The organism is Acidimicrobiia bacterium (assembly GCA_040878325.1).
Taxonomy (GTDB): Bacteria; Actinomycetota; Acidimicrobiia; order Spongiisociales; family UBA11373; genus JAUYIV01.
In genome coordinates this window covers 57672-115065 of record JBBDMM010000018.1, presented here as the reverse complement: position 1 = coordinate 115065, position 57394 = coordinate 57672, and the positions used below count along the sequence as shown (strand labels likewise).

Below are 57394 nucleotides of genomic sequence, written 5' to 3'. Positions count from 1 at the left end.
TGGACCGCCTTCTCGGCCAGGGCCCCGTGGCCCACCTCCCGCCGCTTGGGGCCGCGCATGAAGCCGACCTCGCCGGTGGAGAAGGGCGGGAAGTTGTAGTGGTGCATGTACCGCTTCCTCTCCTCCATCGAGATGGTGTCGAGCAACTGCTCCATCCGGAGCATGCCGACCGTTGTCACGTTGAGCACCTGGGTCTCACCGCGCTGGAAGAGCGCCGACCCATGGGCCCGCGACACCAACCCGGTGTCGACGACGATCGGACGGACATCACCGATGCCGCGACCGTCGAGCCGGATGCCATCGTCGATAACGCGCTGGCGCATCACCTTCTTGGCGACCGACTTGAAGGCCCGCTTGGCGGCGCCGAAATCGTCGTCGCCCTCGGCGAGGCCGGCCTCGGCCAGCACCGCGACGAGGGTTTCGTCCTCGGCCGTGTTGCGGTCTTGCTTGCCCTCGATCCGGTACACCTCGGAAAGGCGTGCCTTGGCGAGGGTTTCGATGCGGCCGTAGAGCTCGTCGGAGTAGTCGGTGACGACCGGCCACTCCATCTCGGGGATCTCCACCTGCGAGCGCAGCTCGATCTGGGCATCGAGCAGAGCGGCGATGTACGCCTTGCTCTCCTCGAGCCCGCGGGCGACCGCAGCCTCATCGGTGGGCGCCTGGCCATCTTCGATGAAGCGGAGGGCGTTTTCTGTTGCCCCCGCTTCCACCATCGCGATGTCCACGTTGCCTTCGGCATTGCGCTTGCCGGCGACGACCAGGTCGAAGACCGCCTCATTCAGCTGCTCGAACGACGGCATCGGAATCCACTCGCCGTGCAAGTACGCCAAGCGCACTGCGGCGATCGGCCCCTCGAACGGAATCGGGCTGACCATCAGCGCCGCCGAGGCCGCATTCAGGGCGATCACGTCATAAGGGTTGACCTCGTCGACCGACATGATCGTGGCGACGATGTGCGTCTCAGATCGATACCCCTCGCGAAACGACGGGCGCAGCGGCCGGTCGATGAGGCGGCAGGTGAGGACCGCCCGGTCGGTGGGACGGCCTTCACGGCGGAAGAACGACCCGGGGATCTTCCCGGCGGCATACATGCGCTCCTCGACATCGACGGTGAGGGGGAAGAAGTCGACCCCTTCACGAAGACGCCGGTTGGCGACTGCGGTGGCGAGGATTTCTGTTCCCCCCGCCTTGGCGACCACGGCACCGTCGGCCTGAAGGGCCAACCGTCCGGTGGTGAACTCGATCTCGACCGCACCGACTGTGGTGCGTGCGGATACTTCGGACACGCTCTCTCTTTTCTGTTGTGGAGAGCGGGCCGTCAATTACCAGTGGTCACGCCTCGATACGTGTCGAGGGGTGGCAACTAGCAACTGACGAGGCCGCCCTCCGTCATTCTGTGCCCCCCATGCAACCACGAAACCCGACCCAAAGGCGAGATTTCAGCGGCGCAGACCCAGACGGGCGATGATGTCGCGATAGCGCTCGACGTCCTGCCTACGCAGGTAGTCGAGCAGCCGGCGACGCTGGCCCACCATCATCAGGAGACCACGGCGGCTGTGATGGTCCTTGGTGTGGACCTTCAGATGCTCGGTGAGATGATTGATCTTCTCGGTGAGCAGCGCCACCTGGACCTCGGGCGCACCCGTGTCCGTGGCGTGTTTGCCGTGCTCGGCGACGATGGTCTTGGTGTCTTTCATGGGAAAGCGCTGGAGGAGAACTCCTCTAGCGACATGAACTGTAACAGACGTACGAGGGGGTCCATTCCGTCGAACGCGATACGCAATGCGCAATGCGCAATGCGCAATGCGCGACGCCACTAAAGGCTTCCTCGGGGCCGGCCGCCGCATTTCTTGCGGATGCCGGAAGCCGAAGGCGAGCCTGCACCTAGATCGGCCATATCCCTCGATGGGCTCGCGCGGCTACTGGCTGGCGCCAGACCGGGTAGCGGAAGGGCTCGTGGCGGGGTAGTTCGCACGATCCGGGGTCCCACATCTCTGCGACCAGGCACCGGGCCACCTCCGGGTCGTCGAGAACGGCATGATGCGCCTGGGAGATCCGGGCTGGCAGGCCGAACGGGTTGCGCCACAGCTGGTCCCAGAGCCCTGGCCCCTCGTCGACGGCGTTGTAGATGCGCAGCGCCTCGGGAAAGTCCGAGAAGGACGTCACCCCCGCGCGGGGATTACGAACGACCACCACGTCGACCCCGGATGCGTCGCCGAGGTTGTCCCGGGCGTCCTCGCACCCGACCCAGATGAAGTCGCAGCGCACCGGGTCGTAGCCTCCGTCGTCGGGGACCGATCCCCAGAAACGCCCGGCGCTCTGCGCCCAGCCGAGCGATCCCGCCGCCAGCGGGGGGTCGAGCAGGGCGGCGCCGGTGACCGAATCATTCGGCCCATACGCCCCGTCGTCCCAGGCGGCGATCAAGTGGGCGACGGTGGCGCCTCCCTTGCTGAACCCGACCAGGTAGATCGGCCGCCCCTCTTCAGCCACCGCATCGAGATACGAGTTGAGGGACGAGGCGGCGTCTCTGACAGGGAGGTGCTGCGACGCCATCTCTGCATCTGGCCATCCTCCGGCGAGCCGGTAGTCGAAGAAGCGGGCGTCCTCGGGGTCGATCCCCATCAGGTCGACCAGGTCGTCGAACACCTGCTGGCCCGGACCGTGACCGTGACCCGGGACGAAGACCACGAGGTTCTCCTCGGGTGCCTCCAGCATCAGGGCCGCCCCCGGCCCCTCCCGCCGGGAAAGCAACAGGCCGAGCATCGCCCCCATCCCGATGGCGGCGGGAACGATGGGGTTCGTTGGACGGTCGCCGGCGGGCACCGCCGGCTCCTCCGCCGGGGGCCTGGTGTCGGTCGGCACCACCGGCTGCTCCCCCTCGGTGAGACCCAGGCCACCCAGCCACAGGGAGGCCACCAGCAAAGAGACCACGGTGCCCCTTCCGGGGAAGGGCGGGGAGGGCAGGGTGCCCCGCCACACCACTCCAGTCAAGGGGGGCGACTCGAAGGCGGTTCAGGTGAGCAGGTGACGGGCCCACTCGATGTCGCGGCCGATCTGCTGGACGAGTGCCTCGGCACTCTCGAACTTCTGCTCGCCGCGGATCCGATCGATGAAACGCACCCGCAGGTGTTGGCCGTAGAGGTCGGCATCGAAGTCGAACAGGTGGGCTTCGATGGTCTCGACCTCCCCGCCGAAGGTGGGTCGGACCCCGACGTTGGCGACCGCAGGCAACGCCTCGTCGGCGTGGCGGCCGACGGTCACGGCGTATACCCCCCGTTGCGGGATCGCCATCTCCGGTGGCACCGCCAGGTTGGCGGTCGGGATCCCGATGGTGCGGCCCCGCCCATCACCCGGCACCACCTCCCCCCAGAGCTCATGGGGCCGGGCGAGTGACACCGCCGCGCCGCTGACGTCGCCGGCGATGATCATCTCCCGAATCCGGGTCGACGAAACCGGCGTGTCGCCGCCGACCAACGACACGACTTCGGACTTCAGACCCAGCCGGCTCCCCAGCTCGCCGAGCATGGCGACATCCCCGATGCGGTCCTTGCCAAACCGGAAGTCCTCGCCCACCACCACCAGTTCTGCCGCCAGCGGCCCGGCCAGCGTCTCGGCAAGGAACCTGGCCGGGGTCCACTCCCGCACCTTCTCGTCGAACTCGAGAACCGCGGTCACCTCCACCCCGAGTGCCGCCAGCAGCTCGAGCCGATGGTCGATGCCGGTGAGCATCGCCGGAGCGTGATCGGGGGCGACGATCCTCAACGGGTGCGGCTCGAATGTCAGCACCTTCGGGGTGAGACCCGTCTCCGCCGCGCGATCGCGGAGCACCGACAGGATGTGGCGATGCCCGAGGTGGACCCCATCGAACACCCCCACCGCGAACGCACCGCGACCCGCCCCCAAAATCCATCCCGCCGGATCGCCGCGAAGCACCTTCACGCCAGCACCACCTCTGGCGAGGCGCGGCGGCCGTCGGACTGGTAAACCGCCAGCAGGTTGCCGCTGCCGTCGAGGATGCGGTGATGCCCCGCCTGGTCGATTCCCAGCGCCGCCGCCGGGAAGACCGACCCGTGGCCGACCGCGACCGCAGTGTCGGAGGCAACGGTCACCGCGGGCAGATCGCAAAGGGCCTCGGCAGACGGCATGACCAGGTCGGCGATGCTGCCGCCGTCGGCCGCAGCGGCCAGTTGCTCGATCGTGTGGGCATCGTCCACCGAAAGCGAGCCGGTGGAGGTTCGGCGGAGCGCCGTCAGGTGCGCCCGCCCGCCGAGCGCGGCGGCAATGTCGTCGGCCAGAGTCCTCACATAGGTTCCGGTGCCGCACCGGACCCGCAATTCGACCTCGGGGTATGGCCCCGGCGACACGTCGAGCACCTCGATATCGTGGATTTGCACCATCACCGGCTCGCGCTCGACCTCGAGCCCCACCCGCGCCATTTCGTACAGCCGACGGCCATCGACCTTCTTGGCCGAGACCATCGGAGGCACTTGCGGGATCCGCCCGATGAAGCGCTTGACCGCGACGCGAACCTCGTCCTCGGTGACATGCATCTCGTCGCGCGACAGAATCCCCCCATCGGCGTCGAGGGTGTCGGTGGCCACTCCGAACAGGGCAGTGGCCTCGTAGACCTTGACGCCCTCCTGGGCGAAACGAATCAGCCGGGTAGCCCGGCCGACCCCCAGCACCAGGAGGCCGGTGGCCATCGGGTCGAGCGTGCCCGCATGACCGATCTTGCGCTCCCTGAGCAACGACCGCGCCCGGGCAACGACATCGTGCGAGGTCCATCCCGTCGGTTTGTCGACGAGGAGAAACCCGTCAACCACGAAGTTGCGCCCGGATCGCCTCGACTATCTCGTCGACGGTGCCGGTGGCCGTGAAACCCGAGGCGTTGTGATGGCCGCCACCGCCGTGGGCCACCGCGATGGAGCCGACGTCGACCCCGCCGCGGGACCGCATGCTCACCTTCCACCCCTTGTCGACCTCTTTGAGGAGCACCGCCACCTCGGCCTCTCGGGCGATCCGGATGTCGTCGATCAGGCCGTCGAGGTCCTCATAGCGGGCGCCCGAGCTGGACAGGTCCTGGTGGCCCACCCACGACCACACCATGGCAAGGTCTTCGTCGAGCTCGGCCCGCCCGAGCACCAGGGACGACGCCTTCAGGTATCCGAACGCCACCGACTCGTAGACGTGCTGTCCGATCATCTCGGGACGGGCCCCCGCCTCGACCAACCGGGCGGCCACCCGCAGGGTCTCGGGGGAGGTGGAGGAGTACTGAAAGCGGCCGGTATCGGTGACGATGGCCGTGAGCAGACAGGTCGCCACCTTCTCATCGATCGTCCATCCCAATTCGTCGAGGAGGTAGACCGCCAACTGGCCCGATGCCGCCACCGACCCGTCGATGATCTGCACGTCGCCGAAACCCTGGTTGGTCACGTGGTGGTCGACCACGATCAAAGTGCCGGCCCGCTTCGCCGAGGATCCGAGCTCTACCAGGCGGTCGAAGGACCCCACATCGAAGACCACCATGACCGCTGGTTCCTCGGGGAAGTCCTTGGGCTTCACCAACGGAGAGCCGTCGAGGAAGCCGAGCGACGGAGGTACCACGAAGGGGGTACCGAAGGACACCACCGCGCCCTTGCCGGCGGCGATCGCCGCATGGGCGAGCCCGAGGGCAGAACCGAGGGCGTCGCCGTCGGGAGACACATGGCAGGAGATCGCCAGCGTGTCGGCGGCCTCGATGACTTCAGCCGCCTTCCGCAGGGCTTCCTTCATCGGACTCCTCCTCTCCCAGTTGACGAAAGAGCGCCTCCATTCGGACGCCGCGCTCGATCGACTCGTCCAACTCGAACTCGATCCTCGGCAGGTACTTCATGCGCACCTGGCCGCCGGTAGCGGCCCGGATTCGCGACGAAGCCCTCTCCAGGGCGGCGGCAGTCTCCTTCTGCTGGCCGGCGTCGCCGAGCACCGAATAGTAGACCCGGGCCGCGCGCAGGTCGGGCGAGGTGTCGACCCCGGTGATGGTGACGAACCCGAGACCGGGATCCTTGAGGCGGGCCACCTCATCGGCGATCACCTCTCGCAGGAGCTCGTTGACGCGCCTCATACGCGGGCCGCCGCGGGTCACGGAATCTCCATGTGCGTCACGTCCACTTCGATGACCTCGATCGTCGGATCCTCCAGGAGCGAGCGCTGCACGGTCGCCACCACCTCGTCGAGCCGCCCCGCCTGCGGGGCGATAACGGCCACCCCCAGTGTGGCGCGTTGCCAGGTGTCCTGGTGATCCACCTCGCTCACCGACAACTCCATCGCCCGCAGCCGCCGAATCACCGGCCGCAAGATCGCCCGCTTCCCCTTGAGCGAATGAACGTCAGACAGACGGATCTCGATGCGGAGAGCGGCGGCGTGCATGGAAGAAGCCTCGCTTTGCTCGGCGCGAAAGGCAATTGGCGATTGGCGATTCGCCAGAAAGTCAATCGGTGCGAGCAGGACTGTCCCGGTTCCTGGAGAAGGCTCCGTCGTCGGACCGCACGCTGTCTCCGCTGCCCCCTCCGCCTCGCTTCGCTTCGGCACCTCCCCCGGAAGCCGGGGGAGGACGCTCTTGTGGGAGGCTGGTGGCGTCCCTACGTCCGCGCTACCTCTCGCACCTCGTACGTCTCCATCACGTCGCCTTCCTTTACGTCGCGGAAGTTCTCCAGGGCGATACCGCATTCGAAGCCGGAGGCGACCGAGCGGACGTCGTCCTTGAAGCGCCGGAGGGAGGCGATGACGCCGTCGTATACGACGACGCCGTTACGTACCAGCCGCACCTTGGAACCGCGGGTGATCTCGCCCTCGGTGACATACGAGCCGGCGATGGTGCCGAAGCGCGGCGCCCGGAAGGTTGCCCGAACTTCGGCAGAACCGGTGACACGCTCGACCTCGTCGGGGGCGAGGCGCCCCACGAGGATCGCTTCGATGTCGTCGAGCAGTTCGTAGATGATCCGGTAGGTCCGGACCTCGACCCCGGCCGCCTCTGCCGCCTTGCGGGAGTTGGCGTCGGGGCGCACGTTGAAGCCGAACACGATGGCGTTGGTGGTCTCCGCAAGAAGGACGTCGGTCTCGGTGATGCCGCCGACTGCGGCGTGGATGATCGAAATGGACCCGCCTTCGCGGCCGATCTTGGCAACCGAATCCCGGATCGCCTCGAGCGACCCATGGGCATCGGCCTTCACGATGATCGGCAACTCGGCGTCGTCGGCGGTACGGAGGTCGTCGAGCAACTGGCTGAGGCGAGCGGCCGCCGTGGGCACGAACAGATCTCGGTCGCGCGTCGCCGTTTCCCGATCGGCGGCCATCGCCCGTGCGGTCTTGTCATCGGCGACTGCCTCGAAGAAGTCTCCTGCCTGGGGGACGTCGTCCCATCCCATGACGACCACAGGAGTGCTCGGCCCGGCGGTTTCGATCTGCTCGCCGGCATGATCGAACATCGCCCGCACCCGCCCGGAGACCGCTCCGGCGACGATGGCATCACCCCGATTGAGGGTGCCGCGCTGCACGATGAGGGTGGTCACCGGACCCCGACCCTTTTCGAGCTGGGACTCGATGACCGTGCCGGAGGCCGGAGCATCCGGGTTCGCCGAGAATTCTTCGATCTCGGCGATGAGGCCGAGGTACTCGAGCAGCTGCTCGATGCCCTGGCCGGTGAGGGCGGAGACCTCAGCACTGATGACGTCGCCGCCGAGGCCTTCGACGATGATGCCGTGCTCGGTGAGCTGGGCCCGGACCGTGGCGGGATCGGCGCCGGGGAGGTCCATCTTGTTTATGGCGATCACGATCGGCACCCCGGCGGCCTTGGCGTGGCTGATCGCCTCCACCGTCTGCGGCATGACGCCATCGTCGGCACCGACCACGAGAACGACGACGTCGGTCACTTCCGCCCCACGGGCACGCAGCGAGGTGAACGCCTCGTGGCCGGGAGTGTCGATGAAGGTGATCTTCTTGTCGCCGATGCCTGCCTGATAGGCGCCGATGTGCTGGGTGATGCGGCCTGCCTCGCCGGCGACGACGTTGGTGCGCCGGATGGTGTCGAGCAGCTGGGTCTTGCCGTGGTCGACGTGGCCCATCACGGTGACGACCGGGGGACGCAGCTTCAGGGTGGCGGGATCGTCGGCGAATTCGCGCTTGGGACGCACCAACGGCTCATCCGGGACGACGGCCGGGGCAACGGCCTTCTCCACGGTCACGTCGTAACCCAGGGCCTCCCCCACCACTTCGAGCATCTCGACAGGGATCGGCTGGGTGGCGCCAGCCATCAGGCCGCGGGTGATCAGTTCCCGAACCACGATCCCTACCGGGCGGCGGGTGAGGTCGGAGAACTCCTGGACGGTGATGCCTTCGCGCACGGTCACCGGCCGGCGCGGCGCGGGGCCGTCGTCGCCGACCAGCCGCCCCTTGCGCTTGCCGGACTTTGCCCGCATCTCGGGGCCGTCGCCATCGCCGTCCTCGGCACCGTCCTCATCGACGTCATCGTCGTCGTCTTCGTCGACGACCACCTCGAGGGTCACCGCGGCGGGTTCGGCGGCGGGGGTGGGAGCAGCGGGCGCGGCAGGTGCCGCAGTTGCCGCCTTCTCCTCTTCGTAGGAGAGTCTGACGAGTGCGGCATCGTCGTCGGAAATGCCGGACGAAGCGGTCTTGGCATCGACGCCCAACTCATGGACGCGCGCCAGCACATCCTTCGATTCCATGCCCAGGTCACGGGCAAGTTCGTAGACGCGCATGATCAGCCTCCGGGGGTCTTCGTCATTGTGCCACGCACGGGGTCAGGCCCCGGGCGCCGGCTCCTCGTCCTCGTCGGACGATGCGGCGGGTTCGTCGTCGGAAGACGGGTCGGAGTCGACTTCATCTGAGTCGTCCGAGTCGTCCGAGTCGGCGGCTTCCTCGCCGGCTGCGGCCACCGCGGCCTCGACTTCGTCGGCGGCTTCGGGTGTCTCGGCGGCTGCGGCTGCAGGGGCCTCTTCCGCGGGGGCTGCGGCGGGGGCGATTTCGGGCTCGGGCTCGTTCTCGGGGCGAATGTCGATGCGGTAGCCGCTGAGCCGGGCGGCGAGGCGAGCGTTCTGGCCCTCCTTGCCGATGGCGAGCGACAGCTGGTGGTCGGGCACCACCACGATGGCCTCCATCGCCTCGTCGTCGAGGGTCACCGAGCGCACCTTGGCGGGGCTCAGGGCTTCGGCAATGAACTGCTTGACGTCCTCACGCCACTCCACGATGTCGACCTTCTCGCCACGCAGCTCGTTGACCACCTGACGAACCCGGGATCCGCGAGCACCGACGCATGCGCCGACCGGATCGACGTTGGAATCGTTCGATGCGACCGCGATCTTGGTGCGATGGCCGGCATCGCGAGCAATCGCCCTGATCTCGATGGTGCCTTCGACCAACTCGGGCACTTCGAGCTCGAAGAGCCTCCTGATGAAGTCGGGGTGGCTGCGGCTGACCACGATCTGCGGGCCCTTGGGCTCGGCTCGCACCTCGAGGATGAGGGCCTTCACCCGGGCACCCCGCTCGAGCCGTTCGTAAGCGATGCGCTCGCCCGCGGGCATCACGGCTTCGGCATTGCCGAGGTCGAGGATCACGGTGCGATGGTCGGACTGCTGGACGATCCCGGTCACCAGGTCGCCTTCACGGCCCTCGTATATGTCGAACACCTGGGCTCGCTTGGCGTCGCGCAGCCGCTGCAGGATGACCTGCTTGGCGGTCTGGGCGCCGATGCGGCCGAAGTCGCTGGGGGTGTCTTCCCACTCACGGGTGACGTTGCCGTCTTCGTCGAGTTCCTGGCCATACACGGTGATCTCGCCCGAGTCCTGGTCGATGGTCACCCGCGCCTCTTCAGCCGCTCCCGGGCTCCGCTTGTAGGCCGATACGAGGGCGTTGGCCAGGGCGTCGAGGATCATCTCCTTGGGCACGCCCTTCTCGCGCTCGAGAAGGTCGAGTTCTTCCATGAAATTCTCGTTCATGCCGCACCTCGTTTGCCGGGCTTGGCAGGCTTCTCCCACCGAAAGACGGTCTTCGCCTGTGCGACCTCGGAGAGAGGGATGCGGACATCCCGGCCGTCGACAGCGACGGCTACCGAGTCGTCCACGACCGCGTTCAGAATCCCCCGATGGCTCTGGGCGCCCTCGATGGGCTCGCGGGTCTTGATGATGACCTCGCGTCCGATGGCCTTGCCGAAATGAGCCGGACGGCGGAGGCGGCGCTCGAGCCCGGGAGAGCTGACCTCGAGGGTGTACGGGCCGTCGAGAACCTCTTCTTCGTCGAGGAGGCGGGAAAGGCCCTTCGAGAGGTCGGCGAGACGATCGACGCCGATGCCGCCTGCGGCGTCGACGGTCACCCGGACGATGCGGCCCGCGCCGCGGCCGAGCAGCTCGACGTCGTCGAGCTCTGCTCCCTCCGCAACGAGAAACGGCTCCAGGGTCTCCCAGAGCCGGCCATCCGCCTCGACCATCCGTCGACTCCTCACAAAAAGAGAAGTGGGTTCGGAAGACCCACCTCTACGCGTCCTCTCGCTTGACGCGTGAGTATACCAGGCGGTTTTCCCCAGAAAACGCCACGAATTTGAGAGGTTCTCGGTTCGAGGAAGCCGTCAGCGTCGCTCCGCCAGGACCGCCTTGGCCACCGTCGCCACGGCCTGGTCGACGGGCACCGACTCGGTGACACCGTCCCTCCGTCGGGTGATCTCCACCGTTCCGGAGGCCAGGCCCTTGGGGCCGACGGTCACACGATACGGGATGCCGATCAGTTCTGCGTCGGCGAATTTCACCCCGGGCCGTTCCTCACGGTCGTCGATGATCACATCGATGCCCGCGTCCCCCAACCCCTGATAGATCGCATCTGCCGCCGCCACGGTGGGGACGTCGTCCATCTTGATCACGGTCACCACCGCCTCGTACGGGGCCATCGCCGTCGGCCAGACGATCCCCTTGTCGTCGAAAGACGATTCGACGATCGCCGCCACGCTGCGGCCGACGCCGATGCCGTACGACCCCATCCAGATGACGCGCTCCTCGCCCTGCTCGTCGACAACGCGCGCCCCGAGCGCCTCGGCGTACTTGGTGCCGAGTTTGAAGATGTGGCCCACCTCGATGGAACGGAGCACCTGCACGGGCGACCCGCACTCAATGCATGGGTCCCCGAGCTTCGTGAGCCGTACGCCGAGCCACTGGTCGACTGCAATGTCCCGCTCCACGTCTACGCCGCGCAGGTGCCAGTCGTCTCGGTTGGCCCCGGTCACCATGTTGAAGCGTCCCCGCAGTGCCGGGTCGGCGATAACCCGGAGGTGGCGGACTCCAACAGCACCCAGGCTGCCGGGGTGGGCACCGAGGGCGGCGACGATCTCGTCGTCGTGGGCGGGACGGAGATCGAACGTCCCCAGGCCGTCGATCAGCTTCTGTTCCATCAACTCGTGGTGCCCGGGAAGCAGGATCAGCGTCAGCTCGCCCCCGACGACGTAGGCAAGCGTCTTGATCTGCTGCTCGGGGGAGGCGAAGTCGAAGGCGTCGGCCAGGGCTGCGATAGTCCGGATCCCCGGGGTATCGAACTCCGCCGGCTCACCCTCCCACGGCTCGTCCTCGACGGGCGGGGCCCCCGATGTGGCCCGTTCGGTGTTGGCGGCGTACCCGCAGTTGGGGCACACCACGATGTCGTCCTCGCCGGCCTCGCTCTCCACCATGAACTCGACCGACTCCTTGCCGCCCATCGTCCCCGACGAGGCTTGCACCGGGATCACCTCCAGCCCGAGACGCTCGAAGATCCTCGAGTAGGCACCGCGGTGCGCCTCGAATTGCACGTCGAGGCCCGCCCGGTCGACATCGAAGGAGTACGAATCCTTCATGGTGAATTCGCGTACCCGGAGGAGGCCTCCCCTGGGCCGGGGCTCGTCACGGAACTTGGTCTGCAGGTGGTACCAGAGCTGCGGGAGCTGCCGGTACGACGAGAGCTCCGCGGCGATCAGCGTGAAGATCTCCTCGTGGGTGATCGCCAGGAGCAGATCGCTCTCCTTGCGATCCTGGAACTTCACCACGATGCCCTCGACGTCGTCCCAGCGGCCGGTCTTCTTCCAGGGATCGGCGGGGTGTACCACCGGGAGCAGCATCTCCTGGCCGCCGATGCGATTCATCTCCTCGCGGATGATCCGCTCCACCTTGTCGGCGACCCGCTTGCCGAGCGGCAACAGCGACCACGACCCCGCCATCAGCCGCCGAATGAAGCCGCCGCGCACCAGCAACCGGTGATTGGCCGACTCGGCGTCGGTCGGATCCTCCCGAAGCGTGGGAATGAAGGCGCGTGACCATCGCATGAGAGGCGAGGATAGGAAGTCTCCAGTCTCCAGCAAGAGGGCCTTCCGCCTTCTGGCGGCTCCCGGCCGCCTTGGGCCATGGCCACGCCTCCCGCCTCCCGCAAGGGGGACTCTCCGGGGAGCGCTTTCAGACCTCGGCGACCGACTCGGCGAGGGATGATCGCTGGAGGTCGGCGGCACCCTGCGGCACACGTGGGAACGCGTCAGGGAGCAGACGATCGACATCCTCAGCGAGGCCAACTTCCGAGTCCTCGCCACCGGAGGGCGATGGGTGGCAAATCGGTCTTGACCTCTGTTGCGTGAGGTGGGGGAATGGAAGACGACTGGCGATCCGATCTTGACGAACAGCGTCGGGGCGATACCATGCCGATGGTGAGTCACCTCGCCACCCCGTGCCAATGCTGCTGCTGTGAGAGCACAGCGCCGCGCGGGATGGCTCCCTGACCTCCGACCAAGCCACAGGACCCCCGAACCCGCACCGGCGCACAGTCCGATGCGGGTTCTTCGCGTCACCACCCCAGGAGACCCGATGACTGCACAGATCAGCACCACCGACCGCAGTCTGCGTCGCTACGAGGACGTGCGCCACATGCTGCCCGGCCCCGACAACCCGACGCCTCTCGTCCGCCTCGGGCGCATCGCCCCGGCCGGCATGCGGCTCTATCTGAAGCTCGAATGGCTGAACCCGTTCGGGTCGATCAAGGACCGCGCCGCCGCCCACCTCATCGCCGGCCTCGCCGCCCGCGGCGAGCTGGAGGGCCGCGAGATCGTCGAGGCGTCGTCGGGGAACACCGGCATCGCCCTCGCCGCCCTCGCCTCGCTGGCCGGGTGCCGCCTCACCGTGACCATCCCCGACGGGGTCCCCGAGGAGAAGAAGGTGCTGCTGCGCATGCTCGGCGCCGAGGTGTGGGAGACCCCCGACGACCTGTGCCCCGTCGACCACCCCAAAGACGGCGCCATCGCCCTCGCCCGGTCGATTGCCGCCTCCGACGACCGGTTCGTGATGACCGACCAGTACGGCAACCCGGACAACGTCGCCGCCCACTACGAGACCACCGGACCGGAGATCTGGGCGCAGACCGAGGGGCGGGTGCGGGTGTTTGTCGCCGGCCTCGGCACCGGGGGCACCCTGACCGGAGTCGGCCGGTTCCTGAAGGAACAGGACCCCACGATCCGGGTCATCGGCGTCGAGCCGCAGCCGGGGCACCGGCTCCCCGGCCTCAAGTCGCTCGCCGAATCGGCCGAGCCGGCCATCTTCGACCGCAGCGTGGTCGACGAGATGATCCGGGTCGACGACGGGCCCGCCTACGACACCACCCGGCGCATCTACCGGGAGGAGGCGCTCACCGTCGGCCCCTCCACGGGGGCCATCGTCCACGCCGCCCTCCAGGGATTCGCCGACGCCGAGGGCATGGTCGTCGGCGTCTCCCCCGACTCCGGGCTCAAATACGCGAGCTACTTCGCGGAGATTCTCGGAGACGAGGGCCTTCCTACCGTCTGAAAGGACACCACCCATGACCGACACCGACACCACCACCGGCGATCCCGAGGCTGCCGTCACCCTCGATACCAGCGGGCTGCTGTGCCCGCTCCCCGTGTACAAGGCGGCCCTGGCCCTCAAGAGCCTGGAGCCGGGACAGGTGCTCGAGCTCATCTGCACCGACCGCGGGTCCCTCGAGGACATCCCCGCCATGGCCCGACAGCGCGGCGACATTCTGACCCGCTCCGACGACCGCGGGGGCACCCAGGTGTTCTGGATCGAGAAGGGGGCGGGACGATGACGACCGCGGCAGAGGCGCGACGCCTCATCGCCAATGCCGGCCACGATGCCAGGACCCGTCGACTCGCCATGGTCGCCTCCAAGGGCACGCTCGACCAGGCGTACCCACCGTTGATCCTCGCCACGACGGCGGTGAGCCTCGGGTGGGAGGCAGGAATCTACTTCACCTTCTACGGACTCGACATCCTCCACGAGAAGCGCACTTCGCGCCTCAAGGTGGCATCGCTTGCCAACCCGTCGGGCCCGATTCGGGTGCCCAACCTCCTCGGGGCCCTTCCGGGGGCGACAAGGGCGGCGACGACGATGATGCGCCGGTGGATGCGGCGATCCAACATGCCGACCGTGGGCGAGTTCCTCGAGATGGCCCAGAGCCAAGGGGTCCGCCTCTTCGCCTGCTCCACCACGATGGGCGTGATGGGCGTCGAGGAGTCCGACCTCATCCCCGGGTGTGAGATCGCCGGCGCCGCAGCCTTCCTCGACTTCGCCGCCGACGCCGACGTTCAGCTGTTCGTGTAGCGCGTCGACTCCCCCGCCGGGGACGACGGTGACCCCGAGAGGTACTAGCACCCCGCCTGAGAGACCATTGGCAAGTGACGACCCACCAACGGGCAACGGCGGCGTACGCCCCCTAGCCCATGACTGGTGACGGCCCTACTCCCCCCGCGCCACCTTCGCCACGCGTTCTCGCAACTCGGCCACCTGATTCGCATCGCCCTGGAACTCGAGCAGCTCGCGAGCGGTCTGCTCAGCGAGTTCCCCGGCTCCGACGTCTGCGGCCGCCAGCCGGGCGTCGACCCCCTCTGCAACCAGCTTGCGCGCCTCGTCGACAAGGGCATCCACCATTTCTGCTTCCGGGACCACCCGAACCACGTTTCCCTTGATGAACAGGTGGCCCTTGCCCCGGCCGGCGGCGATCCCGATATCGGCCTCGCGGGCCTCCCCGGGGCCGTTCACCACACAACCCATCACCGCCACCTGGATCGGCAGCTTCTCGGCTTCGAGGCGCCGCATCGCCTCGGCTGCCACCGCCACCACGTCGATCTCGGCCCGTCCGCACGACGGGCAGGCGATCAGGTCGAGGCTCGCCCGCTCGCGGAGCCCCAATTGCTCGAGGAGCTTCCTGCCGGCCTCCGCCTCCTCGACCGGGTCGGCGGTGAGTGAGAACCGGATGGTGTCGCCGATTCCTTCGAGCAGCAGGGTGGCGATCCCGGCGACCGACTTCATCAGCCCCGACGGCGGGGGGCCGGCTTCGGTGACCCCGAGGTGGAGCGGGTAGTCGATCCGGTCGGCGAGCAGCCGATACGAATCGACCATCGAAGGCACATGGCTGTGTTTCACAGAGATCTTGATGTCGTGGAAATCGACCTCCTCGAGCAGCCTGATCTCGTGGAGGGCGGACTCCACCAGCGCCTCGGGAACGGGCGCACCATGCTTCGCGAGCAGATCCTTGTCGAGGGAACCGGCGTTCACCCCGACCCGGATGGGCACCCCCCGCTCGCGGGCGGCGATCGCCACCTCCTTGATGTGCGCCGGGTTGCGGATGTTCCCGGGATTGAGCCGGAGACCGTCGACCCCCGCCTCGAGGGCAGCCAGCGCCAGCCGGTACTGGAAGTGGATGTCGGCGATGATGGGCACCGGCGATCGCGGCACGATTTCGGCCAGACCAGCTGCGGCGTCGGCGTCGTTACAGGTGATCCGAACGATGTCGGCGCCTGCCCCGGCCAGCGCGTACACCTGCGCAAGGGTGCCATCGACATCGGCGGTCTTCGTGGTCGTCATCGACTGAACCGTCACCGGGGCTCCCCCGCCGACGGCCACCTTGCCCACCATCAGGCCACGGGTCTTGCGGCGCTCGATCATTGGAGGCGGAACGGGTCGGCGATGTCGAGGTAGATGGCGAGCACCCCGAGCAGGACCATGAAGAGCACCACGACCGCGGCGATCGGAGCGAGCTTCCTCACATCGGCGGGCCGGCCGCGGACCTTCTCATAGAGCGCCACCGAAAAGTGACCGCCGTCGAGCGGATACACCGGGATCACGTTGAAGAGCCCGACGAAGATGTTGATGAGGGCAACCAGTTCGAGCGTGAACGAGAGGCCGAACTGCTGGGTTTCCGCCCCGATGCGGATCAGCCCGATCGGGCTGGCAGGGCGCCGCTCGTTGATGCGGTCGGTGTCACCCGAGATCGTGGCGGCCACCAGATCGCCGAAACCCGACACCAGGCTCCATAAGCCCTGGGCGGAGAGCACGGTTGCCTCCCCGATGGCCGAGGCGGAGTGGCCGATCCCCTCGATCGGCCCCACTCGCACGGTCCTCCTCACCGGCTCGACACCGAGAAAGCCGCGGGTACCGCCGTCGCCGTCGGGAACCGACGCCAGCGTCGCCTCGAGCTGCAGCTGAACGCCGTCGCGCTCCACGACCAGGTCCACCGTGTCGCCGGGATGGGCGGCGATGACATCGACCAGCCCTGGCCAGGTGTCGACGGCCATGCCATCGATCGACACGATGCGGTCGCCGCTCCTGATGCCGGCCATCGCTGCCGGGGTGGCTGCCCCACCCTCGAGCGTCGGTTGCACCGCCATCACGGTGGTCGTCGCCGCTCCCGTTCCGATCACCGAGGCGACCAGGAAGAAGAGCAAGAAGGCCACCACGAAGTGGCTGGCCACGCCGGCGAGCACCACGATCGACTTCTGCCAGAACGGCTTCTCGCGATAGGTGCGGCCGAAGTCCTCGGCCGCGACCTCCTCGTAGGGGTTCATGCCGATGATGCGCACGTACCCGCCGAGCGGGATCGCCTTCACCCCGTACTCGGTCTCACCCTTGCGGAAGGACCACAGCTTCGGTCCGAAGCCGAAGAAGAACTCGGTCGCCTTCATTCCCGTCGCCTTGGCAGCGATGAAGTGCCCACCCTCGTGGACCATCACCATGGTGATGATTCCGAACAGGACGATGAGGCCGCCGATCACAGCAGGGCGCTCCGATTCCGAGGTGACTTCACGCTACCGGCCGCATTCAACACGAAGATCCGAGATACCCCGTCGCGACCGCCCTCGATTCGCGATCCACCTCCATCACGTCGTCGACAGTGGTGAGGGCGCTCACCCCGACCGTCTCCAGGGTGCGCTCGACGACAATGGGGATCGACGAGAAGCCGATCTTGCGGTCCAGGAAGGCGTGCACCGCGATCTCGTCGGCGGCGTTGAGGGTCGTCGTCGCCGAGCCGCCCACCCGCCCTGCCTCGTAGCCGACCCGCAGGCAGGGGAAGGCGTCGAGATCGGGGGGCTCGAAGGTCAGGTTGCGCCCCGCCAGGGTGAAGGGGTCGGCGAGGCCCGGGGCCCGGCCGGGACCGGTCAGGGCATACTGAATGGGGACCCGCATGTCCGGGTCGCCGAGGTGCGCCTTCAGCGATCCGTCGACGAACTCGACCAAGGCGTGGATGATGCTCTGGGGATGGACGACCACGTCGATCGCGTCGTAGCCCAATCCGAACAGATAGTGGGCTTCGATCACCTCGAACGCCTTGTTCATGAGCGTCGCCGAGTCGACGGTGATCCGCGGCCCCATCTTCCAGGTCGGATGCTCGAGCGCCTGTTCGACCGTCACTTCGGCCAGCTGCCCCACGGACATCCCGCGGAATGGGCCACCAGACGCGGTGAGAACCACCCGACGCACGTCGGCCAGATCCTCGCCGACCAAGCATTGGTGGAGCGCACTGTGTTCCGAATCGACCGGGATGAGCTCGCCGCCGCCCCGCTCCAATGCTGCCGTCACCACCGGGCCGCCCACCACCAGGCTCTCTTTGTTGGCGAGGGCGAGACGGTTGCCGGCCTCCAGGGCGGCGACCGATACCGGCAAGCCCACCGCGCCGACGACGCCGTTGACCACGATGGTCCCGCTTGTCGACGCCATCTCGACCAGGGACTCCGGGCCGAAGCGGACCCTTGCCCCCAACGCGGCCTCGAACATCTCTCGTTCGCTATTGGTGGGCGCGGCAACCGCCACCAGGGCCTCGGGTCGGGTGCGGGCGATCTCGAGCAGCTGCTCGGAGCCCCGGCGAGCCGCGATGCCCACCACTTCGCACCCGAGATGATCGGCGACGGCGAGGGTCTGGCGACCGATCGAGCCGGTCGCCCCGAGGACGACTAGCGGCTTCACCCCAGGAACCCGACGGTCTGATAGAACGCCCACGCTGCAGGAATCACGAAGAGGAGGGCATCGACCCGGTCGAGGATTCCGCCGTGCCCGGGGAGGATCGACCCCATGTCCTTCACTCCGAGGCTTCGCTTGAACATCGATTCGGCCAGGTCGCCCAGGGGCGCGGCGAATACCACGACGATCCCCAACCCGATGCCGGAGAGCAGGTCGAATGGCTCGAGGAAGTTGCCCACGGCGGCTGCGGCGAGCATGCACAAGCCGATCCCTCCGACCAGGCCCTCCACCGACTTGTTCGGGGAGAGGACGGGCGCAAGCGCGCGAACCCCCCACGCCCGACCGACGGCGTATGCGCCGATGTCCATGGCTGCGGTCACGACGACGATGGCAATCACCAGGACCCGATAGTCCTCGTTGGCCAGGATCGGGTACACGAACGCCGCGGTGCCGACGACCCACGCCAGGCCGAGAACGGTGAGACCGCCGTTGGTCAGCGCATCCCGGCGCAGCGGCGAGAAGGCGAACACAAAGAACGTCACGACCGTCGTCATCGCCAGCGTGGCGGCGACAGCGATCGGGCCATGGAACCAGGTGGTAGCCAGCATCGAGATGGCGCCCAGAAATCCGAAGAGGGCCAGCGGCCGCCAGCCGCGTCGGCGCACGGTTGCGAAGAATTCACCGAGTCCCAGCAGCAGGATGATTGCGATGAAACCCGCCAGGGCTTCGGGGGCGACCCACAGCGAGCCGAGGAAGAAGCCGCCGAGCACGACTCCGGTGAGGATCCGGGTGCCCAAATCCGACCGCACCCTGGTATCGAGGTACTCCTCGTCGTCGCCGAGGTCGGCCACATCCTCGAAACCGACCACGCCCGATTCGACCCCGGGCATCGCCGCGGCCATTGCCTGCCATTCGTGCTCCTCGTCGCCCGTGAGGGCGATCTCCTCGGCGAGGCCGCGGTGTTCGGTCGTCGACGAGGTCCGATAGGTGGCGTCGTCGAGTTCGTCGATGGACTCGTAGGCGCCAGAGTCATCGGCCGCCCCGAGGTACTCGCCGCCGAGATCGATGGGGCCAGTCACCCAGCGGTCTTCGTATCCCTCGTCATCCTCGTCCGAGGTGAGCTCCTCGTCGTGACCGGCCGATTCACCGTCGTCGAAGCCCAGGGGGGCTAACCCTTGCGCCACTGGTGCTTCCCCGGCCCGGTCGTCTTCCCAATCCGGGGTTGCGGAAATGTCGGGAGCGACCCCACCGATGCCTGCAGCGATAGGATCGAACTCCTCCGTGGCATGCCGGTCGTCGAAGAGTCCCGGCTGCGGCGCGGCAGGGAGATTCGAACGCAGCACCTCCCCCTCAACCGACCAATCCAACGGCGCCACCGGCACCACCGGCAACTCCTCACCCTCATCCGACCAATCCCCCGCCACCGGTGCCGCCGGCAACTCCTCGACCTCATCCGACCAATCCCCCGGCGCCAGCGCCACCGGCAACTCCTCGACCTCATCCGACCCGAGGTCGGTCGGCGCCACCGCGACTATCTCGTCGGGTTCCGGATACTCGGTGTCGGGGGGCTCGACCGGGGGCGTGACCACGGTGTCTTCGTCGATCTCGGCGAACCATCCCGCCGGAATCGCAGTGCCGTCATCGGCCCAATCGGCCGCCTCCTCGGCGACGACCTCCGACTCGTCGGCTTCCTCGACCTTGCGCCGGAACCAACGACCGCGCTTCCCACCTTCGCGCGGCTCAGGCACCGGGGGATCAACCACCACCTCGATGGGCAGCGTCTCCGACTCGTCGCCGGTGGCTCCCGCAAACTGATGCCAGTCGCCGAGGTCATCGGATCCATCGGGGTCTTTCAGCGCATCGAACGCATCCCGCCCGGCAACCCCGTACTCGGAGCGAGCCGCGGCGTCCTCGGGCGAGGGGTCCTGGAAGCCGCCGACTGCTCCGACGAGTGACTCGAGATCGGGCAACTCCTCCGGATCCTCTTCCTCGGCTTCGACTTCGAAGGCTTCCACCGCGAGGACTTCGATCTCGTCGCCGTCGTCGCCGAGCGCGTCGAGCACCGCCGCCAGGTCATCGGGAACTTCACGAGGGGGTACCGACGCAATTTCGTCCGATGCCTCGACCGCGGCCGGCGCGCTGATTCCGTCGTCCAACTCGTCGTCGCCTTCGTCCTGGTCGTCGAAGACCTGATCGGGGAACTCGCCACCGGCGTCATCGGCACCGGCAGTCGCGCCGCCGACCCACGACGGCAATTCGACCTCGAGCGCGGGTGCGGCCGGGGAGTCGGGCCCGGACTCAGCCAGCCAGGCGGGAAGTGGGGCGCGGTCCTCGGTCGGCGGCTCGGCTACCGGCGCCGCCGGGAGATCGAAGTCGACCTCACCGCGGGTCGGATCGTCGATCGACTCCTCTTCGACGTCACTTGCCGCCTCAGCCGGGGAATCCTTGCGACGACGTCCAAGGCGACCGCGCTTTGCCCGCTTGGTCTTTCCGGAAGCAGATCCGTCCGGGTCGGACTCATCCGCTTCGGGAGCATCGACGGGCCGATCGACAGCGTATGCGCTATCCCACGTGGGATGCCAGGGGTCGCCCGGATGGGGCTGAAAGTCGTTGTCTCCCCTGTCGCTCACGCCGCCTCCTCGCCTGCCGGGGCTCACACCTCCAGCAGTTCGGCCTCTTTGTGCTCGAGCAGCTCGTCGATCCGACTCGTGTGACCGTCGGTGATCTCCTGGAGGCGGGCCTCTCCCCGCCGTACGTCGTCCTCCGACACCTCGCCTTCGAGTGCTTCGAGATCGGACTTGGTGTGGCGGCGTATGTTGCGGATGGCAACCCGCCCCTCCTCCGCCATGTGGCGGACGACCTTGATCAATTCCCGGCGCCGTTCCTCGTTGAGTGGCGGGAACGACAGCCTGATCACGGTCCCGTCATTCGATGGGTTCAACCCCAGGCCTGACGACTGAATGGCCCGTTCGATCTCACCGAGCGACCCCCGGTCGTAGGGAGCGATCACGAGCAGCTGGGATTCGGGAACAGAGACCGAGGCGAGCTGTTGCAGAGGCGTTGGCGTGCCGTAGTAATCCACGTGCACCCGGTGGAGGATCGATGGATTCGCCCGACCGGTTCGCACCGAACCGAACTCGCCCCGGACGTGCTCGATCGCCTGATGCATCTTTGCTTCGGCTTCGCGGAGTAGCTCGTCGATCACCCGTGCCTCCTGTGGTGCCCGGCGGTGACACTCCGCCCGATCGCCGTCACCGGCACTAGCGAACGAGGGTCCCGACGGGCTCACCCCGTACCGCCCGGGCCACATTGCCCGGAACCCCGATGTTGAAGACCCTGATCGGGAGGTCGTTGTCCATGCACATCGTAATGGCGGTGTTGTCCATCACCCGAAGACCCTTTTCGAGTACCTCCATGTACGTGAGTTCGGTGAGCAGGACGGCGTCCGGGTTCTCCTCAGGATCGGCGTCGAAGATCCCATCGACCCGGGTGGCCTTGAGCACGGCGTCGGCGCCGATCTCTGCTGCCCTCAGGGCGACGGTGGTGTCGGTCGTGAAGTATGGATTGCCGGTGCCGGCGGCGAAGATCACGACCCGCCCCTTCTCGAGGTGGCGAATCGCTCGCAACCGGATATAGGGCTCGGCGACCGATGTGATCGTGATGGCGGTCTGGACCCGGGTGGGCACCCCCACGGATTCGAGGCCGTCACGCAACGCCAGGGCGTTGATCACGGTGGCCAGCATCCCCATGTAGTCGGCATTTGCCCGATCCATGCCTTCTGCCGCAGACGAGAGCCCACGGAAGATGTTGCCTCCGCCGACGACTATCGCAATCTGGTGTCCTTCAGCGGCGACGACGGCGATCTCGCTGGCGATACGGTGAACCGTCTTGGGATCGATGCCGTAACCCAGCTCGGGATCGGCGAACGACTCGCCGGACAGTTTGAGCGCTACCCGGCGTCCCACTATTCGGGTTCCTCGCCGACGGCCACCCGCGAGAACCGGGCGACCTCGATGTTCTCCCCGAGCTTGGCCACCATGTCCTGGATCATTGCTCCAACCGTGCCGTCGAACCGCTCCGGGTTGACGAACACCTGGTCGTAGAGCACGTAATCCTCGTAGAACGAGCCGATCCGACCCTCCACGATCTTCTCGATGATCGCATCGGGCTTGCCCTCGTTGCGGGCCTGCGCTGCGATCAGCTCTCTCTCCTTGGCGATGGCATCCTCGGGCACCTGCTCGCGGCGCACCCAGCGGGGCCGGGCGGCCGCGATGTGCATCGCGATGTCGTTGGCGGCCCTCTGGAACGGCTCGCTCTTGGCGACGAAGTCCGTTTCGGAGGCGAGCTCGACGAGAACGCCGATCACGGGCCGGTCGGCCTGATTGTGCAGATAGTGACCGATGGACCCCTGTTCGGTGGCGCGTCCTGTGCGCTTGGCCGCCGAGGCGAGGCCCTTCTCGCGAAGGAGGTCCTTGGCCCGATCGACGTCGCCGCCGGTCTCCTCGAGAGCGCGCTTGGCATCCATCATCCCGGCGCCCGTCAGCTTGCGGAGCGCCGAGACCATCTGTGCCGTGATCTCAGCCATCCTCTTTCACCGGATCCCGGTCCTTGGAGCGGGCGCCGGCCAGCTCGGCTCCCTCCACACAGGCGTCGGCGATCACGTTCGTCATCAGCTGCGCCGCCCGGATGGCGTCGTCGTTGCCGGGGATGACGAAGTCGATCAGGTCGGGGTCGCAGTTGGTGTCGACCACGGCGATGATCGGGATCTCGAGGCGGCTCGCTTCAGTGACGGCGATGTGCTCCGTGCGCACATCGACGATGAACACTGCATCCGGCGCCCGCTGCAGATCGCGCACCCCGCCGAGCACGGTGACCAGCTTCTCGAGCTCACGGCGCAGCCGCAGCCGCTCCTTCTTGGGGAGCGAGTCCATCTCGCCGGACTCGTCCATGCGCTCGAGTTCGCGCATGTAGAGGATGCGCTTGTGGATCGTCTGGAAATTGGTGAGCATCCCGCCGAGCCAGCGCTGGTTGACGAACGGCATGCCCGCCTTGACCGCCGCCTCCTCGACCACCGACTGCGCCTGCTTCTTGGTGCCCACGAAGAGCACCACCCCACCAGTCGCCACCAGGTCGCGGACGAACGCGTAAGCGCCCTGGGCGGCCTCGAGGGTCTGGCGGAGGTCGATGATGTGGATGCCGTTGCGCTCCGAGAAAATGTACGGGCGCATCTTGGGGTCCCAACGCCTTGTCTGATGCCCGAAGTGGACCCCCGCTTCGAGCAGCTGCTTCATGGTGACACCGGCCACCGTTACCTCCCATGTTCGCGGTTGGTCTCTTCCGCCGATCCTTTGGCCTTCGCGGAGCGCAAGCGCTCCGACCGCAGAAGGGTGCGATCAACGTGAGTGATTGGAGTGGAGTGTAGAGGCCAGCAATCCCCAACCCGCAATGCTGAATACGGGACTCGCGATACGCGATACGACGGCGGGTGGAGAGTGGGCGAGTTGCGAGCGTGCGACTCGCGAGAGGCGGAATTCAGGATGCGAAAGGCGAAAAGCGAAACCCGGACCAAGGTCTTCTTGCTGAAGGCGGAAGGCCGGTTCTTTCTGGCTGGAGCCGGAGCTGGAGCCGGTTCTTAGGCTGGAGGCTGGAGGCTGGAGACTGGCGACTTCTTAAGGCTTCTGGCCTGGCTCCAGCATTCGGTTGCGGAGGGACATCACCGACTTGGTGTGGATCTGGCAGATGCGCGACTCGGTGACGCCGAGGACGCCGCCGATCTCGGCGAGGGTGAGCCCCTCGTAGTAGTAGAGGGTGATCACCAGGCGTTCGCGCTCAGGGAGGCGATTGATGGCGTCGGTGAGGAAGTAACGGTTCTCCTGCTGCTCCTGCTCGGACCCCAGCTCGCCGACACGGGGGTCGGAGAGAAGATCGCCCATCGTCGCCGAGCCCCGATCGCTGGCGTCGACCAGTTCATCGAGGGCGACGAAACCGAGCCCGGCGATCTCGCCGAGTTGTGTCTGCAGGGTCTCGAGCGGAATGCTCATGTGATCGGACAGCTCTTCTTCGGTGGCGCTCCGCTTCAGCCGGTGTTCCAGCTCATCGAGGGACCGCTGGATCTCGCGGGCTCGGGCCCGCACCGATCGCGGCACCCAGTCGAGCGCCCGCAACTCATCGAGGATGGCCCCCTTGATGCGATTGACCGCGTAGGTCTCGAACTTGATGTTCCGCTCGGGCTCGAACTTGTCGATCGCGTCTATCAAGCCGAACATCCCGTACGAGGCGAGGTCGGACTGTTCCACGTTGCGAGGAAGCCCAACACCGACGCGACCCGCCACGAACTTGACGAGCGGCGAGAAATGGAGGATCAGGCCCTCGCGGGCCGCGGGGTCGCCAGTCTTCTTGAACCGCCGCCAATGCTCGGCGATGTCCGGTTCGGTGGGCTCAGGCGCGCGGGTGCGATCGCTCATATGCCGCCTTGAGGTGGGAACGGGATACAGCAGTGTAAGTCTGCGTCGTCGCGAGTTCAATGTGGCCCAGCAACTCCTGCACCGTGCGAAGGTCGGCGCCTCCTTCGAGCAGGTGGGTTGCGAAGGAGTGTCGGAGGGCGTGAGGGAACGTCCCGAGGCGGCGCTGGACCAGGTGACGCACCCCCCGGGCACCGAGCGGGCCACCTTTCGCCCCCAACCACAAGTGGCGATCTGAGCCCTCACCCACCAGTTCGGGACGCCCCGCCTCGAGGTACCGGTCGACCCACTTCCGGGCCTGGCCGGCGAGGGGGACGACCCGTTCCTTGTCTCCCTTGCCGCGGACCCGGACGAGATCGACCCCCTCCACGTCTTCGACGGTCAGCGAAGCCAGTTCAGACACGCGCATCCCCGTCCCGTAGAGCAGCTCGAGTGTGGCGCGGTCGCGGACGTCGATCGGGTCATCACCCACCAGGGCATCGAGCATCTCGCCGAGGGGACGCGCGGCTATCGCCCTCGGAAGGCGTGACGGCCGTTTACGCGGCGGAAGGCCGGCCGACGGATCCACCGCCACATCGTGTCGACGAACCGCGTCCCGGTAGAAGGACCGCACCGCCGAAGCCTTGCGGGCGATAGAGGCGGCGACGTACTGCCGGCTCACCAACTGGGCCTGGAACCTCCTCACCACCCGCCGATCCACCGATTCGATCGAATCGAGCCCGAGGCGCTCGCAGAAGTCGAAGAATTGGGCGAGATCTCGCCGGTAGGCCGCGACCGTGTTCGCCGACAAGCCTCGCTGGGCCGAGAGGCGGCCGAGGAAGTCATCGACACGCATCCGCGCCCATCCGGGGAGCTCGGGGATCTTCGCCATGGTTCCATCGTGGCGGGGCCAGCCCGCCCGGTCAACGACCGTTAACTGGGCAGTTCGGATCTACCGCTGATCGGCCGCGGCGACCACCCCATCACCTGTCACGACATGGCCGGCGAGTTCGAGACGGGCGATGGCGCCGAGGACCTCCGAAACCGGCAACCCGACGATCTCTGCCAGGCGATCAGCGGTGACCGGGGTCCCGGTGGCGGCCAGCACCAGGGCGTCCACCCCGGTTACCGAAGCGGCCGTGGCTGCAGGGGTCATTCGTCGGGGAGGGCCCAGGACCAGGGAGAGAGCCTCGATCAGGTCTTCGGCGCCGAGCACGGGGACCGCGCCGTCTCTGATCAACATGTTGCAGCCAACCGAGGCTTCCCGATCGACGTCGCCCGGCACCGCGAATAGCGCGCGTCCCTGTTCCCCGGCGCGCATCGCCGTCACCAGCGCACCACCGGTCACCGCGGCCTCCACGACCACGACCGCCGCCGAGAGACCCGAAATGATGCGGTTGCGGGGCGGGAAGCGCCATCCGTCGGGACGAGTGCCCGGCGGATACTCGGTTATCACCGCGCCACCCGATTCGAGCAACCCGTCGTGGAGTTCCCGATGATCTGGCGGGTAGAGGACATCCGACCCTGATCCCAGCACGGCCACCCCAATGCCACTGGCCTCGAGGGTTCCCCGATGGGCGGCGCCGTCGATACCCCGCGCCAGCCCCGAGATCAGAGGCCACCCCGCCCCCGCGATCGCTCTCCCGAACGCTGTCGCCAACCGCCTGCCGTAGCCGGTGCAGCGCCTGGTGCCGACCACCGCCACCCCGGGAACCATGGGAAGCGAACCGCGCACGAACAGGACATCGGGTGGGTCGCCGAGCTCGGCAAGAGCGGTGGGGTAGTCGGGATCCCCCAGGAGCACCGGCCGGCAGCCCGCCCGCTCCATCGCCTCGACACGCTCCGCGGGCGGAACCACCCGGTGGGGTGCGATGCCGTCGAGCCGGGCGCGGGCAGCGAGGCGCAGCACCGAAGCCACCGACCCGTGGCGCTCGACCTCGGTGCGGGCCCGGTCGGGATGAAGACCCAAGAACGCCACCCCGACCCGATCATCGCGGCTCACAACACGCTCCTGAGGGCGAGCGCCTCGGCCACATGATTGCCCCCGGCCTGTTCGGCGCCTTCGAGATCGGCGATCGTTCGGGCGGTCTTGCGCACCCGGTCCCATCCCCGGCCGGTGAGTGCCTGCCGATCCATTGCCAACGCCAGCATCCGCCCGGCGTCGACGTCCCACGGAAGCCCGTCGAGCTGGTCGCGGCTCAACGATCGGTTGAGCACCCCGCGGTCCTGCTGAATCTGACGAGCCTCCAGCACCCGAGAACGGATGGCGGCCGATGGCTCACCGCCCGCTCCCAGCAGTTCGGCCGCCTCGACCCGAGGCACGGTGACCCGCAGGTCGAACCGGTCGAGCAACGGGCCCGATAGGCGGGTCCGATACTTGTCGACCGCCGGCCGCGAGCATCGGCAGGGCGTGCGACCGTCCCCCAGATATCCGCAGGGGCAGGGGTTGGTGGCTGCCACCAACTGCACCCGACACGGGAACGCCACCGACACCCCCTTGCGGGCGATATGCACTCGACCCTCCTCGATCGGCTGGCGCAGGGTGTCGAGAAGATGCGACGGGAATTCGGCCAGTTCATCGAGGAAGAGAACACCGCGGTCGGCAAGGGTCAGTTCCCCCGGAACGGGCACTCCCGACCCTCCACCGAGAATGGCTGCCGGGGTGGCGCTGTGATGCGGGCTCCGAAACGGTGGGCGGCGTCCCACCGCGGGAGGGCGGCCCGCGGCCGAGTGGGCTTGGGCCACCTCGAGTGCCTCCGCCGGGGAAAGGTCGGGCAGCACACCGGGCATCGCCCGTGCCAGCATCGTCTTGCCCGCTCCCGGTGGGCCCACGAACAGCAAATGGTGGCCGCCGGCCGCCGCCACCTCCAGGGCGCGCCGGGCCGTCGCCTGCCCCCGCACCGATGACAGATCGAGGCAGGTTTCGATGGGTGGCGCCGCTTCCGGCGCCGGAAGACCTCGGTCTTCACCGCGGCACACCGACATGGCGTGAGCCAGGCTGGTGACCCCCCGAACATCGGCCCCCGACAACGCCGCCTCGGCGCCGCCGTCGACCCCCACGATGCAGGGCATACCCCGGCGGGCAGCGACGATCCCGGCGGCAAGCCCGCCGCGCACCGCCCGCACCGCACCGTCGAGAGCGAGTTCGCCCAGGGCCACGACCTTGGTGGCATAGGCCGGGAGTCCGCCGATGGCCGCCAGGACTCCCAGCGCAATGGGCAGGTCGTACGCCGATCCAACCTTGGGCAAGTCGGCCGGTGCAAGGTTGACCGTGATGCGGCGGTCGGGAAAGGGATGCCCGGTGGCGAGGATCGCCGACTGGACCCGCTGACGGGCCTCGCGTATGGAGGCGTCGGGCAGGCCGACGATGTTGAACCGGTCGCGGCCTCCCGCGGTGCCGGAGACGTGTGCTTCGACTCGAACGGGCCGGGGCTCGACGCCGACGAGGGCAGATGAGGTGACTGAAGCGAACATGAGGGCAAAGTACGCGCGGGGTACGACGCAGAACAGTGGGGTGAGCCGGACTCAGGCGGTGCTCATCGTCCCTTGAAATCCGGAGAGCGCTTCTCCATGAAGGAGGTGACGCCCTCGATGAGGTCCTCGGAATTGAAGAGGACGGTCTGCGCCTGCTGCTCGTATGCCAATGACTCGTCGAACGACATCTCGAACGATCGGTCGATCCCCTGCTTGGCAAAGCGCTGAGCCAGCGGCGCCCCGGCGGCGATCTCCCCGGCCATGTCGGCTGCGGTTGCGGCAAGGTTCTCCGGTGCCACCACGGCGGCGATCATCCCGTAGGCGAGAGCCTCGCTCGCGCCGACCATGCGACCCGTCAGGGCAATTTCCTTGGCGCGGGCGAGGCCGACGAGCCGGGGAAGCAGCCAGGTGCCGCCGAAGTCGAGTGTCAGCCCCCGCTTGACGAAGATCTCGCTGAAACGGGCGCGGTCGGAGGCGATAACGATGTCGCAGCCCAGCGCAAGGTTCATCCCTGCACCAACGGCCACCCCATCGACGGCAGCGATCGTCGGCTTGGTGAGCCGATGAAGCGCCGCCGCCGCCGCCCCCACTTCCGCCATCGTGGCGTACGCCGCCGCGCTACCGCCCGAGGTCATTCCAGATCCGACATCGGCACCGGAGCAGAAATCCTCTCCCGCACCGATAACCACGAGCACCCGGGCTTCAGACGAGGCGAAGTCGGCGAACCGAGCGGCCAGGTCGGGCCAGGCACCGAACGGAATGGCGTTGCGCCGCGCCGGATTCTCGATGGTCAGCCATCGCACCGGCCCCTCGTCGCGCACCGCGAACATTCATCGGAGAATACCGGCCGGCGGTGCCCACCTACGATCCCTGCATGGGCTTCAACCCGTTCCGCAAGCATCGCACCAACCGCCTCGACATCGCCCTGGTCGTCGGAGCGATGCTGGTCGCGACCGGGTTGGTCGTCTGGGCGATGATGGGTTGAACAGCTCCGGCTCCAGCTCCGGCTCCAGCCAGAAAGAGCGCAAGCCGGCGCTGCCCGCGCTTGGCAGGTTTTCGTCGTATCGCGAATTGCTTATCGCGTATCGCTCTACTCCGTCTCGGGCGGCCGGCCATGGCGGCGGCGCTGCTCGAGATGCCAGCAGGCGCGATGCCAGTGGCGGCGGAGATCGGGCCAATCCTCCGGGACCACCACCAGGTGCCCCTCCCCCGGCTCGACGAAACCCTCACAGCCCGGGCACACGTAACGCTTCCGCGCCGCATACGGCTGCACGGGCGTGACGATCTCGGGTTCGAGTCCGCGCGAATGCATCACCCGAGACGGTAGATCAGGGTTAGGCGGTCAGGGCGGTCAACCAAAGTGGTCGACGGTCGAGGGACCACGGCCAGACGGACGAGTCAACTCGGGGCACCGTCAACCGTAGACCTCCTCAAATCCCCCTCACCCACCGAATGGTTGCGCCGGTGGTGTCGAACATCACCGCGACCACGTCGATCCGGGTCGGTCGCGGGTTGGCATGATGGGCGGCCCGGCGGAGACGGTCATGCTTCAGTTCGGTCATCTGGGTGAGCGGATCGACACCCACCCGGGTCTTGACCTCGACCGCAACCACTCGACCGTCGAGGCGCACCAGCAGATCGATCTCCCCGCGACCCGACCGGACGTTCGCCGCGATCAGTCGGGCACCCCGGCGTCGCAGGAAGGCGAGAGCGATCGCCTCGCCGCGGGCCCCTAGGCCTCGTCGGTGTCGGGCGGCTGCATCTCCGGATGCTCGAGTTCCTCGACGTTGACGTCGCGGAATGTCAGCACGCGGACGTTCTCGAGGAACCGCGCCGGACGGTACATGTCCCACACCCAGGCGTCCTCGAGCCGAAGCTCGAAGTAGACCGAACCGCCGGCCTCGCGGGTGTTGAGGTCGACCGCGTTCGCCAGGTAGAAGCGCCGCTCGGTCTCGATCACAAACTTGAACATCGGAAGTACGTCGCGGTACTCCCGATAGATCTGCAGCTCGACGTCCGATTCGTACCGCTCGAGGTCTTCTTCGCTCATGGTTGGCAGGGTCTCCTGAGGGTCCAGCGGATTCGCCGGAGCATGCCATGAATGTTAACGCCGGCGCGTTCGGAAGGGTTCGGTGCATTGGACATCAATATCAGGTGGGGGTGACAGGAGAGGAGTCGCCAGTCACCAGTCTCCAGTCGCCAGCAGGACGGCCTTCCGCCTTCCGCCATCCACCATCCGCCATCCGCAAGATTCGAGCAATCCCTAAAGGAAGCGTTCGGGGTTCTGTCGAATTGCGAATTGCGATTTGCGAATTGCGGGAGGCCGCCAGAGGCGGCCGACTACAGCCCTCCCCATCGGCTGGGGGGCCACACTCTTACGAAGGCGCGGCCGATGATGTCGGAGACGGGGACCGGGCCGAAGCGGCGGCTGTCCTCACTCTGGTTGCGGTTGTCGCCCATCACGAAAACGAATCCGTCGGGGACCGTCAATGGGCCGAAGTCGCCCATCTGCACCCGGTCGTTCAGGTAGGGCTCGGCGATGGGCACCCCATCGATCAGCACGGCGTTGCCCGAGATCTCGATCACCTGACCCTCGATGGCGATCACCCGCTTGATGAGGGCGGAGTCGGGTGTCGAGAGCCCGAGCGCCTCACCGATATGGCGGATGACTGCCCCAACGAACGACTCGCTGTCGTCGCCAGGATCGAGCGGCGACTCGAACACGACGATGTCGCCTCGCGAGGGCTCACCGAAGCGATACGAGAGCTTGTTGACCATCACCCGGTCCCCCTCGATGAGGGTCTCCCGCATCGAAGCCGATGGGATATAGAACGCCTGAATCAGGAATGTCTTGATGATCACGGCGACCACCAGGGCCACCACGATCAGAAAGGGCAGCTCCTTCCAGAACGACCGGACCGCATCGGAGCGCTCGCCTCGCCCCTGGGCCTCTACCCGCAGACGCTCCAACGCATCGGCATCCGATTCGGGAGGAACGCCGAAGAAGTCATCCGGATCGTCATCGGGCGGCTCGCGCCGATCCGGCGGAAGGTCGGAAGTCACGGCGAGACGGTAGCGGTGGTCTGGAGACTCAAGATTCAAGAGTCAAGAGGAGCGAAAGGCGAAGGGCGAAACCGCGTTGGGCCGCACGCTGTCTCAGTGCCCCCTCCGTCACCGCCGAAACGGCGGCGCCACCTCCCCCGCCGAGGACGGCGGAGGAGGACGCTCTTGACTGGGGACTGGAGGCTGGAGACTCTCAGGTCTCGCGCTTTTCCTTGATCCGGGTGGCCTTCTGGCCGACTCGGTCCCGGAGGTAGTAGAGCTTGGCGCGACGGACCTTGCCGCGACGCATCACCTCGATCGAAGAGATGATCGGGGCATGGACCGGGAAGATCCGCTCCACCCCGATCCCGAACGAGATCTTGCGAACCGTGAACGACTCGCGCAGGCCGCCGCCGCTGCGGGCGATGACATTGCCCTCGAACACCTGGACCCGCTCCCGGCCGCCCTCGACGACGCGAACGTTCACGCGAACGGTATCCCCGGGTCCGAAATCGGGAATGTTGTCGCGCTTGTAGGCGTCCTCGACCTGATCGAGCGTGTTCATCGGATCCTCCACGGGCGAGCGCCCGAGGGCCGGATTCTAGACGGTGTCGCCGTCCTCCTGGAAATCCGCCATCAAGTCGGGACGCCTTGCTCTGGTGCGCTCCACCCGTGCTTGGCGCCGCCACTCCTCGATTCGGGCGTGGTCGCCGGACAACAGGATTTCAGGGACCACCCAGCCGCGAAAGTCGGCGGGCCGGGTGTACTGGGGTTCCTCGAGCATTCCCCCCCGGAAGCTCTCGCTTTCAGTGGATTCAGGGTTGCCGACGACTCCGGGAAGCAGTCGGGCGATGCCTTCGATGACGGCGAGGGCCGCGACCTCGCCCCCGGCCAGCACGAAGTCCCCCAGCGACACCTGCTCGTCGACCAGATGCTCGGCGACACGTTCGTCGACGCCCTCGTAGCGCCCGCAGACGAGGGTGACCGCGTCCATCGTCGCCCACCGATCCAGCGTGGCCTGGTCGAGCGGGGTACCCGCCGGGCTGAAGAGCACCCGATGGGTGTCGGCGAGCGGGGTGAGGGCCGAGGCCATCGGCTCCACCATCATCACCATGCCGGGGCCTCCCCCAAAGGGGGCATCGTCCACCTGACGGTGCCTCCCCAGCCCATGCTCTCGCAGGTCGACCACCTCCACCTCGAGCAGCCCCTCGGCGACGGCGCGACCGACGATGCTGACCTCGAGCGGGCTGTCGAAGAACTCGGGGAAGATGGTGACCACGGTCAACCGCATCGGGCCAGGGTATCGCCATGGCACCGGGTCGCCGGTTGGTATCGTCGGCTGATGCGCCCCATCCGGCTGGTCCTCGCCCTCGGGCTGATTGCGGGCTGGACGATGGTGGGCGTCGGCCCCGCCGCCGCCGGCATCGGTGAGTGCTCCGCGACCTTCAACGGGGTGGAAGCGGATCGTATCGACTCGTTGTTCTCGCCGCTGGAACTGCGGGTCACCGACACGCTCATCTTCTCCGGCATCGACCCCGCCGGCACCTCGGAGGCCATGGTGAAGGTAATCATCGGCCCCGTCGTCGTGGATTCGGGCTCGACTGCCTACTCGCCGCCAACAGAGGAATTCACCGCGTCGATCGACCTCGATGATGTGTCGCCCTATGCAGTCGGTCTCGTGCGGATCCGGGGCACGACCGACGGATGTGCCGCCGAGGCGTGGCTGCGCATCACCGGGCGATTCCCCCTCGCCACCCTCACCGGAGTCACCGCCGCCGGGCTCGCCATCGGTGGGATCACCGGGCAGTTGGGTGCCATCGCCTCGCGGCGACGATGGTCACGGGCCGCGGCGGCCTTCGCCGGACTGGCCACCGGCACCGGTGCGGCCGTGCTCGGGCAACAGTTCGGCTGGCTCCAGCTGTCGTACATCTCGGTGGCGATCATCGTCATCATCGCCTCCACCCTCGGATTTCTCCTTGCGGGTCTCTTGAGCCCGGCAAGGCGGCAACGGCGCCGGAACCGCGACGACGAGGCAGGTGACCCGACGCCCGAGCGCACCCCCGCGAGCGCCCCTGTGCGCTCCGCCGAGGTGACCCGACGCGCTCCTGAGCCGATGCCGTCGGCGGCGCCCTACTGGTGTTACGTGCTGGCCGACATCGACGTTCTCGACCTCCGCGATCACACCCGGGTGGTTGGCCACCTCAAACCGGGGAACTGGTACCTGGCGAAGCGCGAGGTCGGCCCCTGGCTCCACGTCGCCACCGGAGAAGACACCGAAGGCTGGGTGGCGCGGACAGCAGTGCACCGATAGGCCTCGCTCCGCTCAGCCCTGCGATTGGCGTTGGCAAGAAGCACGGACGCGCCTTCCAGAGCTTGAACCGGTCTGGCTGGAGCCGGAGCGGGAGCTGGAGCCATCTAATCGACTTTGCTCAACCGGCCCGCCAAAACACCCGACAAAACCTCATGGACTCCTTGATTGGACGCTTCCGACTTGTCGCCGCGCTCGCGGTGGCACTCGGGGCATGCGCCACCCCCGACGGAGGAGTCTCGCCCAACAGTTCGGCGGCGCCGGCCGCGTCGGTCACCACGGTGGCGTCCATCGAGGACGCCGCGGTAGAGACTTTCCCGCTCCCCGACATCACCGTCCGCGCGGTCACCGGGGCCGATCTGTTGGCCATGCTCCCGCCCCCGGGGGCCGACGGGACCACCGAACTCATGTCGAACGCCGACCTCGTCGCCGGCTCGACCTTCGATTCCGACGACCAGGCATCCGACGTCACAAGTCTGTTGCGCATCAACGGCGCCACGGGCAGCTACCCCGAGGATGGGCACACCGAGCACGTCTGGATCGACGTCCTATACGACGCCGACTCGGCCCACCGGTACCTGCTCGACACCGCCGGCGACATCGTCAAGGGTTCCGGGGGGACCCACCGGCCCGATGCCCGGGGCTTCGAGGCCGTCGAGTTCCCGATTGCCGTGGGTGAGGAAGCGATCGGGCTGATCCTTCGCACCGGAGAGGGCTCCGACGCCACCGAGACCGCGGTCCTGTTCCGGGTGGGTCGGTTCGTCGGATTCGCTTCCATCGACCGTCCCGACGATCAGGACGCCCGCGTCGCCCTGCAATACCTTGCAGACGAAGTCGTCCGCAGGATCGTGGACACGCTCGCCACCGGCGACCCGTCGCCGCCGCGCGCCGACCTCCCGCCCTATCGATTCGAGACCACTGTCACCATCGACGGTGCTGAGCGATGGGCCATCGAGAGCCAGGGAACCGTCGGCGCCGCCGGCCGCAGCTGCAATGTTCGCCAGATCTCACCCAACGGCGAGTTCCAGCGCGAGATCGTCGAATCGGACGGGGCGCTGTTCTGGCGCCACCCCGACGACCCCTCGTGGTCGGCGACCGGCTCCGCCAACCAAACGCTCGCCGCGCTGCTTGCCCGCTGCCCTTCGTGGCCACTCGACCTGCGCCAGGCCGGATTCGCCGAGCTCGTCGAAGGCGAAGGAACTCCCCATATGGTCAACGGGGTGGCGTCGATGGGGTACCGCGCCGACGTCGCCGGCCTCGAAGCCGCCCTCGGCGTGACCCTTCCGGGAGTGTCGATCGACACCTTTGCGTTCTGGATCGCCGATTCCTGGTTGGTCGAGCTGAGCATCACCGCCACCGGAGATGCCGCCGTGCTCGCCCCCCTCACCGGACCCGGATTCGAGGGCGAAGTCGTAGTGACCCTCCGCCACCGGGTGTTCGACATCAACGCCACCGATGAAGTGATTCTCCCGCCGGGCTGAGAATCAAGAATCAAGAATCAAGAAGGATTGGGTGGCCAGGTCGCCAATCGCTAATCGCTAATCGCCTGGTCAACCAACTCGTACAGAGTGTTACGGCGGGCTGGGGTGCGACCGGCGGCGCGGATGGCCGCCTCCATCTCGTCGGCCGTCACCAGCTGGCCGTGAGCGGCGCCGGCGGCCCGGGAGATGTTCTCGTCCATGAGGGTGCCGCCCATGTCGTTGCAGCCGGCGCGGAGGAGAGCCGTCCCCCCGCCCAGGCCCAACTTCACCCACGAGGCCTGGATGTTCGGGATCAGGCCGTCGAAGGCGATGCGCGCCACCGCGTGGACCAACACCACCTCGTCCCAGGTGGGACCGGGGCGCGCCCGGCCCCTCAGGTAGATCGGCGCACCCATATGCACGAATGGCAGGGGGACGAACTCGGTGAACCCGCCGGTTCTGCGCTGGATGTCACGCAGCACCTCGTAGTGATTGGCCCACGAGGTGGGGCCATCGATATGGCCGAACATCATGGTCGAGGTGGACCGGAGCCCCATCTCGTGTGCGGTGACCATCACCCGGGCCCACTCCGCGGTCGTCACCTTGTCGGGGCAGAGATGTCGACGCACGTCGTCGTCGAGGATCTCGGCAGCCGTTCCGGGGAGGGTGCCCAGCCCCGCCTCCTTGAGGCGGGTGAGGAAGTCAGCGACGGTGACGCCGAGGGTCTCCGCCCCCTGCCACACCTCGAGGGGGGTGAACCCGTGTACATGGATCTCGGGGACCGCTTGCTTGATCGCTTCGAGAACCGCGACATAGAAGTCGCCGGTGAAGTCGGGGTGGATGCCGCCCTGGAGGCAGACCTCGGTGGCTCCGAGTTCCCAAGCCTCCTTGGTGCGATGGACCACTTCGTGGATCTCGAGAAGATACGGGTCGCCCCGCAGGTTCAGCGACCGGGGCCCTTTGCTGAACGCACAGAACCCGCAGCGGAAATAGCACTGGTTGGTGTAGTTGATGTTCCGGTTCACCACATAGGTCACCGTGTCGCCATTCGCACGGCTCCGCAGTTCGTCGGCCACGGCCGCAATGGCGTCGACCTCGTCCCCACGGGCCCGGAACAGGCGCTCCACCTCGTCGCGGGTTGGCGGCGTTCCCGCCCGCGATCGTTCGAGGATGCCCGCGAGGTCTGCGGATAGGTCACCCGTCCGTCCCGCGCCACCGACCCACGCATCGTCGGGCCATTCCGCCGAGATCCGACGATCGGGAATCGGTGCGCCCTCGTCCTTGCCCGGCGCCCACGAGTAGCGGGGTCGGGCGGCGCCCGTGCCGTCGACGAGGTCGAGCCACGCCTTGAAGCCAGCCGCGCTCAACTGGTCGCGGACCAAATCGGTGGTGACGCCAACGGGCAGAGCGGTGCGCTCGACCAGCCTTCCGCCGAGAGCGTCGCGTAGCTGTCCGATGCTCTCGGTATCCCAATCGCGCAAGATCAGGTCACCTGCGCCGGAGCCCACTGCCCCGAGCGCCTCGTCGACCGAGTCGACGAAGACCGAGACGGCCGCGTCCACTCCCGGCGTCGACAGGAGATCGGCGGCTTCTGCCACCCGGCTGCGCCCCGTGCGCAGGAATGCGGCGCGGGTTCGAGCCATCGCATCGAGCACGGCCTCTTCCGGCCCGACGTCCTCGACGGTGATCCTCCAGCCGGGAACCCCTCGTGCGACCAGGGCGAGGGCGTCCGCCGGACCGACGACCCAGGCGACTGGTTCGGCCTCGCCCGGTCCGTTCGCCACGGGGAGCACTCCCCCGGTGAGTGCGCCGCCCACCGAGGCATCATCGATCCGCTCGATCTCGAGGGCGGTGGTTCCTTCGCGGCGTCGGGTTGCAGCCCACACTTCGGTGGCCATGTCGGTGGGCCGAACTCGTAGGAAGGTGATCATGCTGCCTCCATCTGGGGCGCCCGGGCGTAACCCTCGTCGTCGATCGCCGCCTCGACGGCCGGCAAGAGCCCGGGGTCGATCCAGTCGGAATCGATGAACTCCGGGTACACCGGCAGCCGCGGCATCAGCCTGAATCCGGCCGCCTCGGTACGGCCCCGCAACTCCTCCAGGTGCGGCCACGGCGCCTCGGGGTTCACCCAGTCGATGGTCAGCGGAGAGACCCCACCCCAGTCGTTGATGCCGGCGTCGAGATATACCTCGAACCGGTCGGTGAGATTCGGCGGGACCTGCAGGTTGACCCCCGGGCCGAGGATCCAGCGCGCCACGGCCACCACCCGGGCGAAGTACTCGACCGTTGGCTCGGCATCTCGCCGCTTGGGGGTGCCGGCCTTTGCCCGGAAGTTCTGAACGATCACTTCCTGGACCGCGCCGGATTCCACGCCGACGTCTCTGAGCGCGAACAGGCTGTCGACGACTTCGTCCACCGTCTCGCCGATCCCCACCAGGATCCCGGTGGTGAAAGGCACCTTGACCCGCCCCGCCGCCCGCACCACCTCGAGGCGGAGCACAGGGTCTTTGTCGGGACAGTCGAAGTGCGGCATCCCCGGCTCCATCAGCCGGGGCGACACGTTCTCGAGCATCAGCCCCATCGAAGGATTGGACGGGCGCAGCGCGACGAGGTCGGCGTCGGACATGATCCCCGGGTTGGCGTGGGGGAAGAGGGTGGTGTGCTCGACCACGGCCTCGGTGTTCATTTGCACATAGTCCAGCGTCGTGGCGCAACCGTGCGCGGCCAGGAACTCACGGGCTTGGGGCCAGCGGTCTTCGGGACGATCGCCAAGGGTAAATAGCGCCTCGGTACACCGATGGGACTCACCGGCCCGGGCGATGGCGAGCACGTCCTCCGGGGTCAGGTACTCCCCGCCCGCCCCGGGAGGTTGGGCGAAGGTGCAATAGGTGCACCGATCGCGACAGAGGGTGGTCAGCGGGACGAACACCTTGCGCGAGTAGGTGACGGTGCGTCCCTTCCCCTCGTCGCGCATCCTTCTCGCCTCGGCGAAGAGCCCGGCGACGTCGCCTCGCCCCCGCAGCAGCGAGCCCGCCAGCTCGGGTTCCGGTGTCGGATGCGCCATGGCGGAAGTGTAAGAGGGCTCGCTCCGCTCGGCCGCAATTCGCAATTCGCAATTGGCAAGAACGCGCCTGCAACCTCTGGCGCGTTGCGCATTGCGCATCGCGGGCGACTCGCCCATCGCCCTCACTTCACCTCACCAGAAGAGAGGCCCTCGCGCGACCATTACCCTTCACGATGTGACCACTCGTATCGGGCTGATGGGGTTTGGGCGGATCGGGCGGAATGTGTTTCGCCAGACCTGGGGTCGGGACGATCTCGAAGTAGCCGCCATCGTCGACATCGCTGATCCGGCCGCGCTCGCCTACCTGCTCGAGTACGACACCATCTTTGGCAGGTTTCCCGAGGCGGTCGACTTTGCCGACGGTCACTTGCTCGTCGGCGACCGACGAATTCCGATGCTCTCGAATCCCGAGCCCGGCGACACGGACTGGTCTTCGGTCGGCGTCGACATCGTGGTGCAGGCGACGCGCAAGCACCGCACCGCAGCCGAGTGCTCGAAGCACCTGGACCGTGGGGCGAAACGGGTGATACTCGCCTCGACCCCCGAAAACCCGGCCGACATGGACACGGTGATCATGGGAGCCAACGACCATTTGCTCGGACCCGACGATCTCATGGTCGCGCTGGGGTCGAACACCTCCAACGCCCTGGCACCGATCCTCAAGATCCTCGACGAAGCATTCGGCATCGACCGGGCGCTTTACACCGTGGTCCACGCCTTCACCAACCAGGCCCGGCTCGCTGATGTCCCCGGCGACGACTTCCGGACCAGCCGGGCGGCCGCCGAGAACATCATTCCTCAGCCCACCAGCTCCGCCGAGACGATCGCGCTCGTGCTCCCCCAACTGGCGGGGAAGATTTCGGGAATGGCGCTCAATGTGCCGGTCTCCAACGGGTCGAACGTGGACCTCGTGGCGACCCTCGGCACCGTTACCGACGCCAAGGCGGTGAACGCGGCCGTTCGCGAGGCAGCCAGCACGGCGCACATGATCGAATACACCGAGGATCCGATCGTCTCGAGCGACGTGATCGGCAACCGCCACTCGGCCGTCTGGGACGGCCTCGCCACCATCGTCGTCGGCGGCAACATGCTCAAGTGCGTCACCTGGTTCGACAACGGCTGGGGGTATTCGGCCCGGGTGATCGACGTGATCGAGAAGATGGCTTCGTTCGACAAGGTCTCGAAGTGACCCGGGTCGCCATCAACGGGTTCGGGCGGATAGGCCGCTCGGTGTTTCGCGTCATCAACGAACGGCGCGACTCCGGCATCGAGATCGTGGCGATCAACGATCTGGCGACCGATGAGATGGCCGCCTATCTACTCAAGTACGACACCGTGATGGGGGAATTCCCCGGGCCGGTGACTGTCGATGAGGGTCATCTCGTGGCGGGCCGTCACCGCCCCCGCCTTCTCACGATCAAGGACCCGGCCACGCTGCCGTGGAAGGAGCTCGAGGTCGACGTCGTCATCGAAGCCACCGGGGTGTTTCGCGACCGGGCAAGTGTGAGCAAGCACCTCGAAGCCGGCGCCAAGCGAGTCATCCTCACCGTGCCGTCCAAAGACGCCCTCGACGCCACGATCGTGATCGGCGTAAACGACGGGGACCTCGAGGCCGACGACCTGCTGGTGTCCAACGCCTCCTGCACCACCAACTGCCTCGCCCCCATCGTCAAGGTTCTCGACGATGCGTTCGGCATCAAGCACGGCGTGATGACCACGGTCCACGCCTACACCAACGACCAGCGGCTGGCCGACGTCCCCCACAAGGACTTCCGCCGCAGCCGGGCAGCCACCGAGAACATCATTCCCACCTCAACCGGGGCCGCGAAGGCGATCGGCGAGGTCATCCCCTCATTAGCGGGCAAACTCGACGGCATGGCCATGCGGGTACCGGTACCGGATGGCTCCACCGTCGACCTCGTGGTGGAACTCGAGAAGGATGTCACGGTCGAAGAGGTAAACGCCGCAATCGCCAAGGCGGCCAGCGGGCCACTGAGCGACATCATCGAGTACTCGGAAGCGCCCCTCGTGTCGAGCGACGTCATCGGCAACTCCCATTCGGCGATCTTCGACGCCCCCTCGACCCAGGTCCTCGGCGGCAACCTGGTGAAGATCCTCGCCTGGTACGACAACGAATGGGGCTACTCGAATCGGGTCGTCGACCTGATCGAGAGGCTGTAGGGCCTCGCTGCGCTCGGAGGCAGCCGAAGGCGGCCGACTTAGAACAACCCCCCGGGGTCCCTTATCTCGAGGCGACCGTTCACCGGGTCGCCCACCAAGGCCGATACGAAGGGGACCATTACCTCGCGCCCCTCGGGAGTGGTGACGACGATGCGGTCCTGGGCGTCTCCGAAATCGATTGCGGTGACGGTGCCGAGCAATGCGCCCAAAGGATCCACGGCCTCGAGGCCGACCAGGTCGTCGAGCCAGAATTCGCCGTCGTCGAGTTCGCGGCGGCTGGCGGCGGGCACCGAGAGGATCGTGCCTCGGAGTGACTCGGCGCCAACGCGATCGGCAACACCCTCGAAGCCCACCACGAGTCCGCGGTCGCGATAGGCGGATGCCGAAACCACTACGAGACCCCGCCCGTCCTCGGCCCATAGCTGCGATCCGGGCTCAAAATAGGGGCGATCGCCAGGTTCGAGGACGACCGTCACTTGACCGCGCACGCCGTGTGGTCGACCGATGCGACCAACGGTGATGCGGTCGTCAGTCGATGAACTCAACCCGAGCCTGCAAGCCCTCTTCGTCGGCGGCGGCCTGCGCCAGGGTGCGGATCGACTTGGCGACGCGGCCCCGCCGTCCGATGACACGGCCCATGTCGGACTTGGCAGCCCGCACTTCGGCGGTCACCTCGTCGGGACCATCCTCGACGATGGTCACCGAGACGGAGTCCGGTTCCTCGACGATTTCACGGGAGACGTACTCGACGACGCGCTGAACGATGTCGCCCTTCATGATGGCTGCTCCTCATCCGCGGGATCTGCCGCGGCTTCGATGACCGGCTCACCCTCCGCCTCAGCAACGGGCTGAGCCTCGGCTACGGGGTCGGCCTCGGGGACCTCGGCGACCGGCCCGCCTTCGGCCTCCATGTCGAGAACCTTGTCGTCGACTTCGACCGCTGCCTCGGCGACGGCGGCCGCGGTGGCGGCTTCAGTGGCGGCAACCTCAGGTTCTGGCGCCGCCTCGACGGCCGGCTCTGCCTCGACCGCCGGCTCGGCGACGGCCACGGGTTCGGCAATCGGCGCAGGCGCGGGTGCCACCTTCACCTTGCGTTCCTTGACCGGGCGCGCCGGAAGGTTGCCGGAGATCTCCAGCAACTTCTTCACCTGGCTCGACGGTTGCGCCCCGTTGGACAACCAATACTTGGCCCGGTCGTTGTCGATCTCGACGATCGAGGGGTCGACCGTGGGGTCATAACGACCGATCTGCTCGATGTATCGCCCGTCACGCGGGCTGCGCGAGTCGGCCACGACCACCCGGTAGGCGGGCTGCCGCTTCTTGCCGACTCTGGTCAGGCGGATCTTCACCGCCATCGGTCACCTCTTCCTCTTGCGGGCCTTGCCGGGCAGTCCGAGCCCAGGAATCGGGCTGCGGCCACCGGCGAGGGCCTTCATCATCTTCTGTGTCTCGGCGAACTGCCGCAACAGGCCGTTGACGTCCTGCGGGGTCGTGCCCGACCCCCTTGCGATGCGGCGCTTGCGGCTGCCGTCGATGACCTTGGGGTTTCGCCGCTCATCGAGTGTCATCGATCGGATGATCGCTTCGACTCTGCCGAGATCCTTGTCCGAAACCTCGGCCTTTTTAAGGGCCGAGGCGGCGCCAGGGAGCATACCAAGCAGTTGGCCCATCGACCCCATCCGCCGGACCTGCTGGAACTGCTCCAGGAAGTCCTCGAGGTTGAAAGAGGCCGTCCGGAGCTTCTCCACGGCTTCGAGTGCCGCCTTTTCGTCCCACGTCTCCTCGGCCTTCTCGATCAGGGTGAGCACGTCCCCCATCCCCAGGATCCGTGAGGCCATCCGCTCGGGATGGAACACCTCGAGGTCATCGAGGCCTTCGCCGACGCCGACCAGCTTGATCGGCACCCCGGTGACCTCTCGCGCCGAGATGGCGGCGCCACCGCGGGCATCGCCGTCGAGTTTCGAGAGGATCAGGCCCGTGATCTCCGTCTGTTCGAGGAACCCGGAGGCGACATTGACCGCGTCCTGCCCGGTCATCGCATCCAGTACCAGCAACACCTCGTCGGGGGCGGCGGCCTTGCGCACGTCAGCCAGCTCCGCCATCAACGCCTCGTCGATCTGCAGCCGTCCGGCCGTGTCGATCACCACCGCGTCGTGGTTGCCGACCCCCGCTGCCTTGAGGGCTGACTTGACCAATTTCGCCGGGGTCGCGCTCCGATCGACATGCACCGGGACCCCGATGCGGGCACCCAATGTCTCCAGCTGATCGATGGCAGCAGGTCGCTGCAGGTCGGCGGCCACCAGCAAAGGCTGCTTCCCCTGGCTCTTGAGCCGTTTGGCCAGCTTGCCCGCAGTGGTGGTCTTCCCCGAGCCCTGCAGACCGACGATCAGCACCACCAGCGGTGGCTTCGAGGCGGCGGCGAGAGGGACAGCCGAGGCGCCGAGAGTGGCGACGAGCTCCTCCTGGACGATCTTCACCACCTGCTGACCCGGCGTCAGGCTCTTGGTGACTTCCCCGCCGACCGCACGCACCCGCACCCGGTCGAGTAGCGACGACACCACCGACACCGCGACGTCGGCCTCGAGCAACGCCAACCGCACCTCGATCAGCGTCTGATCGACATCGCGCTCGGACAGCCGCCCCTTCCCCCGCAACGCGGCAAGGGCCCCGGAGAGGCGCGATGTGAGGGTGTCGAACATCTTGTGGAGGCTAGGTGGTCGTCGCGATTCAATGGACAGGAGCGGGATGGCGAGTAGCGATTGGCGATTGGCGATTAGCAGGAACGCTTTCAGAACGTCTCACCCCGGCTTCCGGGGGGAGTACCCCGCAGGGGGGAGGGGGGCAGCTGACCCTGCGAGCAGGACTGGACCCGTTCTTGAAGAGGTCGTTGGAGTGCTCGCTGTCGGCTACTTTGTTCGCTTCGCTGCCCCCTCCGCCTCGCTTCGCTTCGGCACCTCCCCCGCCGAAGACGGCAGGGAGGACGCTCTTGCTGAAGGCGGGCAGCGGGTAGCGTTGGCACATGCCCCTCACCGTGCTCGACCACCCGCTCGCACTCCACTACCTCTCGGTGCTTCGTGACCGGCGGACCGAGCCGGAGGTGTTCCGGGCGGCCGCCAAGCGACTCACCTATGCATTGGTGATGGAAGCCACCCGCGATCTGAAACTGAGCGAGTGTGAGATCGATACCCCGCTCGAGCGGACCACCGGCTACCTGCTCACCCCGGTGGTGGCGATCCCGGTGTTGCGGGCAGGGCTGGGGCTGCTCGATGCGGTGCTCGAGTTGATCCCCTCGGTCAAGGTGGGGTTCGCCGGCGTGGCGAGGAACGAGGAGACCGCTGAACCGGTCGAGTACTACTTCAAGCCCCCGGACCTCGCCGAAGCCAGCGTGCTGATCCTCGAGCCGATGCTGGCCACGGGCGGATCTCTGTCATGGGCAGTGGACAAGGTGATCGAATCCGGGGCCACCGATGTCCGCTGCCTCTGCGTGGTGGCGGCCCCGGAGGGAGTGGCGCGGATGGCCCGGGAGCATCCCGACGTACGGATCTTCGCCGCCGCGCTCGACCGTGATCTCAGCGACCACTTCTACATCCAGCCGGGCCTGGGCGACATGGGCGATCGGCTCTTCGGCACGGTATGACTTCCTTCGAGGAACAGGTCGCCCTGGTGCTCGGGCGGCTTCGTCCCGGCGAAGTCGTCACATACGGAGAGGTCGCCGCCGAGGCGAGCCGACCCGGTGCCGCCCGAGCGGTAGGGCGGGTGCTCGCCACCTCCACCGGTGAATACCCCTGGTGGCGGGTGGTCACCTCGACCGGACGCCTGGTGCCCGGCCATGAAGCCGAGCACGCCCGCCGTCTCCGCGCCGAGGGAGTGCCGGTGAACGGCCGCAAGGTCGCCAGAATGGGACCGCGATGAACTTCGTCGAACTGATCGAACGCAAGCGCGACAAGGGTGTCCTCGACGCCGCGGAAATCAAATGGCTCATCGCCGAGTACACCGCCCACCGCGCCCCCGACTACCAGATGGCATCTCTGCTGATGGCCGTCTACCTCCACGGGTTGGACAGCCAAGAATTGGCCGCCTGGACCGAGGCGATGCTCAAATCGGGCAAAGGCCTCGACTTCTCCCACATTGCGGCGCCCAAGGTCGACAAACACTCGACGGGAGGAGTCGGCGACAAGGTGAGCATTCCCCTCGCTCCAATTGTCGCTGCCTGCGGTGTCGCCATCCCCATGATCTCGGGCCGCGGCCTGGGCCACACCGGCGGCACCCTCGACAAACTGGAGACAATCCCGGGGTTTCGCACCAAACTCGACCCTCCAGAGTTCGGCAGGCTGCTCGAGCGTCACGGCCTCGTCCTCGCCGGCCAGTCCGGGAGCATTGCCCCCGCCGACGGCCTGATCTACGCGTTGCGTGACGCCACCGGGACGGTCCCCTCGATCCCGTTGATCGCGTCGTCGATCATGTCCAAGAAGCTCGCGGAGGGAATCGATGCCCTGGTGCTTGACGTCAAGGTGGGACGAGGTGCCTTCATGAAGTACGTCGAAGATGCCCGCGAGTTGGCCGAGATCATGATCGGTATCGGCCAGGCTGAGGGCACCACCGTCACCGCCTTCCTCACCGATATGTCCCAGCCCCTCGGCAAAGAGGTCGGCAACGCCTCCGAGATCCGCGAGTCGGTCGAGGTGCTGAAGGGGGGCGGTCCGCCGGACCTCATCGAGATCGTGCTCTCCCTCGGGGCCGAGATGTTGCTGCTCGGTGGCATCGATGAAGACGAGGCTGCCGCCAGGGCACGGCTTCAGAAGGCGATCGACTCGGGGGCGGCCTTCGACAAGTTGATGGAAGTCGTCGAGGCGCAAGGCGGAGACAGCGCCGTGCTCGAGGATCCGTCCCTACTTCCCGTAGCCAAGGGCGAGCACGTGGTAGAAGCGAGCCGCGACGGAATTGTCACTCGATGCGACGCCCTGGACATCGGCGTGGCCGCGATGCGGCTGGGCGCCGGCCGTGCCACCAAGGAAGACGACATCGACCCCGCCCCTGGAATCACCGTCGAGGTCAACATCGGTGACGAGGTCTCCAAGGGCGACCCCCTGCTCCGCCTCCACTGGAACGAAGAGCATCGGCTCGCCGAGGCACTCTCGCTGGCAGAGACGGCGGTACTCGTCGAGGATGGGCCGGCGACACCACCGCCGCTGATTCTGGGAGTGCGCCGATGACCTACGAAGCCCTGACCGCCGCCCGGGTCGCCATCGGGGACCGCACCGGCCGACCCGAGCACCACCTGGCGATCGTGCTCGGGTCAGGGCTGAGCGGGTATGCCGCCAACCTGCCCGGCGCAATCGAACTCCCCTACGCGGACATCCCCGGGTTCCCCACCCCCAAGGTCGAGGGCCATGCCGGGGCGCTCTTCTCCGTCGAACTCGAGAAAGGCCCGGCGATGATCCTGGCGGGACGGGTCCATACCTACGAGGGCTGGGAGATGCCCGAGGTGGTATTCGCGGTGCGGACCGCAGTGCTCGCGGGTTGTCGAACGATCGCGCTGACCAACGCCGCCGGCGGCCTGGGTGATGGATTCGAACCCGGCGACCTGGTCCTCATTCGAGATCACCTCAACCTCACCGGCCGCAATCCCCTTGCCGGACCCAACGACGACCGGCTGGGACCACGGTTCCCCGACATGTCGACCGTGTACCCGGAGCGACTCCGAACATTGGCGAAGGAGGTCGGCGACCGGGTGGGAGTTCCCTTGAAGGAAGGGGTGTACGCCTGGTTCCTCGGTCCCTCCTACGAGACCCCGGCGGAGGTGCAAATGGCCAAGCGGATGGGTGCCGATCTCGTCGGCATGTCGACGGTGCCCGAAGCCATCGCCGCCCGCCACATGGGCGCCGACGTACTCGGCATTTCCCTGGTCACCAACCTCGCCGCCGGCATCTCCCCCACCCCCCTCAGCCACGAAGAAGTAACGGAAACGGCAAACAAGGCGCGGGAAAAGTTCACGCGACTCCTCGACGCGTTGTTGCCAGAGATCTGAGTCTCCCTCTCGCCCCGCGTACCGGTGCCAGCTCGGCGAACACCACCGCCGGGCGTAAGCCTCTGCTGACGGAGCTCCAATTACTGTGCCCGGGTGGCTGTCAAACGGCGTTGGCGTGACTATCGGACTCCGAGCGGGCGAAGCCCGGTCAAGGACTTCATCGACGGCCTGTCTGACACCGATGCGGCTGCAGTGATTGCGGGCATGAAGGATGTTCAGCTCAACGGCAATCAAATCGCGCACCATCTAGGTGGGGATATCTACGAGGTTCGGGCGGCCGCGGGCCGCCAAGCATTTCGGATTCTGTATGCGACCGAGGGCAAGCATGATCAGGTCCTGCTTGCCCTGGAGGCGATCTCGAAGAAGAGCCAGAAGACCCCCCAGAGCACAATCCAAGTGGCCCGGCGCAGACTCGCCGACTGGCGAAGTCGGGCACGGGAATAAACCCGTCGCTATATCGTTGTTGCGATCTCACTAACGATATGGCAATGTTGTGCCGAAGAAGAAGAGCAGAGGCGAGGCAATGGAAGACTTTCTCACTGAACTGGTCCACGAGCGGAGCTCAACCAATGAACGCTTCGCGGAACTGGTAGAGGCCGCATTTCAGCGGCGCGCGCTAATTCGACAATTGGCCGCGATCCGTGCTGAGCGTTCGATCTCGCAGACGCAGCTCGCCGCCCTGATGGGTACGTCGCAGTCTGCGATCGCGCGCCTCGAATCCGGCGACTCCGACGCTCGAGCCTCGACACTCGGAAGATACGCCGCAGCGCTCGGACATCGCATTGAGTTCAGGGTCGTTGATGACTCCCCGACGAGGTCTCGATCGAAAGGTCGCAAGCGCACCGTCGTACCCGCCTGAAGCCTCGGACACCAGAAGCCAGCAGCTTTCGGGGCGCTCGCCGTTACCCGCGGCCTGCCACGCTGTGCTGAGGGTTCCCATCCCGAACCCCCGATGCCCAAGGCGACTATGCGCGCGGTCCGCTTTCGGTTACGACGAGGTTGACACTGCCGACCCCGGTCAAGTCAGTGAACTCGATGTCGAAGGCATGCGTCGTTGCGAACGCCGGACACTGGATGCCCTGTTCGGGTATGGCCGCCGAGACGGTAATCGCGAGCACCAGGTTCGGCAGGCCATGGTCAACCGCGAGCCACACCTCAGGAACGCATCCGCTGCCATTCAAGGCAATCCGAAGGGTGTTCGGGCTTGGTGGATCGATCAGCACCGCACCCGGACCGTCACGGGGCAACAGGGCAGGGAGAGCCGGCGTCCTACCGGTCGGATCAACCCACGATGCCTCAACGATCAAGCCCTCGGGATCGTGTTGGACGAATGGACCATCCTGAGAAAGTCTCGGGGAGCCTTCAGTCGAGGTGGTACAGGCAGCCGCGACACTGAGAACCGCCATTGCCAAGGCTCGGCAAGTTCGTTGTCGCAACCCCATGGCGGACACGGTGACCTCTCCGGTAAGACGTCAGAACTACTCAGTAGTCGAACGGGTCTGTGTCAGTGTATGGCGGCCCCCAAAGTAGGAGCGCTCCCCCCTTCGGCCGGCGTGCGGGAATGTCATCCGAGCTGAGCGGCTGGAATGTGCCCCGCGAGACATGCGAGGTATCAGACGACGGGTAACACAGCCGCCCCGTCGGCCAGCGTGCAGGAATGTCATCCGAGGCGACGGTCCCTCAGATGGGGCGAAGCAGGGTTCGATTGGGATGAGGTACTTGATTCTCGCCGCTGACTACACCGACTCGCCGTTGCGAGATGAGTTCGAGGGTCCGGTCCGCTCGCTAGCCGATCTCGGCCTATCGATCGGCCTGGTGCGGGATCTTGACGCTTGGAATGAGCGGTATAGAACGGGGCGAAGTAAGCAGCACGAGACCCTCTGGCCCCCTCGGAAAGATCACCAGGGTCGAGTTCTCGCTCCGGCTGTCCCGCGTTTGAGAGCGCGAGGCCGGCTCCGACCCCTGGATGAGGATTCAGTCGCCTCCGAAGCCGAAGTACCACCAGGTACCGTCATCGCTGATCATGACCCGGTATCCGGTGAACCACCCATATTCAGAGTAGGAGGCCATCGACTCATCCCCGTACAGATCAGCGAGTTCGGCCCTCTGATCGGCGGGCACACTGAGCCAACCCTCGTCGGAGGCGGCGGCGGGCCAAACGTAGCCGCGCCACTCCAACGTCTGGTCTTCGCCGAAGCTGTACGCCTCCGGCACGTAGGAGAGATTGAGGGTGCGAGCAAGGAACCACACAGGAGCGTCTCCAGAGGCCTCGCCCTCCCACCAGGCTTCTGCCGAGCCGCCCATCGTGCTGACGAAACCCCACAGCGAGTACGGCTCATCCAACCCGGCCAGAGCTTCGAGGCCCTCAAAGTCACACGCCAGCGCAGCCTCGAAGATGGCCCTACGTTTCGCTACCACCGGTTCGGGCAGCCCGGCCTGGTCTTCGAGCACCCAGTCCTCGCCCTGAGCTGAGCAACGCCCCTGCTCAACCGCACGTCGGGCCAGGAACCGCTGTCTCATATCGATGCTATCGGCCACCTCCGCCCAAGGAATCAGGAAGGAGGAAGGGCCAACCTCTTCCGGGATACCGTCGGAGGCGTCCACGTATGCCACCAAGCCGTCGGCAGCAAAGCCCACCTTCTCTACCAGGGCGCCAGGTTCGAAGCAGCAGAAGCCCTCGCCCAGAACGCCCTCGAGTTGCTCATAGACCAGAGCCTGTAGCTCCTCCACGCCTTCTGGCGTCAGCATGTCGGCAAGGGCGAGACGATCGCCGGTCGGGAGATCGAAGAGAAGGACGAACCGCTCCGTGCTCGGCACAGAACTGTCAGCCCGGAAGGCGGTCTCCGTGTACACGATCGAAAGCACGGGCCAAGCATCCTCCTCAAGCCAAAGCACCTCGAAGTCGAGGCTGTACTCGGCCGGTGGCCCTCCGAGATCCGGGTTAGGGAGGTACGTCGCCCGCCGACTGTCGAGGAACGCATCGAGCTGGTTGTTGACCACGGTTGGGATCTGAGGTCGAAGATCGAAGCCGGACAACCGCGGGCGGTTCACCTGGATGTCCAAGCCGTCAGTGGAGGTGCGCTCCGGTATGGACCGGATCAGGAAGAGCGACCCGTAGGAGATCGTCACGACCTGAGGGGTCGTGGTGGTGCTCTGCGGCGGGGCCGCAGTGGTTGCCGCGCCGAAACTCGTGGTGGTGTCCGTGAGGGTTGGCGTCGCCTGCACCGATCCGTCGCTGCACGCCGCCGCCCCAAGCACCACTGCGAGAAGACCCGCCACGCGTTTCACACGTCACCCCTGGCTCACCGCCCATCGTACGCCCCCATCCCTGCAGCCAGAAGTGTCTTCCACCACGCCCTCACCGATCGAGGATCCCGAGTCCCACGATCCTGATTGCTGTGGGGTCGTCGACCAGGTTTCCGATCGCCCGTGCAATTGCCCTGTCGGCGACGGGGACGTAGACCACCACGCGTCCGCCTGCGCCGGTGCTAGTGCCGACGGCGTACCTCGCGAGTTCTGGAAGGTCGGCGAGAAGCGGGTCGAGGGCATCCTGGATGCTGCGCTGTTCGGCTTCGTTGCGCGGGACCTCTACAACGCACGCTCCGCCGAACTCCGCCAACGCCGCACGGTCGGGGGCAGGGTCGCCGACCACCTGGAGCACGAGCGTCCCGTCGCTGGCGATGTAAAGGCCACCGTTGCGGGCTCCGAGCGAGTTGGCGTATTCGTTGATCGCTCCGGTTCCTGCCGCGGTCTCGACGTCGCGGCACTCCGCCGGCAGTGCTTCTGGCGGGAATTCGACATCCCAGGGGATGAGTGGGGAGTCGGCGACCACTGTGACAATCCCGTCGATGGGAGGCCAGGTCACCACCACGGATCTGTCGCCCCACTGAACACCGTACAACTCCTCGGACCAGCCTTCCATGTTGAGGCCAGCAGCGACAGGACCCGAGCATTGCGGAGGAAGCGAGGTGGCAACCCCGCCGATGCACAGCTCGGGACCGTCACCCGAATCGATCACCGTTACCAGGAACTCGACCTGCATCGCCTGTTCTGGGAGCTCGTCGAGGCGCGTCGGCGTGACGACTTCGACGCCTTCGATTTCATACACCCGTACCGCTGGCCCGTCATCCGTTGAGGGCGTAGTAGTTGACGAAGCATCGGGGGGTGGGGATCCGTCGCGGCGGAACACCAGTGGGTAGACGGTGCCTTCGAGATTGCTGCCGAACCACTCCATCCGATCGGTCTCGAGGGCGACCTCGATACCATCCGGGGTGTACCACAACATGGCCAGAAGGATCTCCTCTGCCCTGTTCGGCTCGCACCCCACCGCCTGCACCACGGCCTCCTCAAGAACCAGGAACCCCGCCGAGAACTCATAACCGGTCTCTCGGATCCCGTTGCATCCGGTCGACCCGACGAATGTCCGGACCGCTCCGGTGGCGTCGCCGCTGAACTCGATCCACGGTTCGCCGACCGTGTTGACACCGACCTCGACCGTGATCCGCTCGCCACTCTCCTCCCAAGACTCCAGGACCCAACGCCCCTCGATCGAGGAGGAATCTTCAGCGGAGTTGTCCGCGCAAGCGGCAACCGCAACCAAGAGCGAAAGGCCGGCCAGCCGAATGGCGATCTTCACCTCGACCTCCTGCACGATGGTTGCCGGACTGATTATGCCGACGTGGGGAGTAACGGGCCTACCCGGCTACAACTTACCCCCTCGGCCACCGTGCGGGAATGTCATCCGAGCGGTGGCATCGCCTCGGGCGTATACACGAGCACCGTGTCCTCTACTGGGAGACGGACGACCAGCTGGGTGCCGGTCCAGATGAGGGGGTTCTGCCACAGACCTGCGCCACGAACTGGCGCAGGTTCCAGGGGGGACCAAGAGTCAGCAACGGGGTCATATGCGAGTATCGCGGTCGTTGGATCGTCCCACTCGCTTCCGATCCAACCGGTCCAGACGATCATTTGTGTACCGGTCCACACCGCGCCCTGACTTCCCTGACTACCGTCGGAGCCACTGGTCGCTGGAAGTGGGGTGGGCGGTAGGGATCGCCAGGTCTCGGTGGTCGGTTCGAACGCCACCCCGACACCGAAGCTCTCTCCGAAGTCGTGGGCGAGGCCCCAGGCAATGAGTTCGCTTCCGGTCCACACGAGGCTCGGCGAGAGAGGAAGGGCGAGTTCGGAGGGCACCGCGAGGACCTGCCACGTGTCGTTGCCGATGTGATAGGCGAGTGGCGCGGTGGCGTCGTCAGGGCGACCGGCGCTGGGCCAGGCATAGATGACGCCTCCGGCGAGCACCGCCTCGGCTTCTCGCTCAATGCCATATGGAAGGTCGGCGAGCGTCCGCCAAGTGCCAGTGGCGGGGTTGTAAGCAGCAGCACCCCGAAGGTTGCCTGCCCCTAGGCGGCTAACGCCGCCGAAGACAATCATCTCGGACCCGGTCCAGACTGCCTCGGCGAAGCTTGGGGAGATCGGAGGCTGAGGGATTGTGCGCCACGCGTCGGTGGCGGGTTGGTACGCCCCCGCAGAAGCGCCTGGGCCCACTTGACGGCCGCAGCAGATGAGAACCTCGGTGCCGGTCCAGACAGCTGCATGCTGGCTCCTCGGGGCGAGTGGGCTTGGTGCGAGGTCACGCCAGCGCCCGACGGACGGGCTGAATGCCGCACCTGTCGTATGCCAATCGTCGCTGGGCTTCTCGCCACCCCAGACGATGTACTCGCTCCCGGTCCAGACGGTCGTCGGAAACGTGCGTCCGGCAACCGTGTGGCCAGGTGCCTCCGACCACCCCATTGGCCAAACGAAGGTCGTCGTTGACGGCCGGACCGGATATAGCGCGGTCGTACGTTGGTCGTCTGGGTGGGCAAGGAGTATTGAGTCGTCGACGATGAAGGGCGGCTCGGCGACTCCGCGGTCGAGCTCCCACAAGATGGCGCCAGTGCCTGCCACGACCGCGACCACGCCGTCCTCGGCGGCCGCCACCGCCACGTCACCGGCGGCCAGGACGGCATAGCCAATTTCGAGGTCGACGGAAGCGCTCCACAAAGGGTCACCGGTGGCGACGTCGAGGCCGATGAGCTGACGTGCGCCCAGCGCGACCACGACGTCACCGACGACGGCGGCCTGAGTCCTGGTGTCGGCGATGGGATGGTCCCACACTCGGTCGCCGGTGGCGGAGTGGACGGCGTGCACGCCTGCGCCGTCGACGAACACCAAGAGGCCACCGTCGCTCGAGACGGGGGCGACGTAGCCGGGTTCCACCTCGAGGCGCCACCGCTGCTGTCCGGTGTCAGCCTCCAATGCGACCAGCTCCCCGTTGGGGTCGGGTACGTAGAGGACGACGCCGTCGAAAAGGATCGGCGCCGGCCCGTGGCTCTCGTGCGGCACGGCGGCGAAGCGATGAATCCATAGGATCTCTCCGGTGCGGGCGTCGAGCGCGTGCAGGGTGCCCGTGGTCTTCACGAACAGTCGATCAAAGATGAGGCGGCTGCTATTGAAACCGGTTTGAAGTTCGAGGTCCGGGTGGCCGGTGCCGTCCAGTGTGTTCGACCAGATCACCGAGCCGTCGACACGGTCGAACGTCATCACCACCGGGGGATCGGTGTCGCCCTCGTGAGGCCGGTCGAGAATGACGTGGATTCCGAACTCCCCCGCATACGCGGCCATAGGCCGGAGGGCTCCGCTCGGATCGATGAATCGCCACTGCTCGGCACCCGCGGCGCGATCGAGCGCGACGACCAAGCCGTAGCCGCCGACGATTACCGAGTCCGCAGCGGTGCCCAGCAATACCACGACCCCGCCGTCGACGGTCTGCTGCCACAACTGCTCACCGGTCGCAGTATCGAGGGCCGTCACCGTCTCCCCGTCCCCATCGGCGACGAGGACAACCGGACCGTCGCGGAGGACCAGCGAACCCCTACCCAAAAGGTTGGTGGGGTCGGCGACGCCGATGCCATCGAGTGACCATCGCGCCGATGGCTGAAGGTGAGCGGACTGCGTCGAGGTCGGAGAAGCATCACTTCGCGTTCCGTGTGGGAACGAGCCGGCGATACGCCGACCGTCGCTCGTGTACTCGAGACAGATTCCTTCCCAGCCAACCGGAAGAGGGGTGGCACTCACCACGTCGCATGACGTTCCGAACAACAGCGTCGGCTCTCCAGCTCGTATCCGAACGAACACCGAATACTGACCTGCCGGAACGCGATACAGCTCGTCCCCCGTGTGGAGGTCGGCGACCGCGATCAGGTCTTCCGTGGGCAGATCGGCCGCGCTGATCCGAGTTGCCCCTGCCTGGTTACGCCCCCAGCCGAGTACTGCAAAGGTCAGCAGCCCGAAGGCCAGGGCAGCGAATCCGGCCGCGACCCCGATCGCCCATCCTGGCCGCGCCGTTCGCCGGTCAGACCTGTGGACGATCTCCATTCCATCGATCGGTGGGGCTGTTTCGTCGACGAGCCGCCGAATACTGGTTCCCAGGTCACTCATCGGCTTCAACCCCCAGTGCTGTTCGCATTCGGGAAAGGCCGCGCTCGTGGTGGGTCTGTACTGAGGAGATCGAGAGGCCGAGAAGTTCGGCGGCCTCGCGGAACGTGAACTCATACGCCTCTATCAGCATCACCGCCTGCCTCTGACGTTTCGACAGCGCGAGAAGCGCCGCTGCGAGTCCAGGCTCCACCCACGGGTCCGAGCGAACAGGCTCATCGAGCTGCAGGGCCGGGCGCAGACGCCGCCGCCTCGCCCTCCGCTGCCCCACTCGGTACAAGTAGCCAGCGGGGTTCTGCATCTGGCAAACCCGATCCCAGTGCTGCCAGCCGTACGTCAGCGCGTCGTTGGTCGCCTCCCAGCCGCGGTCCGCACCGTGCCGTGCCACCAGCGCAGCACGCAAGCCGGATTCCACAGCACGCACGAACGCCACGAATGCTTCCTCGGTGTTGTCTCGCAACTTGCTCACCTTCAAAGGCCAACGAAACGCACATCCATACGACAGTCTGCCGCGACTGACTCGCGGCAGCCTCACGATGTGTCCGTCCACTCTTGTCCCAACGAGTCCCTCGGGCGCCTTGGTCGGACTTCACTGCCGCTCGGACCAACCGGCAACACCCCCCGCCCCGGATTGCGGACTGCGAACTGCGGGCCGAAGCGAAGCGGGGTCCCTCTAACATCTGCTTCCGGCGGCTTGAGGAGTCCTGTTGAAGATCGCGGTGTGCGTCAAGCAAATTCCTGATCCGGCGACGCCGTATCAATTGGATCCGGAGACTCACTTCGTGGTCCGACCCGAGGACCAGGTCCTCGACGACACAGACCGCTACGGGATCGAGGTCGGCCTTCAACTCGCCGAGGCGACCGAGGGCAGCGTCGTCCTCGTGTCGATGTCACCGGCCGGCAACCTCCAGGGGATTCGTCAGGCACTGGCGATGGGCGCCGACAAGGCGGTGGTCGTCAGTGACCCCGCCCTGCGTGGTTCGGGTGCGCTGGTCACCGCTCGAGTGTTGGCCGCAGCCATCAAGCGCGAGGAAGTCGATCTGGTTGTCGCCGGCACCGAGTCCACCGATGGCTACGCCGGCGTCGTCCCCCAGCAGCTCGCCGAATTGCTGGGGATGCCGGCGTTGACCTTCGCCCGCAAGGTGGAGCATGTCGACGGTCGCCTCCGGATCGAGCGGCAGACCGCCGCCGGCTACGACATCGTCGAGGCGCCATTGCCGGCAGTCGTGTCGGTGACGGCGGGGGCGGTCGAACCCCGGTATCCCACCTTCAAGGGAATCATGCAGGCGAAACAAAAGCCGGTCGATCAGCCCACCGCCGCCGAACTTGGCGTCGACTCGGTGGGCGCCGAAGGTTCCGGCCAGCGGATCAGCGCGGTGCGGCCCGCACCGGAGCGGGCCGCCGGCCGCAAGGTGGTCGATGACGGTGAGGCGCATCTCGAGATCGTCAAACTCCTCGAGCAGGCGAAGGTGGTTTGAAATGAAGATCTGGGTATTCGCCGAAGATGCAGGCGGGTCGCCGGCGTCGATCGCACTCGAGATGCTCACCAAGGCTCGATCACTTGGCGGCGATGTCGCGGCGTTCTTCGTCGGTCCCGGGTCGGATTCGATCTGGTCGGCCCTCGGCTCGCACGGGGCCGCCACCGTCCATCACCTCGACCCGGGAAACGCCCTTCCTTCCGCCGCGGCCGCTGCCGCCCTCGCCGACCTCGTTGGTGCCGGCGACCTCGTGCTCTTCGGCCTCGCCCCCACGGACCGTGACGTCGCCGGAAGGCTGAGCGCCCGACTCGGGGTACCCGTCCTCTCGAACGCGGTCGACATCGTCGTGGGCGATGGCGTGTCGGCGGTGAACGAGATCCTCGGCGGCACCACTCTGGTGGAGACCCTCTTCACCGGTGGCGGGCCTCACCTCGTGGTGGTTCGCCCCAAGTCGTTCGTTGCCGAGTCAGGGTCGGGGGGCACTCCCGAGGTGATTGCGGTGCCGATGCCCGACCTCGGCCACGCCGGATCGGCGACCATCGTCGAGCGGCACGAAGAGCCGGCACAAGGCCCCAAACTGTCCGAGGCGAGCGTCATCGTCTCCGGGGGCCGCGGCCTCGGCTCGGCCGAGAAGTTCGGCATGATCGAGGAACTCGCCAGCCTGCTCGGCGCCGCCACCGGGGCGACCCGGGCAATCGTCGACTCGGGCTGGGTGCCTTACGCGATGCAGGTGGGCCAGACGGGCAAGATCGTGAAGCCGACCGTCTACATCGCCTGCGGAATCAGCGGGGCGATGCAGCACCTGGTGGGGATGAAGGATTCGACCACGATCATCGCCATCAACAAGGACGAGGAGGCGCCGATCTTCGGAGTCGCCGACCTCGGGATCGTCGGAGACGTCCACAAGGTGCTCCCCAAGCTGATCGAGGCGCTGAAAGCTAAGTAGTCGCCAGTCGCCAGTCGCCAGTCGCCAGTCTCCAGTCAGAGCCAAGAGCCTGCGACCTCTTCGGCTACCTACGCTGTAGCGGGTCCACGTGGGTGCGATGGCTGTTGAGCATGTCGCGCGGCACGGGCTCGGGAAGCATCACTCCGACCATGATCGCCCCACCGGCCAGGGCGGCCACGGCCCACCACGCGGTGACGGACTGAAGGATAAGGGCGGCAGCGGCGAAGTAGACGGCGAGGACGACAGCCCCCCAGCCGACCTTCACCAGCACCCGGTACGAGGTGGTGACTTTCCAATCGGCGTGATGTGATGTCTGCGTGGTCACGCACCCGTATCGGCGTCAGCGCCCCAGACATGAAGGAAGGATTTCGCGAATCGACCCCCACTTGCGACCTGCCGGCTGACGCCTGCGGGTCTAGAGCCTGAACCCGTGGGGGATCAGTTCCTCCCTGGTGTGCTCGATGGGGCCCTTCGCAAGTCCGTCGACGATGACGCGGTCGACGTCGAATTCGACCATCAACTGGCGGCAGTTGCCGCAGGGGTAGCCGGGGGTGTCGCCGCCGTCGAGGCAGGAGACGGCGACGGTGTCGATCTTGCGAACTCCCGCCGAGGAGGCTCGAGCGATCGCCGATCCTTCCGCGCAGATTCCGGAGCCGTAGGCGCTGTTCTCGACATTGGCTCCGGAGTAATGGGTGCCGTCGGCTGCCACCACCACCGCCCCCACCCGGTATTTCGAATAAGGGGCGTACGCGTGCTCCGCAGCTTTACGCGCTTCGGAGATCAATTCCTCGTTCGTGCTCACTCTTCCTCCATCAGCGCGTCGACGAATCGCTCTCCTTGAAAGTGAAGCAGGTCACCGGGACCCTCGCCCACTCCGAGCAGCTTCACCGGCACCCCCAACTCGCGTTCGACGGCGACCGCGATGCCGCCTCGGGCGGTGCCGTCCAGTTTGGTGAGGATGACCCCGGTCACCCCGACAGACCCGACGAACGCCTTGGTTTGGACGATGCCGTTCTGGCCCGCGGTGCCGTCGAGCACCAGCAGCACCTCTGAGACCGGCCCATCGCGTCCAAGGATCCGGACGACCTTGCCGAGTTCGTCCATGAGATTCCGCTTCGAGTGGAGCCGGCCGGCGGTGTCGATGATGACGACGTCGATTCCACGGGCCGCCGCCGCCGAGCGTGCATCGAACGCCACCGAGGCCGGGTCGGCGCCCTCCTGGCCGGCGACCACG

The 57394-nt window shown here is 66.9% G+C and carries 61 protein-coding genes (2 of these 61 only partly in view); 16 read left to right on the top strand and 45 right to left on the bottom strand.

From position 1 onward, the window contains the following. From WD184_10820 to WD184_10765, 12 genes are all read right to left on the bottom strand, one after another. Positions 1-1286, bottom strand: partial view of a polyribonucleotide nucleotidyltransferase gene (locus WD184_10820; GenBank protein MEX0827229.1) — the 5' portion only. The gene continues 1150 nt to the left of window position 1, outside the view; only the first 1286 of its 2436 coding nucleotides appear in the window; its start codon is at positions 1284-1286; its stop codon lies beyond the left edge, outside the window. A 153-nt stretch (positions 1287-1439) separates the two neighbouring features. After that, positions 1440-1697 carry a 30S ribosomal protein S15 gene (rpsO, locus tag WD184_10815; protein MEX0827228.1) on the bottom strand — a complete coding sequence of 86 codons (258 nt, stop codon included), beginning with the start codon at positions 1695-1697 and terminating at the stop codon, positions 1440-1442. Positions 1698-1884: 187 nt separating this feature from the next. Next, a complete protein-coding gene (locus tag WD184_10810; GenBank protein MEX0827227.1) occupies positions 1885-2922 on the bottom strand; it encodes a hypothetical protein in 1038 nt (345 codons plus the stop codon). Positions 2923-3012: 90 nt separating this feature from the next. Continuing rightward, the gene (locus tag WD184_10805; GenBank protein MEX0827226.1) at positions 3013-3939 is read right to left on the bottom strand and encodes a bifunctional riboflavin kinase/FAD synthetase; all 927 of its coding nucleotides are present in this window, start codon (positions 3937-3939) and stop codon (positions 3013-3015) included. Further along, positions 3936-4823, bottom strand: a complete 888-nt coding sequence (truB, locus tag WD184_10800; GenBank protein ID MEX0827225.1) for a tRNA pseudouridine(55) synthase TruB — start codon at positions 4821-4823, stop codon at positions 3936-3938. Before truB ends, WD184_10805 begins: the two co-directional genes overlap by 4 nt. After that, the gene (locus tag WD184_10795; GenBank protein MEX0827224.1) at positions 4816-5772 is read right to left on the bottom strand and encodes a bifunctional oligoribonuclease/PAP phosphatase NrnA; all 957 of its coding nucleotides are present in this window, start codon (positions 5770-5772) and stop codon (positions 4816-4818) included. Before WD184_10795 ends, truB begins: the two co-directional genes overlap by 8 nt. Then, entirely contained in the window at positions 5744-6124 is a 381-nt protein-coding gene (gene rbfA, locus WD184_10790) for a 30S ribosome-binding factor RbfA (GenBank protein ID MEX0827223.1), read from the bottom strand. The genes WD184_10795 and rbfA overlap by 29 nt, the downstream gene beginning before the upstream one ends. Beyond that, positions 6121-6408, bottom strand: coding sequence for a DUF503 domain-containing protein (locus WD184_10785; protein ID MEX0827222.1), 288 nt, complete (start codon positions 6406-6408; stop codon positions 6121-6123). The genes rbfA and WD184_10785 overlap by 4 nt, the downstream gene beginning before the upstream one ends. Before the next feature lie 212 nt (positions 6409-6620). Then, positions 6621-8756 carry a translation initiation factor IF-2 gene (infB, locus tag WD184_10780; protein ID MEX0827221.1) on the bottom strand — a complete coding sequence of 712 codons (2136 nt, stop codon included), beginning with the start codon at positions 8754-8756 and terminating at the stop codon, positions 6621-6623. A 42-nt stretch (positions 8757-8798) separates the two neighbouring features. Then, a complete protein-coding gene (gene nusA / locus WD184_10775; GenBank protein ID MEX0827220.1) occupies positions 8799-9992 on the bottom strand; it encodes a transcription termination factor NusA in 1194 nt (397 codons plus the stop codon). Continuing rightward, positions 9989-10480 carry a ribosome maturation factor RimP gene (rimP, locus tag WD184_10770; protein MEX0827219.1) on the bottom strand — a complete coding sequence of 164 codons (492 nt, stop codon included), beginning with the start codon at positions 10478-10480 and terminating at the stop codon, positions 9989-9991. Before rimP ends, nusA begins: the two co-directional genes overlap by 4 nt. 138 nt (positions 10481-10618) lie before the next feature. Beyond that, positions 10619-12331: a proline--tRNA ligase gene (locus WD184_10765; protein ID MEX0827218.1), complete on the bottom strand. Its 1713-nt coding sequence runs from the start codon at positions 12329-12331 to the stop codon at positions 10619-10621. A 529-nt stretch (positions 12332-12860) separates the two neighbouring features. Here WD184_10765 and WD184_10760 point away from each other — a divergent pair. From WD184_10760 to WD184_10750, 3 genes are read left to right on the top strand one after another with little or no spacing between them, the layout of a single operon-like run. Further along, positions 12861-13832, top strand: a complete 972-nt coding sequence (locus WD184_10760; protein MEX0827217.1) for a cysteine synthase family protein — start codon at positions 12861-12863, stop codon at positions 13830-13832. Positions 13833-13845: 13 nt separating this feature from the next. Continuing rightward, on the top strand, positions 13846-14112 hold the full coding sequence (locus WD184_10755; GenBank protein ID MEX0827216.1) for a sulfurtransferase TusA family protein: 267 nt from the start codon (positions 13846-13848) through the stop codon (positions 14110-14112). Beyond that, positions 14109-14627 carry a DsrE/DsrF/DrsH-like family protein gene (locus WD184_10750; GenBank protein ID MEX0827215.1) on the top strand — a complete coding sequence of 173 codons (519 nt, stop codon included), beginning with the start codon at positions 14109-14111 and terminating at the stop codon, positions 14625-14627. The genes WD184_10755 and WD184_10750 overlap by 4 nt, the downstream gene beginning before the upstream one ends. Positions 14628-14762: 135 nt before the next feature. On the opposite strand, the gene ispG is transcribed toward WD184_10750, so the two are convergent. The 13 genes from ispG to WD184_10685 all read right to left on the bottom strand — a co-directional run bounded on the left by ispG (position 14763) and on the right by WD184_10685 (position 29004). Then, positions 14763-15971, bottom strand: a complete 1209-nt coding sequence (ispG, locus tag WD184_10745; GenBank protein MEX0827214.1) for a flavodoxin-dependent (E)-4-hydroxy-3-methylbut-2-enyl-diphosphate synthase — start codon at positions 15969-15971, stop codon at positions 14763-14765. Further along, on the bottom strand, positions 15968-17077 hold the full coding sequence (locus WD184_10740; protein ID MEX0827213.1) for a M50 family metallopeptidase: 1110 nt from the start codon (positions 17075-17077) through the stop codon (positions 15968-15970). The genes ispG and WD184_10740 overlap by 4 nt, the downstream gene beginning before the upstream one ends. A 46-nt stretch (positions 17078-17123) precedes the next feature. Beyond that, positions 17124-18266 (bottom strand): 1-deoxy-D-xylulose-5-phosphate reductoisomerase, encoded by a 1143-nt coding sequence (gene dxr, locus WD184_10735; protein ID MEX0827212.1) that lies wholly within the window; start codon positions 18264-18266, stop codon positions 17124-17126. Continuing rightward, the gene (locus WD184_10730; GenBank protein ID MEX0827211.1) at positions 18263-20890 is read right to left on the bottom strand and encodes a phosphatidate cytidylyltransferase; all 2628 of its coding nucleotides are present in this window, start codon (positions 20888-20890) and stop codon (positions 18263-18265) included. Before WD184_10730 ends, dxr begins: the two co-directional genes overlap by 4 nt. Before the next feature lie 23 nt (positions 20891-20913). After that, positions 20914-21465 (bottom strand): ribosome recycling factor, encoded by a 552-nt coding sequence (gene frr, locus WD184_10725; GenBank protein ID MEX0827210.1) that lies wholly within the window; start codon positions 21463-21465, stop codon positions 20914-20916. Between the two features lie 55 nt (positions 21466-21520). After that, a complete protein-coding gene (gene pyrH, locus WD184_10720) occupies positions 21521-22225 on the bottom strand; it encodes a UMP kinase (GenBank protein ID MEX0827209.1) in 705 nt (234 codons plus the stop codon). Beyond that, entirely contained in the window at positions 22225-22845 is a 621-nt protein-coding gene (locus WD184_10715) for a translation elongation factor Ts (GenBank protein MEX0827208.1), read from the bottom strand. The genes pyrH and WD184_10715 overlap by 1 nt, the downstream gene beginning before the upstream one ends. Next, the gene (gene rpsB, locus WD184_10710; GenBank protein MEX0827207.1) at positions 22838-23566 is read right to left on the bottom strand and encodes a 30S ribosomal protein S2; all 729 of its coding nucleotides are present in this window, start codon (positions 23564-23566) and stop codon (positions 22838-22840) included. The genes WD184_10715 and rpsB overlap by 8 nt, the downstream gene beginning before the upstream one ends. Before the next feature lie 363 nt (positions 23567-23929). Next, the gene (locus tag WD184_10705; protein ID MEX0827206.1) at positions 23930-24724 is read right to left on the bottom strand and encodes a FliA/WhiG family RNA polymerase sigma factor; all 795 of its coding nucleotides are present in this window, start codon (positions 24722-24724) and stop codon (positions 23930-23932) included. Beyond that, positions 24699-25592, bottom strand: coding sequence for a tyrosine recombinase XerC (locus WD184_10700; GenBank protein MEX0827205.1), 894 nt, complete (start codon positions 25590-25592; stop codon positions 24699-24701). The genes WD184_10705 and WD184_10700 overlap by 26 nt, the downstream gene beginning before the upstream one ends. A gap of 60 nt (positions 25593-25652) precedes the next feature. After that, positions 25653-26702: a DNA-processing protein DprA gene (gene dprA / locus WD184_10695; protein MEX0827204.1), complete on the bottom strand. Its 1050-nt coding sequence runs from the start codon at positions 26700-26702 to the stop codon at positions 25653-25655. Then, positions 26699-28174, bottom strand: a complete 1476-nt coding sequence (locus WD184_10690; protein MEX0827203.1) for a YifB family Mg chelatase-like AAA ATPase — start codon at positions 28172-28174, stop codon at positions 26699-26701. The genes dprA and WD184_10690 overlap by 4 nt, the downstream gene beginning before the upstream one ends. 62 nt (positions 28175-28236) lie before the next feature. Beyond that, positions 28237-29004, bottom strand: coding sequence for an enoyl-CoA hydratase-related protein (locus WD184_10685; protein ID MEX0827202.1), 768 nt, complete (start codon positions 29002-29004; stop codon positions 28237-28239). A 23-nt stretch (positions 29005-29027) separates the two neighbouring features. Here WD184_10685 and WD184_10680 point away from each other — a divergent pair, with 23 nt between their 5' ends. Next, on the top strand, positions 29028-29159 hold the full coding sequence (locus tag WD184_10680) for a hypothetical protein (protein ID MEX0827201.1): 132 nt from the start codon (positions 29028-29030) through the stop codon (positions 29157-29159). A 105-nt stretch (positions 29160-29264) separates the two neighbouring features. Here WD184_10680 and WD184_10675 read toward each other — a convergent pair whose 3' ends face one another. The 6 genes from WD184_10675 to trmD form a co-directional block, all read right to left on the bottom strand. Next, positions 29265-29486 (bottom strand): hypothetical protein, encoded by a 222-nt coding sequence (locus tag WD184_10675; GenBank protein ID MEX0827200.1) that lies wholly within the window; start codon positions 29484-29486, stop codon positions 29265-29267. A gap of 118 nt (positions 29487-29604) precedes the next feature. After that, positions 29605-29976, bottom strand: a complete 372-nt coding sequence (locus WD184_10670) for a YraN family protein (protein MEX0827199.1) — start codon at positions 29974-29976, stop codon at positions 29605-29607. After that, positions 29907-30224, bottom strand: a complete 318-nt coding sequence (locus tag WD184_10665) for a DUF2469 domain-containing protein (GenBank protein MEX0827198.1) — start codon at positions 30222-30224, stop codon at positions 29907-29909. The genes WD184_10670 and WD184_10665 overlap by 70 nt, the downstream gene beginning before the upstream one ends. Positions 30225-30514: 290 nt before the next feature. Further along, entirely contained in the window at positions 30515-31237 is a 723-nt protein-coding gene (gene lepB, locus WD184_10660) for a signal peptidase I (GenBank protein MEX0827197.1), read from the bottom strand. Between the two features lie 193 nt (positions 31238-31430). Continuing rightward, positions 31431-31781, bottom strand: coding sequence for a 50S ribosomal protein L19 (gene rplS / locus WD184_10655; GenBank protein MEX0827196.1), 351 nt, complete (start codon positions 31779-31781; stop codon positions 31431-31433). A 36-nt stretch (positions 31782-31817) separates the two neighbouring features. Next, a complete protein-coding gene (gene trmD, locus WD184_10650; protein MEX0827195.1) occupies positions 31818-32507 on the bottom strand; it encodes a tRNA (guanosine(37)-N1)-methyltransferase TrmD in 690 nt (229 codons plus the stop codon). Between the two features lie 51 nt (positions 32508-32558). Between trmD and WD184_10645 the strand changes: the two genes are divergently transcribed. Both WD184_10645 and WD184_10640 read left to right on the top strand, forming a co-directional pair. Then, positions 32559-33527, top strand: a complete 969-nt coding sequence (locus WD184_10645) for a hypothetical protein (GenBank protein MEX0827194.1) — start codon at positions 32559-32561, stop codon at positions 33525-33527. Positions 33528-33679: 152 nt separating this feature from the next. Beyond that, positions 33680-35005: a hypothetical protein gene (locus WD184_10640; GenBank protein ID MEX0827193.1), complete on the top strand. Its 1326-nt coding sequence runs from the start codon at positions 33680-33682 to the stop codon at positions 35003-35005. A 50-nt stretch (positions 35006-35055) separates the two neighbouring features. Here WD184_10640 and cofH read toward each other — a convergent pair whose 3' ends face one another. Further along, positions 35056-36915, bottom strand: a complete 1860-nt coding sequence (gene cofH / locus WD184_10635) for a 5-amino-6-(D-ribitylamino)uracil--L-tyrosine 4-hydroxyphenyl transferase CofH (protein MEX0827192.1) — start codon at positions 36913-36915, stop codon at positions 35056-35058. Then, a complete protein-coding gene (cofG, locus tag WD184_10630; GenBank protein ID MEX0827191.1) occupies positions 36912-38048 on the bottom strand; it encodes a 7,8-didemethyl-8-hydroxy-5-deazariboflavin synthase CofG in 1137 nt (378 codons plus the stop codon). The genes cofH and cofG overlap by 4 nt, the downstream gene beginning before the upstream one ends. A 175-nt stretch (positions 38049-38223) precedes the next feature. Between cofG and WD184_10625 the strand changes: the two genes are divergently transcribed. Further along, the gene (locus tag WD184_10625; protein ID MEX0827190.1) at positions 38224-39237 is read left to right on the top strand and encodes a type I glyceraldehyde-3-phosphate dehydrogenase; all 1014 of its coding nucleotides are present in this window, start codon (positions 38224-38226) and stop codon (positions 39235-39237) included. Next, positions 39234-40229: a type I glyceraldehyde-3-phosphate dehydrogenase gene (gene gap, locus WD184_10620; GenBank protein MEX0827189.1), complete on the top strand. Its 996-nt coding sequence runs from the start codon at positions 39234-39236 to the stop codon at positions 40227-40229. The genes WD184_10625 and gap overlap by 4 nt, the downstream gene beginning before the upstream one ends. Positions 40230-40267: 38 nt before the next feature. Here gap and rimM read toward each other — a convergent pair whose 3' ends face one another. The 4 genes from rimM to ffh are packed head-to-tail and all read right to left on the bottom strand — an operon-like array spanning position 40268 to position 42928. Further along, the gene (gene rimM / locus WD184_10615) at positions 40268-40774 is read right to left on the bottom strand and encodes a ribosome maturation factor RimM (GenBank protein MEX0827188.1); all 507 of its coding nucleotides are present in this window, start codon (positions 40772-40774) and stop codon (positions 40268-40270) included. Continuing rightward, the gene (locus WD184_10610) at positions 40758-41006 is read right to left on the bottom strand and encodes a KH domain-containing protein (protein ID MEX0827187.1); all 249 of its coding nucleotides are present in this window, start codon (positions 41004-41006) and stop codon (positions 40758-40760) included. Before WD184_10610 ends, rimM begins: the two co-directional genes overlap by 17 nt. Further along, positions 41003-41584, bottom strand: a complete 582-nt coding sequence (rpsP, locus tag WD184_10605; protein MEX0827186.1) for a 30S ribosomal protein S16 — start codon at positions 41582-41584, stop codon at positions 41003-41005. The genes WD184_10610 and rpsP overlap by 4 nt, the downstream gene beginning before the upstream one ends. A gap of 3 nt (positions 41585-41587) precedes the next feature. Beyond that, positions 41588-42928 (bottom strand): signal recognition particle protein, encoded by a 1341-nt coding sequence (ffh, locus tag WD184_10600; protein ID MEX0827185.1) that lies wholly within the window; start codon positions 42926-42928, stop codon positions 41588-41590. Positions 42929-43248: 320 nt separating this feature from the next. Here ffh and upp point away from each other — a divergent pair, with 320 nt between their 5' ends. The 6 genes from upp (at position 43249) to WD184_10570 (ending at position 47116) form a co-directional block, all read left to right on the top strand. Continuing rightward, positions 43249-43866: a uracil phosphoribosyltransferase gene (upp, locus tag WD184_10595; protein MEX0827184.1), complete on the top strand. Its 618-nt coding sequence runs from the start codon at positions 43249-43251 to the stop codon at positions 43864-43866. Continuing rightward, positions 43863-44141 carry an MGMT family protein gene (locus WD184_10590; GenBank protein MEX0827183.1) on the top strand — a complete coding sequence of 93 codons (279 nt, stop codon included), beginning with the start codon at positions 43863-43865 and terminating at the stop codon, positions 44139-44141. Before upp ends, WD184_10590 begins: the two co-directional genes overlap by 4 nt. Next, complete coding sequence (locus tag WD184_10585) at positions 44138-45442, top strand: thymidine phosphorylase (protein MEX0827182.1); 1305 nt, start codon at positions 44138-44140, stop codon at positions 45440-45442. The genes WD184_10590 and WD184_10585 overlap by 4 nt, the downstream gene beginning before the upstream one ends. After that, a complete protein-coding gene (locus WD184_10580) occupies positions 45439-46257 on the top strand; it encodes a purine-nucleoside phosphorylase (protein MEX0827181.1) in 819 nt (272 codons plus the stop codon). Before WD184_10585 ends, WD184_10580 begins: the two co-directional genes overlap by 4 nt. Positions 46258-46350: 93 nt before the next feature. Further along, complete coding sequence (locus WD184_10575) at positions 46351-46701, top strand: type II toxin-antitoxin system RelE/ParE family toxin (GenBank protein ID MEX0827180.1); 351 nt, start codon at positions 46351-46353, stop codon at positions 46699-46701. Positions 46702-46780: 79 nt separating this feature from the next. Next, the gene (locus tag WD184_10570) at positions 46781-47116 is read left to right on the top strand and encodes a helix-turn-helix transcriptional regulator (protein ID MEX0827179.1); all 336 of its coding nucleotides are present in this window, start codon (positions 46781-46783) and stop codon (positions 47114-47116) included. A 106-nt stretch (positions 47117-47222) separates the two neighbouring features. On the opposite strand, the gene WD184_10565 is transcribed toward WD184_10570, so the two are convergent. The 5 genes from WD184_10565 to WD184_10545 form a co-directional block, all read right to left on the bottom strand. After that, positions 47223-47480, bottom strand: coding sequence for a hypothetical protein (locus WD184_10565; protein MEX0827178.1), 258 nt, complete (start codon positions 47478-47480; stop codon positions 47223-47225). Between the two features lie 751 nt (positions 47481-48231). Further along, complete coding sequence (locus WD184_10560; protein ID MEX0827177.1) at positions 48232-49536, bottom strand: hypothetical protein; 1305 nt, start codon at positions 49534-49536, stop codon at positions 48232-48234. Positions 49537-49615: 79 nt separating this feature from the next. Further along, positions 49616-50893 carry a hypothetical protein gene (locus WD184_10555; GenBank protein MEX0827176.1) on the bottom strand — a complete coding sequence of 426 codons (1278 nt, stop codon included), beginning with the start codon at positions 50891-50893 and terminating at the stop codon, positions 49616-49618. A gap of 101 nt (positions 50894-50994) precedes the next feature. Next, positions 50995-53739: a PQQ-binding-like beta-propeller repeat protein gene (locus WD184_10550; protein ID MEX0827175.1), complete on the bottom strand. Its 2745-nt coding sequence runs from the start codon at positions 53737-53739 to the stop codon at positions 50995-50997. Further along, on the bottom strand, positions 53732-54205 hold the full coding sequence (locus tag WD184_10545; protein ID MEX0827174.1) for a sigma-70 region 4 domain-containing protein: 474 nt from the start codon (positions 54203-54205) through the stop codon (positions 53732-53734). Before WD184_10545 ends, WD184_10550 begins: the two co-directional genes overlap by 8 nt. Before the next feature lie 238 nt (positions 54206-54443). Here WD184_10545 and WD184_10540 point away from each other — a divergent pair, with 238 nt between their 5' ends. Then, the gene (locus tag WD184_10540) at positions 54444-55214 is read left to right on the top strand and encodes an electron transfer flavoprotein subunit beta/FixA family protein (protein MEX0827173.1); all 771 of its coding nucleotides are present in this window, start codon (positions 54444-54446) and stop codon (positions 55212-55214) included. 1 nt (position 55215) lies between these two features. After that, the gene (locus WD184_10535; GenBank protein ID MEX0827172.1) at positions 55216-56160 is read left to right on the top strand and encodes an electron transfer flavoprotein subunit alpha/FixB family protein; all 945 of its coding nucleotides are present in this window, start codon (positions 55216-55218) and stop codon (positions 56158-56160) included. 64 nt (positions 56161-56224) lie between these two features. On the opposite strand, the gene WD184_10530 is transcribed toward WD184_10535, so the two are convergent. The 3 genes from WD184_10530 to ftsY all read right to left on the bottom strand — a co-directional run. After that, positions 56225-56485 (bottom strand): hypothetical protein, encoded by a 261-nt coding sequence (locus WD184_10530; protein MEX0827171.1) that lies wholly within the window; start codon positions 56483-56485, stop codon positions 56225-56227. Positions 56486-56575: 90 nt separating this feature from the next. After that, positions 56576-56962, bottom strand: a complete 387-nt coding sequence (locus WD184_10525; GenBank protein ID MEX0827170.1) for a cytidine deaminase — start codon at positions 56960-56962, stop codon at positions 56576-56578. Continuing rightward, positions 56959-57394: the 3' end of a signal recognition particle-docking protein FtsY gene (gene ftsY, locus WD184_10520; protein MEX0827169.1), read on the bottom strand. It continues 545 nt past the right edge of the window; only the last 436 of its 981 coding nucleotides appear in the window; the start codon falls outside the window, past its right edge; it ends in the stop codon at positions 56959-56961. The genes WD184_10525 and ftsY overlap by 4 nt, the downstream gene beginning before the upstream one ends.

Coding starts and splice junctions, on each gene's coding strand:
- rpsO (MEX0827228.1), bottom strand. CDS start 1,697: ATGAAAGACACCAAGACCATCGTCGCCGAGCACGGCAAACACGCCACG.
- WD184_10795 (MEX0827224.1), bottom strand. CDS start 5,772: ATGAAGGAAGCCCTGCGGAAGGCGGCTGAAGTCATCGAGGCCGCCGAC.
- WD184_10785 (MEX0827222.1), bottom strand. CDS start 6,408: ATGCACGCCGCCGCTCTCCGCATCGAGATCCGTCTGTCTGACGTTCAT.
- infB (MEX0827221.1), bottom strand. CDS start 8,756: ATGCGCGTCTACGAACTTGCCCGTGACCTGGGCATGGAATCGAAGGAT.
- nusA (MEX0827220.1), bottom strand. CDS start 9,992: ATGAACGAGAATTTCATGGAAGAACTCGACCTTCTCGAGCGCGAGAAG.
- rimP (MEX0827219.1), bottom strand. CDS start 10,480: ATGGTCGAGGCGGATGGCCGGCTCTGGGAGACCCTGGAGCCGTTTCTC.
- WD184_10765 (MEX0827218.1), bottom strand. CDS start 12,331: ATGCGATGGTCACGCGCCTTCATTCCCACGCTTCGGGAGGATCCGACC.
- WD184_10760 (MEX0827217.1), top strand. CDS start 12,861: ATGACTGCACAGATCAGCACCACCGACCGCAGTCTGCGTCGCTACGAG.
- WD184_10755 (MEX0827216.1), top strand. CDS start 13,846: ATGACCGACACCGACACCACCACCGGCGATCCCGAGGCTGCCGTCACC.
- WD184_10750 (MEX0827215.1), top strand. CDS start 14,109: ATGACGACCGCGGCAGAGGCGCGACGCCTCATCGCCAATGCCGGCCAC.
- ispG (MEX0827214.1), bottom strand. CDS start 15,971: ATGATCGAGCGCCGCAAGACCCGTGGCCTGATGGTGGGCAAGGTGGCC.
- WD184_10715 (MEX0827208.1), bottom strand. CDS start 22,845: ATGGCTGAGATCACGGCACAGATGGTCTCGGCGCTCCGCAAGCTGACG.
- WD184_10705 (MEX0827206.1), bottom strand. CDS start 24,724: ATGAGCGATCGCACCCGCGCGCCTGAGCCCACCGAACCGGACATCGCC.
- WD184_10700 (MEX0827205.1), bottom strand. CDS start 25,592: ATGGCGAAGATCCCCGAGCTCCCCGGATGGGCGCGGATGCGTGTCGAT.
- WD184_10690 (MEX0827203.1), bottom strand. CDS start 28,174: ATGTTCGCTTCAGTCACCTCATCTGCCCTCGTCGGCGTCGAGCCCCGG.
- WD184_10685 (MEX0827202.1), bottom strand. CDS start 29,004: ATGTTCGCGGTGCGCGACGAGGGGCCGGTGCGATGGCTGACCATCGAG.
- WD184_10675 (MEX0827200.1), bottom strand. CDS start 29,486: ATGCATTCGCGCGGACTCGAACCCGAGATCGTCACGCCCGTGCAGCCG.
- WD184_10665 (MEX0827198.1), bottom strand. CDS start 30,224: ATGAGCGAAGAAGACCTCGAGCGGTACGAATCGGACGTCGAGCTGCAG.
- rplS (MEX0827196.1), bottom strand. CDS start 31,781: ATGAACACGCTCGATCAGGTCGAGGACGCCTACAAGCGCGACAACATT.
- trmD (MEX0827195.1), bottom strand. CDS start 32,507: ATGCGGTTGACCGTGGTCACCATCTTCCCCGAGTTCTTCGACAGCCCG.
- WD184_10645 (MEX0827194.1), top strand. CDS start 32,559: ATGCGCCCCATCCGGCTGGTCCTCGCCCTCGGGCTGATTGCGGGCTGG.
- WD184_10640 (MEX0827193.1), top strand. CDS start 33,680: ATGGACTCCTTGATTGGACGCTTCCGACTTGTCGCCGCGCTCGCGGTG.
- cofH (MEX0827192.1), bottom strand. CDS start 36,915: ATGATCACCTTCCTACGAGTTCGGCCCACCGACATGGCCACCGAAGTG.
- cofG (MEX0827191.1), bottom strand. CDS start 38,048: ATGGCGCATCCGACACCGGAACCCGAGCTGGCGGGCTCGCTGCTGCGG.
- WD184_10610 (MEX0827187.1), bottom strand. CDS start 41,006: ATGAAGGGCGACATCGTTCAGCGCGTCGTCGAGTACGTCTCCCGTGAA.
- rpsP (MEX0827186.1), bottom strand. CDS start 41,584: ATGGCGGTGAAGATCCGCCTGACCAGAGTCGGCAAGAAGCGGCAGCCC.
- ffh (MEX0827185.1), bottom strand. CDS start 42,928: ATGTTCGACACCCTCACATCGCGCCTCTCCGGGGCCCTTGCCGCGTTG.
- upp (MEX0827184.1), top strand. CDS start 43,249: ATGCCCCTCACCGTGCTCGACCACCCGCTCGCACTCCACTACCTCTCG.
- WD184_10590 (MEX0827183.1), top strand. CDS start 43,863: ATGACTTCCTTCGAGGAACAGGTCGCCCTGGTGCTCGGGCGGCTTCGT.
- WD184_10585 (MEX0827182.1), top strand. CDS start 44,138: ATGAACTTCGTCGAACTGATCGAACGCAAGCGCGACAAGGGTGTCCTC.
- WD184_10580 (MEX0827181.1), top strand. CDS start 45,439: ATGACCTACGAAGCCCTGACCGCCGCCCGGGTCGCCATCGGGGACCGC.
- WD184_10570 (MEX0827179.1), top strand. CDS start 46,781: ATGGAAGACTTTCTCACTGAACTGGTCCACGAGCGGAGCTCAACCAAT.
- WD184_10550 (MEX0827175.1), bottom strand. CDS start 53,739: ATGAGTGACCTGGGAACCAGTATTCGGCGGCTCGTCGACGAAACAGCC.
- WD184_10535 (MEX0827172.1), top strand. CDS start 55,216: ATGAAGATCTGGGTATTCGCCGAAGATGCAGGCGGGTCGCCGGCGTCG.